53 protein-coding genes and 1 pseudogene (1 of these 54 running past the window's edge) are annotated in these 57671 nt (G+C 53.6%); 35 read left to right on the forward strand and 19 right to left on the reverse strand.

The window, feature by feature from the left end:
• Positions 1 to 395 precede the first annotated feature (395 nt).
• A complete protein-coding gene (locus tag NA197_RS17835; protein WP_000973243.1) occupies positions 396 to 833 on the reverse strand; it encodes an acetyltransferase in 438 nt (145 codons plus the stop codon).
• Positions 834 to 989: 156 nt separating this feature from the next.
• On the opposite strand from NA197_RS17835, the gene metA reads away from it, so the two are divergent.
• The 4 genes from metA (at position 990) to aceK (ending at position 6978) form a co-directional block, all read left to right on the forward strand.
• Positions 990 to 1919, forward strand: a complete 930-nt coding sequence (metA, locus tag NA197_RS17840) for a homoserine O-acetyltransferase MetA (protein ID WP_001122767.1) — start codon at positions 990 to 992, stop codon at positions 1917 to 1919.
• 268 nt (positions 1920 to 2187) lie between these two features.
• A complete protein-coding gene (aceB, locus tag NA197_RS17845; protein ID WP_064043493.1) occupies positions 2188 to 3789 on the forward strand; it encodes a malate synthase A in 1602 nt (533 codons plus the stop codon).
• A 31-nt stretch (positions 3790 to 3820) separates the two neighbouring features.
• On the forward strand, positions 3821 to 5125 hold the full coding sequence (aceA, locus tag NA197_RS17850) for an isocitrate lyase (protein WP_000857881.1): 1305 nt from the start codon (positions 3821 to 3823) through the stop codon (positions 5123 to 5125).
• Positions 5126 to 5226: 101 nt separating this feature from the next.
• Entirely contained in the window at positions 5227 to 6978 is a 1752-nt protein-coding gene (gene aceK, locus NA197_RS17855; RefSeq protein ID WP_023234084.1) for a bifunctional isocitrate dehydrogenase kinase/phosphatase, read from the forward strand.
• Here aceK and NA197_RS17860 read toward each other — a convergent pair.
• Positions 6942 to 7349 carry an ASCH domain-containing protein gene (locus NA197_RS17860; RefSeq protein ID WP_010989091.1) on the reverse strand — a complete coding sequence of 136 codons (408 nt, stop codon included), beginning with the start codon at positions 7347 to 7349 and terminating at the stop codon, positions 6942 to 6944. The genes aceK and NA197_RS17860 overlap by 37 nt on opposite strands.
• Positions 7350 to 7359: 10 nt before the next feature.
• Complete coding sequence (gene iclR, locus NA197_RS17865; protein ID WP_000226434.1) at positions 7360 to 8184, reverse strand: glyoxylate bypass operon transcriptional repressor IclR; 825 nt, start codon at positions 8182 to 8184, stop codon at positions 7360 to 7362.
• 304 nt (positions 8185 to 8488) lie between these two features.
• Here iclR and metH point away from each other — a divergent pair, with 304 nt between their 5' ends.
• Complete coding sequence (gene metH / locus NA197_RS17870; protein ID WP_079849432.1) at positions 8489 to 12172, forward strand: methionine synthase; 3684 nt, start codon at positions 8489 to 8491, stop codon at positions 12170 to 12172.
• 266 nt (positions 12173 to 12438) lie between these two features.
• Positions 12439 to 14070 carry a Na/Pi cotransporter family protein gene (locus NA197_RS17875; RefSeq protein ID WP_000956811.1) on the forward strand — a complete coding sequence of 544 codons (1632 nt, stop codon included), beginning with the start codon at positions 12439 to 12441 and terminating at the stop codon, positions 14068 to 14070.
• A gap of 75 nt (positions 14071 to 14145) precedes the next feature.
• Here NA197_RS17875 and pepE read toward each other — a convergent pair whose 3' ends face one another.
• Positions 14146 to 14835, reverse strand: coding sequence for a dipeptidase PepE (gene pepE / locus NA197_RS17880; protein ID WP_052944151.1), 690 nt, complete (start codon positions 14833 to 14835; stop codon positions 14146 to 14148).
• Between the two features lie 71 nt (positions 14836 to 14906).
• On the opposite strand from pepE, the gene NA197_RS17885 reads away from it, so the two are divergent.
• Genes NA197_RS17885 through rluF form a run of 3 tightly spaced genes read left to right on the forward strand, consistent with a single transcriptional unit; the run spans position 14907 to position 16498 of the window.
• On the forward strand, positions 14907 to 15008 hold the full coding sequence (locus NA197_RS17885; RefSeq protein ID WP_001541281.1) for a hypothetical protein: 102 nt from the start codon (positions 14907 to 14909) through the stop codon (positions 15006 to 15008).
• 34 nt (positions 15009 to 15042) lie between these two features.
• Complete coding sequence (locus NA197_RS17890) at positions 15043 to 15582, forward strand: DUF2058 domain-containing protein (RefSeq protein WP_001096724.1); 540 nt, start codon at positions 15043 to 15045, stop codon at positions 15580 to 15582.
• Positions 15583 to 15628: 46 nt separating this feature from the next.
• Entirely contained in the window at positions 15629 to 16498 is an 870-nt protein-coding gene (rluF, locus tag NA197_RS17895; protein ID WP_000954618.1) for a 23S rRNA pseudouridine(2604) synthase RluF, read from the forward strand.
• Here the strand turns inward: rluF and NA197_RS17900 are convergent.
• From NA197_RS17900 to lysC, 6 genes are all read right to left on the reverse strand, one after another.
• Complete coding sequence (locus NA197_RS17900; RefSeq protein ID WP_001207628.1) at positions 16495 to 16767, reverse strand: DUF3811 domain-containing protein; 273 nt, start codon at positions 16765 to 16767, stop codon at positions 16495 to 16497. The two genes, rluF and NA197_RS17900, sit on opposite strands and share 4 nt — an antisense overlap.
• A 62-nt stretch (positions 16768 to 16829) precedes the next feature.
• Complete coding sequence (locus NA197_RS17905) at positions 16830 to 17588, reverse strand: DeoR/GlpR family DNA-binding transcription regulator (RefSeq protein WP_001068171.1); 759 nt, start codon at positions 17586 to 17588, stop codon at positions 16830 to 16832.
• Positions 17575 to 18438, reverse strand: a complete 864-nt coding sequence (locus tag NA197_RS17910; RefSeq protein ID WP_064043375.1) for a Cof-type HAD-IIB family hydrolase — start codon at positions 18436 to 18438, stop codon at positions 17575 to 17577. Before NA197_RS17910 ends, NA197_RS17905 begins: the two co-directional genes overlap by 14 nt.
• Before the next feature lie 16 nt (positions 18439 to 18454).
• Positions 18455 to 19294 (reverse strand): hypothetical protein, encoded by an 840-nt coding sequence (locus tag NA197_RS17915; RefSeq protein ID WP_000472332.1) that lies wholly within the window; start codon positions 19292 to 19294, stop codon positions 18455 to 18457.
• Positions 19295 to 19317: 23 nt separating this feature from the next.
• The gene (locus NA197_RS17920) at positions 19318 to 20907 is read right to left on the reverse strand and encodes a hypothetical protein (protein WP_064043376.1); all 1590 of its coding nucleotides are present in this window, start codon (positions 20905 to 20907) and stop codon (positions 19318 to 19320) included.
• A 399-nt stretch (positions 20908 to 21306) separates the two neighbouring features.
• Complete coding sequence (gene lysC / locus NA197_RS17925) at positions 21307 to 22656, reverse strand: lysine-sensitive aspartokinase 3 (RefSeq protein WP_000136394.1); 1350 nt, start codon at positions 22654 to 22656, stop codon at positions 21307 to 21309.
• A gap of 387 nt (positions 22657 to 23043) precedes the next feature.
• Here lysC and pgi point away from each other — a divergent pair, with 387 nt between their 5' ends.
• The 6 genes from pgi (at position 23044) to psiE (ending at position 29464) form a co-directional block, all read left to right on the forward strand.
• Positions 23044 to 24693 carry a glucose-6-phosphate isomerase gene (gene pgi / locus NA197_RS17930; RefSeq protein WP_000790028.1) on the forward strand — a complete coding sequence of 550 codons (1650 nt, stop codon included), beginning with the start codon at positions 23044 to 23046 and terminating at the stop codon, positions 24691 to 24693.
• 443 nt (positions 24694 to 25136) lie between these two features.
• Positions 25137 to 25379, forward strand: coding sequence for an exopolysaccharide production protein YjbE (yjbE, locus tag NA197_RS17935; protein ID WP_001541297.1), 243 nt, complete (start codon positions 25137 to 25139; stop codon positions 25377 to 25379).
• Between the two features lie 63 nt (positions 25380 to 25442).
• On the forward strand, positions 25443 to 26081 hold the full coding sequence (locus tag NA197_RS17940; RefSeq protein WP_000824807.1) for a YjbF family lipoprotein: 639 nt from the start codon (positions 25443 to 25445) through the stop codon (positions 26079 to 26081).
• The gene (locus NA197_RS17945; RefSeq protein ID WP_064043377.1) at positions 26078 to 26815 is read left to right on the forward strand and encodes a capsule biosynthesis GfcC family protein; all 738 of its coding nucleotides are present in this window, start codon (positions 26078 to 26080) and stop codon (positions 26813 to 26815) included. Before NA197_RS17940 ends, NA197_RS17945 begins: the two co-directional genes overlap by 4 nt.
• Positions 26815 to 28911 (forward strand): YjbH domain-containing protein, encoded by a 2097-nt coding sequence (locus tag NA197_RS17950; RefSeq protein WP_000750804.1) that lies wholly within the window; start codon positions 26815 to 26817, stop codon positions 28909 to 28911. The genes NA197_RS17945 and NA197_RS17950 overlap by 1 nt, the downstream gene beginning before the upstream one ends.
• Before the next feature lie 142 nt (positions 28912 to 29053).
• Positions 29054 to 29464, forward strand: coding sequence for a phosphate-starvation-inducible protein PsiE (gene psiE / locus NA197_RS17955; protein ID WP_000982749.1), 411 nt, complete (start codon positions 29054 to 29056; stop codon positions 29462 to 29464).
• A 165-nt stretch (positions 29465 to 29629) separates the two neighbouring features.
• Here psiE and malG read toward each other — a convergent pair whose 3' ends face one another.
• Entirely contained in the window at positions 29630 to 30520 is an 891-nt protein-coding gene (malG, locus tag NA197_RS17960) for a maltose ABC transporter permease MalG (protein WP_001252085.1), read from the reverse strand.
• Between the two features lie 14 nt (positions 30521 to 30534).
• The gene (gene malF, locus NA197_RS17965) at positions 30535 to 32079 is read right to left on the reverse strand and encodes a maltose ABC transporter permease MalF (protein WP_000382573.1); all 1545 of its coding nucleotides are present in this window, start codon (positions 32077 to 32079) and stop codon (positions 30535 to 30537) included.
• Between the two features lie 42 nt (positions 32080 to 32121).
• Here malF and NA197_RS17970 point away from each other — a divergent pair.
• Positions 32122 to 32262: pseudogene (locus tag NA197_RS17970) on the forward strand (hypothetical protein); the annotation flags it as partial.
• Here NA197_RS17970 and malE read toward each other — a convergent pair.
• A complete protein-coding gene (gene malE, locus NA197_RS17975; protein WP_000695415.1) occupies positions 32211 to 33401 on the reverse strand; it encodes a maltose/maltodextrin ABC transporter substrate-binding protein MalE in 1191 nt (396 codons plus the stop codon). The pseudogene NA197_RS17970 and the gene malE overlap by 52 nt on opposite strands.
• Before the next feature lie 361 nt (positions 33402 to 33762).
• Between malE and malK the strand changes: the two genes are divergently transcribed.
• The 5 genes from malK (at position 33763) to ubiA (ending at position 38964) form a co-directional block, all read left to right on the forward strand.
• The gene (gene malK, locus NA197_RS17980; protein WP_000179176.1) at positions 33763 to 34872 is read left to right on the forward strand and encodes a maltose/maltodextrin ABC transporter ATP-binding protein MalK; all 1110 of its coding nucleotides are present in this window, start codon (positions 33763 to 33765) and stop codon (positions 34870 to 34872) included.
• Between the two features lie 88 nt (positions 34873 to 34960).
• Positions 34961 to 36319 carry a maltoporin gene (locus NA197_RS17985; RefSeq protein WP_000973642.1) on the forward strand — a complete coding sequence of 453 codons (1359 nt, stop codon included), beginning with the start codon at positions 34961 to 34963 and terminating at the stop codon, positions 36317 to 36319.
• Positions 36320 to 36482: 163 nt separating this feature from the next.
• Positions 36483 to 37400, forward strand: a complete 918-nt coding sequence (gene malM, locus NA197_RS17990; RefSeq protein ID WP_000782497.1) for a maltose operon protein MalM — start codon at positions 36483 to 36485, stop codon at positions 37398 to 37400.
• A gap of 180 nt (positions 37401 to 37580) precedes the next feature.
• On the forward strand, positions 37581 to 38078 hold the full coding sequence (gene ubiC / locus NA197_RS17995; protein WP_000019219.1) for a chorismate lyase: 498 nt from the start codon (positions 37581 to 37583) through the stop codon (positions 38076 to 38078).
• Between the two features lie 13 nt (positions 38079 to 38091).
• Positions 38092 to 38964, forward strand: a complete 873-nt coding sequence (gene ubiA, locus NA197_RS18000) for a 4-hydroxybenzoate octaprenyltransferase (RefSeq protein WP_000455249.1) — start codon at positions 38092 to 38094, stop codon at positions 38962 to 38964.
• A 98-nt stretch (positions 38965 to 39062) separates the two neighbouring features.
• Here the strand turns inward: ubiA and plsB are convergent, their stop codons facing one another.
• Positions 39063 to 41483, reverse strand: coding sequence for a glycerol-3-phosphate 1-O-acyltransferase PlsB (gene plsB / locus NA197_RS18005; RefSeq protein ID WP_000017360.1), 2421 nt, complete (start codon positions 41481 to 41483; stop codon positions 39063 to 39065).
• A gap of 170 nt (positions 41484 to 41653) precedes the next feature.
• On the opposite strand from plsB, the gene NA197_RS18010 reads away from it, so the two are divergent.
• The 5 genes from NA197_RS18010 (at position 41654) to NA197_RS18030 (ending at position 44584) form a co-directional block, all read left to right on the forward strand.
• Positions 41654 to 42022, forward strand: a complete 369-nt coding sequence (locus tag NA197_RS18010) for a diacylglycerol kinase (protein WP_000002900.1) — start codon at positions 41654 to 41656, stop codon at positions 42020 to 42022.
• 108 nt (positions 42023 to 42130) lie between these two features.
• The gene (lexA, locus tag NA197_RS18015) at positions 42131 to 42739 is read left to right on the forward strand and encodes a transcriptional repressor LexA (protein WP_000646079.1); all 609 of its coding nucleotides are present in this window, start codon (positions 42131 to 42133) and stop codon (positions 42737 to 42739) included.
• A gap of 178 nt (positions 42740 to 42917) precedes the next feature.
• A complete protein-coding gene (dinF, locus tag NA197_RS18020; protein WP_001128113.1) occupies positions 42918 to 44243 on the forward strand; it encodes an MATE family efflux transporter DinF in 1326 nt (441 codons plus the stop codon).
• The gene (locus tag NA197_RS18025; protein WP_001575282.1) at positions 44240 to 44353 is read left to right on the forward strand and encodes a hypothetical protein; all 114 of its coding nucleotides are present in this window, start codon (positions 44240 to 44242) and stop codon (positions 44351 to 44353) included. The genes dinF and NA197_RS18025 overlap by 4 nt, the downstream gene beginning before the upstream one ends.
• Positions 44354 to 44374: 21 nt before the next feature.
• On the forward strand, positions 44375 to 44584 hold the full coding sequence (locus NA197_RS18030; RefSeq protein WP_001030592.1) for a CsbD family protein: 210 nt from the start codon (positions 44375 to 44377) through the stop codon (positions 44582 to 44584).
• A gap of 99 nt (positions 44585 to 44683) precedes the next feature.
• Here the strand turns inward: NA197_RS18030 and zur are convergent, their stop codons facing one another.
• Positions 44684 to 45199, reverse strand: coding sequence for a zinc uptake transcriptional repressor Zur (zur, locus tag NA197_RS18035; protein WP_000416271.1), 516 nt, complete (start codon positions 45197 to 45199; stop codon positions 44684 to 44686).
• A 246-nt stretch (positions 45200 to 45445) separates the two neighbouring features.
• Here zur and NA197_RS18040 point away from each other — a divergent pair, with 246 nt between their 5' ends.
• The 3 genes from NA197_RS18040 (at position 45446) to pspG (ending at position 48252) form a co-directional block, all read left to right on the forward strand.
• Positions 45446 to 46756 (forward strand): conjugal transfer protein TraF, encoded by a 1311-nt coding sequence (locus tag NA197_RS18040; protein ID WP_001039335.1) that lies wholly within the window; start codon positions 45446 to 45448, stop codon positions 46754 to 46756.
• A gap of 87 nt (positions 46757 to 46843) precedes the next feature.
• A complete protein-coding gene (dusA, locus tag NA197_RS18045; protein WP_001182234.1) occupies positions 46844 to 47842 on the forward strand; it encodes a tRNA dihydrouridine(20/20a) synthase DusA in 999 nt (332 codons plus the stop codon).
• A gap of 167 nt (positions 47843 to 48009) precedes the next feature.
• Positions 48010 to 48252 (forward strand): envelope stress response protein PspG, encoded by a 243-nt coding sequence (gene pspG / locus NA197_RS18050; RefSeq protein ID WP_000891414.1) that lies wholly within the window; start codon positions 48010 to 48012, stop codon positions 48250 to 48252.
• A 174-nt stretch (positions 48253 to 48426) separates the two neighbouring features.
• Here pspG and NA197_RS18055 read toward each other — a convergent pair whose 3' ends face one another.
• Complete coding sequence (locus NA197_RS18055; protein ID WP_000235555.1) at positions 48427 to 49410, reverse strand: quinone oxidoreductase; 984 nt, start codon at positions 49408 to 49410, stop codon at positions 48427 to 48429.
• Between the two features lie 64 nt (positions 49411 to 49474).
• Between NA197_RS18055 and dnaB the strand changes: the two genes are divergently transcribed.
• The 6 genes from dnaB to NA197_RS18085 all read left to right on the forward strand — a co-directional run bounded on the left by dnaB (position 49475) and on the right by NA197_RS18085 (position 55184).
• Positions 49475 to 50890 carry a replicative DNA helicase gene (gene dnaB, locus NA197_RS18060; protein ID WP_000918353.1) on the forward strand — a complete coding sequence of 472 codons (1416 nt, stop codon included), beginning with the start codon at positions 49475 to 49477 and terminating at the stop codon, positions 50888 to 50890.
• A gap of 31 nt (positions 50891 to 50921) precedes the next feature.
• Positions 50922 to 52001: an alanine racemase gene (alr, locus tag NA197_RS18065; RefSeq protein ID WP_001147301.1), complete on the forward strand. Its 1080-nt coding sequence runs from the start codon at positions 50922 to 50924 to the stop codon at positions 51999 to 52001.
• Between the two features lie 185 nt (positions 52002 to 52186).
• Entirely contained in the window at positions 52187 to 53380 is a 1194-nt protein-coding gene (tyrB, locus tag NA197_RS18070) for an aromatic amino acid transaminase (RefSeq protein ID WP_000486910.1), read from the forward strand.
• A 186-nt stretch (positions 53381 to 53566) separates the two neighbouring features.
• Positions 53567 to 54280, forward strand: a complete 714-nt coding sequence (gene aphA / locus NA197_RS18075) for an acid phosphatase AphA (protein WP_000724435.1) — start codon at positions 53567 to 53569, stop codon at positions 54278 to 54280.
• 128 nt (positions 54281 to 54408) lie between these two features.
• Positions 54409 to 54825, forward strand: coding sequence for a secondary thiamine-phosphate synthase enzyme YjbQ (locus tag NA197_RS18080; RefSeq protein ID WP_000270393.1), 417 nt, complete (start codon positions 54409 to 54411; stop codon positions 54823 to 54825).
• A 2-nt stretch (positions 54826 to 54827) separates the two neighbouring features.
• The gene (locus NA197_RS18085; protein WP_000155665.1) at positions 54828 to 55184 is read left to right on the forward strand and encodes an MmcQ/YjbR family DNA-binding protein; all 357 of its coding nucleotides are present in this window, start codon (positions 54828 to 54830) and stop codon (positions 55182 to 55184) included.
• Here NA197_RS18085 and NA197_RS18090 read toward each other — a convergent pair whose 3' ends face one another.
• The 3 genes from NA197_RS18090 to uvrA all read right to left on the reverse strand — a co-directional run.
• The gene (locus NA197_RS18090) at positions 55185 to 55523 is read right to left on the reverse strand and encodes a hypothetical protein (protein WP_000146595.1); all 339 of its coding nucleotides are present in this window, start codon (positions 55521 to 55523) and stop codon (positions 55185 to 55187) included.
• A complete protein-coding gene (locus NA197_RS18095; RefSeq protein ID WP_438796698.1) occupies positions 55510 to 55965 on the reverse strand; it encodes a hypothetical protein in 456 nt (151 codons plus the stop codon). The genes NA197_RS18090 and NA197_RS18095 overlap by 14 nt, the downstream gene beginning before the upstream one ends.
• Before the next feature lie 131 nt (positions 55966 to 56096).
• Positions 56097 to 57671, reverse strand: the 3' portion of a protein-coding gene (uvrA, locus tag NA197_RS18100; RefSeq protein WP_000357724.1) for an excinuclease ABC subunit UvrA. The gene runs 1251 nt beyond the window's last position; 1575 of the gene's 2826 nt are visible here — the last part of the coding sequence; the start codon falls outside the window, past its right edge; its stop codon occupies positions 56097 to 56099.

The following is a 57671-nucleotide window of genomic DNA, read 5'->3' on the forward strand; positions in this document are numbered from 1 at the left end:
CAGAAGTGAAACGCCGTAGCGCCGATGGTAGTGTGGGGTCTCCCCATGCGAGAGTAGGGAACTGCCAGGCATCAAATAAAACGAAGGGCCCTGTCGGAAGACAGGGCCTTTTGTTTTATCTGTAGTCTGACGGTGACCTGAGGAGGACAAATCCGCCGGGAGTGGATTTGAACGTTGCGCAGCAACGGCCCGTAGGGTGGCGGGCAGGACGCCCGCCATAAACTGCCAGGCATCAGACAAGTGAAGAAGCCCGTCCGTCTGGACGGGCTTCTTTGCGTGTGTGGTAACTGTAAAAATGTAGGCCTGATAAGCGCAGCGCCATCAGGCAACCTGCACCGCCGGATGGCCGCTTCGCCTTATCCGGCCTGTATGCACTTATCAGACAGCGCCGCTACTCACGGATAAATTAAATTCAACAATGGATACGGTTTCCCAAGATCGTCGACCTCCGAACGTCCCGTCACCTTAAATCCCATTTTCTTATAAAATCCAACAGCTTGTGTATTCTGTTCGTTAACATTGGTTGTCAACCCTGGTGCCAGTGTTAACGCATGTTCAACCAGCATCTTACCGATACCCTGACCACGCACGTCCGGATCGATAAACAGAGCATCCATATGCTCACCGGTAAGCAGCATAAATCCTACCGGCTCATCCTGATCGGTCACGGCAACCCATAGTGGCGCTTCTGGCAGAAAATCGCTCACCAGCTCTTCCAGTTCGGCCCGATAAGCGTTTGACAGAAAATCGTGCGTGGCATCGACTGAGCGACGCCAGATCGCAATCAGTTTTTCCCCTTCCTCATGCCTTGAACGGCGAATGTTAATCATCATCTTCACTCCTTTTTTGCTTACTTCTATTCTAATGCAAATGCTGTCGTGAAACTTTCTCACCTTGAACTTGCAGACTCGACATTCACCTGATTTCTGAGTATCTTTAGCTATCTGGATGTCTAAACGTTTAAACGTATGTCGTGAGGTTATCAGGTTATGCCGATTCGCGTGCTGGACGAGCTACCCGCCGTCAATTTTTTACGTGAGGAGAATGTCTTCGTCATGACGACTTCTCGCGCATCAGGTCAGGAAATTCGCCCGCTAAAGGTACTTATCCTTAACCTGATGCCGAAGAAGATTGAAACGGAAAATCAGTTTCTGCGCTTGCTATCGAACTCGCCATTGCAGGTCGATATTCAACTGCTGCGGATAGATGCCCGCGAGTCGAGGAACACGCCAGCCGAGCATCTGAACAACTTTTACTGTAACTTCGACGATATCTGCGATCAGAACTTTGATGGGCTTATCGTGACCGGAGCGCCGCTGGGTCTGGTGGAGTTTAATGACGTGGCTTACTGGCCGCAGATTAGGCAGGTGCTGGAATGGGCGAAAGATCACGTTACTTCGACGCTATTTGTCTGTTGGGCCGTCCAGGCTGCACTCAATATTCTGTATGGTATCCCTAAGCAGACCCGTACAGATAAACTTTCCGGCGTCTATGAACATCACATCCTTCATCCTCATGCTCTGTTAACGCGTGGTTTTGATGATTCGTTTCTTGCGCCACACTCACGCTATGCCGATTTCCCGGCGGCGCTAATACGGGATTATACGGATCTTGAAATTCTGGCCGAAACAGAAGAAGGGGATGCGTACCTGTTTGCCAGCAAAGATAAACGTATTGCGTTTGTCACCGGTCATCCTGAATATGACGCTCATACGTTAGCGGGTGAATATTTTCGTGACGTTGAGGCCGGGTTAAATCCGGAGGTTCCGTACAACTATTTCCCAAAAAACGATCCGCAAAACATACCGCGCGCAACCTGGCGCAGCCACGGTAATTTACTGTTTACTAACTGGCTCAACTATTATGTCTACCAGATTACGCCATATGATCTGCGTCACATGAATCCAACCCTGGATTAATCTTCTGCTTCTGACGATCCTAAAGCGTTTCAGCATGTTGAATCAGGCACCTTCGGGTGCCTTTTTTATTTCCGAAACGCACCTCATCATGTAATTAAATTTAATTTATATTGTTATCAATAGGTTAATGCATAATTAAATTAAAAATGGAAATTGTTTTTGATTTTGAAATTTAATTGAGTAGTCTTAGTTGTGTTGAACGAAAAGCGCACAGTGATCCTTCGTTCGCATTGGGGATGTATCTGGATCAACAACGAGGAGCTGCATGATGAATCCACAGGCAACCACAACTGATGAATTAACCTTTACCAGGCCGCAAGGCGAGCTGGAAAAGCAAGTCCTGACCGCTGAAGCAGTCGAGTTTTTGACGGAGTTAGTCACCCGTTTTACGCCAAAACGCAATAAACTCCTGGCTGCACGTATCCAGCAACAGCAGGATATTGATAACGGTAAGTTGCCTGATTTTATTTCGGAAACCACTTCCATTAGAGAAAGTAATTGGCAGATTCGTGGTATTCCGGCGGATTTACAGGATCGCCGAGTAGAAATTACCGGGCCGGTTGAACGTAAAATGGTGATTAATGCCCTGAACGCAAATGTGAAAGTGTTTATGGCGGATTTTGAAGACTCGCTGGCGCCGGGCTGGAATAAAGTTATTGATGGTCAAATCAACCTGCGTGATGCGGTGAACGGCACCATTAGCTATACCAACGAAGCCGGAAAAATCTATCAGCTCAAGCCCGATCCGGCCGTATTGATTTGTCGTGTACGTGGTCTACATCTGCCAGAAAAACATGTTACCTGGCGGGGGGAAGCCATTCCCGGCAGCCTGTTTGATTTTGCTCTGTACTTTTTCCACAACTATAAAGCGCTGCTCGCTAAAGGTAGCGGCCCGTATTTTTACCTGCCGAAAACGCAAGCCTGGCAGGAGGCAGCCTGGTGGAGCGAAGTCTTCAGCTACGCCGAAGACCGCTTTAACCTGCCGCGCGGTACGATCAAAGCGACCCTGTTGATTGAAACGCTTCCTGCTGTTTTCCAGATGGATGAGATTCTTCATGCGTTGCGTGATCATATTGTCGGTCTCAACTGTGGTCGCTGGGATTATATTTTCAGCTATATCAAAACGTTGAAAAATCACCCGGATCGCGTCCTGCCGGACAGGCAGGTGGTAACGATGGACAAACCGTTTCTGAGCGCCTACTCGCGCCTGCTGATCAAAACCTGCCACAAGCGCGGCGCGTTCGCGATGGGCGGTATGGCGGCGTTTATCCCGAGCAAAGACGTTGAACGCAACAATCAGGTCCTTGCCAAAGTGAAAGCGGATAAAGCACTGGAAGCGAACAACGGCCACGACGGCACGTGGATTGCGCATCCCGGGTTGGCGGATACCGCAATGGTCGTCTTTAACGAGGTACTGGGCGAGCACAAAAATCAGCTGTTCATTACCCGTGATGAAGATGCGCCGATTACCGCTGAGCAGTTACTGGAGCCATGTGAAGGCGAACGCACAGAAGCGGGAATGCGCGCCAATATTCGCGTGGCAGTGCAGTACATTGAAGCGTGGATCTCCGGCAATGGCTGTGTACCGATTTACGGTCTGATGGAGGATGCCGCGACGGCGGAAATCTCACGAACCTCTATCTGGCAGTGGATTCACCATGAGAAAACACTGAGCAATGGAAAACCCGTAACGAAAGCGCTTTTCCGCGAAATGTTGGCGGAAGAGATGCGGGTAATCCAGGACGAACTGGGCGAGCACCGCTACAGCAGCGGGCGCTTCGACGATGCCGCACGTCTGATGGAGCAAATCACCACCTCAGATGACTTAATCGACTTCCTCACCCTGCCGGGCTATCGCTTACTGGCTTAATTCACCACATAACAATATGGAGCATCTGCACATGAAAACCCGTACTCAACAAATCGAAGAATTACAGAAAGAGTGGACACAACCGCGCTGGGAAGGCATCACCCGCCCGTACAGCGCGGAGGAGGTGGTGAAATTACGCGGCTCGGTTAACCCGGAGTGCACGCTGGCGCAGCTCGGCGCCGCGAAAATGTGGCGGCTGTTGCACGGTGAAGCGAAAAAAGGCTATATCAACAGCCTTGGCGCGCTGACTGGCGGTCAGGCGTTGCAGCAGGCGAAAGCCGGTATTGAGGCGATTTATCTTTCAGGCTGGCAGGTGGCGGCAGATGCCAACCTGGCATCCAGCATGTATCCGGATCAATCGTTGTACCCGGCAAACTCTGTTCCGGCGGTAGTGGATCGGATCAACAACACTTTTCGTCGTGCAGATCAGATCCAGTGGGCATCCGGTATTGAACCCAACGATCCGCGCTATGTGGATTACTTCCTGCCGATCGTTGCTGATGCGGAAGCCGGTTTTGGCGGCGTTCTGAATGCCTTCGAACTGATGAAATCGATGATTGAAGCCGGTGCAGCGGCCGTTCACTTCGAAGATCAGCTGGCGTCGGTGAAGAAATGCGGCCATATGGGCGGCAAGGTGCTGGTCCCCACGCAGGAGGCGATTCAGAAACTGGTTGCTGCGCGTCTGGCCGCTGATGTGATGGGCGTCCCGACGCTGGTGATTGCGCGTACCGATGCGGATGCGGCAGATCTGATCACCTCCGACTGCGATCCCTATGACAGCGGTTTTATTACCGGCGAACGCACCAGCGAAGGTTTTTACCGCACCCATGCGGGCATTGAGCAGGCGATCAGCCGCGGTCTGGCGTATGCCCCGTATGCCGATCTGGTATGGTGCGAAACTTCTACGCCGGATCTCGAACTGGCGCGTCGTTTTGCCGATGCTATCCACGCGAAGTATCCGGGCAAACTGCTGGCCTATAACTGTTCACCATCCTTCAACTGGCAGAAGAATCTGGACGACAAGACCATTGCCAGCTTCCAGCAGCAGTTGTCGGACATGGGTTACAAATACCAGTTTATTACCCTGGCGGGCATCCACAGCATGTGGTTCAACATGTTCGACCTGGCGCATGCATACGCGCAGGGCGAGGGCATGAAGCACTATGTTGAGAAGGTTCAACAACCCGAGTTCGCCGCGGCGAAAGATGGCTACACCTTTGTTTCCCACCAGCAGGAAGTGGGTACTGGTTACTTCGACAAAGTCACCACCATTATTCAGGGCGGCGCGTCATCCGTTACCGCGTTAACGGGTTCCACCGAAGAAGCGCAGTTTTGATTGATGCCCGGTGGCGCTGCGCTTACCGGGCCTACAGATAGCGTAGGCCGGATAAGCGAACGCGCCATCCGGCATGACGTGGTGCCGGATGAGGGAAAAAAATGCCGCGTGGCCTGGAATTACTGATTGCTCAAACCATCCTGCAAGGCTTTGACGCGCAGTATGGTCGATTTCTGGAAGTGACTTCCGGCGCGCAGCAGCGTTTTGAACAGGCCGACTGGCACGCCGTCCAACAGGCGATGAAAAGCCGTATCCACCTCTATGATCATCATGTGGGTCTGGTGGTGGAGCAACTGCGCTGTATTACCGATGGCAAAAGTACCGACGCGGATTTCCTTTTACGCGTTAAAGAGCATTACACCCGGCTGTTGCCGGATTACCCGCGCTTCGAGATTGCGGAGAGCTTTTTCAACTCCGTTTATTGCCGGTTATTTGACCACCGCTCGTTAACACCCGAGCGGTTGTTTATTTTCAGTTCGCAACCGGAGCGTCGCTTCCGTACTATCCCGCGCCCACTGGCCAAAGACTTCTTTCCCGATCACGGTTGGGAGCCGCTGTTGATGCGCATACTCAGTGACTTACCGCTGCGTCTGCCCTGGCAGAATAAAAGCCGGGATATCCGCTATATTATCGCGCACCTGACTGAAACACTGGGCGAGGACGCGCTACCTCGCTGCCATGTCCAGGTGGCGAACGAGTTGTTTTACCGTAATAAAGCGGCCTGGCTGGTAGGTAAATTAACCACACCTGACGGTACGCTGCCGTTTTTATTGCCGATTCATCGCACTGATGAGGGGGAACTGTTTGTCGATACCTGCCTGACCACCACGGCAGAAGCGAGCATTGTGTTTGGTTTTGCCCGCTCTTATTTTATGGTGTATGCGCCGCTGCCTGCCGCGCTGGTTGAGTGGTTGCGTGAAATCCTGCCGGGTAAAACCACTGCCGAACTGTATATGGCTATTGGCTGCCAGAAACATGCGAAAACCGAAAGCTACCGCGAATATTTATGTTATCTGGCTGAAAGCGATGAGAAATTCATTGAGGCGCCTGGCATCCGCGGTATGGTGATGCTGGTGTTTACCCTGCCAGGTTTCGACCGGGTATTTAAAATCATTAAAGACAAATTCGCCCCGCAGAAAGAGATGTCTGCCGCCCATGTGCGTGCCTGTTATCAACTGGTAAAAGAGCATGATCGCGTCGGTCGTATGGCGGATACCCAGGAGTTTGAGAATTTCGTACTGGATAAACGGCAAATCGATCCGGCGCTGATGGCGCTGTTACGACAAGAAGCGCCAGAGAAGATTACCGATCTTGGGGAACATATCGTCATTCGCCATCTCTATATTGAACGTCGCATGGTGCCGCTCAATATCTGGCTGGAACAGGTAGAAGGCCAGCAGTTGCGCGATGCGATAGAAGAATATGGTAATGCGATTCGCCAGCTTGCCGCCGCTAATATTTTCCCCGGCGATATGTTGTTTAAAAACTTTGGCGTTACCCGTCATGGCCGCGTGGTGTTCTACGACTACGATGAAATTTGCTACATGACGGAAGTGAATTTCCGCGATATTCCGCCAGCGCGTTATCCGGAAGACGAACTGGCCTGCGAACCCTGGTATAGCGTCTCGCCAGGTGATGTTTTCCCGGAGGAGTTTCGCCACTGGCTGTGTGCCGATCCGCGTATCGGGCCATTGTTTGAAGAGATGCATGCCGACCTGTTTCGCGCCGATTACTGGCGCGCGCTACAGACGCGTATTAAAGAAGGGCATGTAGAAGATGTGTATGCCTATCGACGTCGCCAGCGCTTTAGCGTGCGTTACGGCGCGATCTCAAGTACGGCGAACTCTTCGTAAACCAGTTCCATCTCCGGCGACCAATTACCCTCGCGCTCAAAAAAGGCCCGGTGTGCCGCTTGCCAGTACGCCAGGCTAAGATCGCCTTCGCCTTCCAGTGCGGCGAGATCGGCGCTCATCTCGTTAAAACGGATCAGCCTGAGCGCCAGCGTGCGTATGACGCACACGGCGTCGCCTGTGCCGTTGAGCACAATGTGATATGACCCGGGCGTGACAGGGGGCTGCTCTTTCTGATAGCTAACCAGCGAGCTACAGGTGCCACGCTTTTTACCGGCGACCACTAGCGCCGCCAGCTCGTCGGCCAGCGCCGGCGAATCACCGAAAGACCAACAGAAGGCCTGTGGGTACTTCTCCTGCCAGTATAATTTCAGGCTGCTCATTTCAGCGAGTTCCACCATAGGCCAGCGTCACCTCTTTCGCCGCTTTAATCACCATGGCGCCAAGTTCGGTGACGCGATCGTCGGTAATGCGTGAGCAGGGGCCGGAAATAGAGAGGGCCGCAAACGGTTCGCGGTGTTCGTCATAAATACACGAGGCCACGCAGCGCAGACCGAGCGCATGTTCTTCGTCGTCAAAGGAATAGCCGCGCTTGCGTGTTTGGGCGAGGTCATCTTTCAGATGCAGCGGCGACACCAGCGTCGCATGGGTATAAGCGTGCAACCCCTTGCGGTGCAGCAGACTGGTAACCTGTTCCTCACTGAGCTGTGATAAAAACGCCTTGCCCGCGCCAGAGGCGTGCATGGGCAGCTTGCCGCCAATAGGGGCGGACATGCGCATCAATTGTGTGCACTGCACCTGGTCGATAATAATAGCCTGATGGTCGCTCTGATCGAGTACGGCAAGGTTTACCGTTTCGCCGGAGTCCTCCATCAGCTTGCGCAAAATCGGATGGACAATCGCCAGCAGATTACGGCTCTGTAAGAAGCTGCTACCGACGATAAACGCGTGTGCGCCTACGGCCCAGTGGCCCAGCTCACCAACCTGGCGGACAAAACCCTGTTGCTGCATGGTGGTGAGTAGACGGTGAGTCGTGGAATTAGGCAAACCCGCCTGTTGCGCCAGTTCGGTCAGCGCGACGCTGCCGTTGGACTCGGCAATCCACTCCAGCAGCTTCAGACCGCGAGTTAAAGACTGAACCTGCCCGGTTACGGGTGCAGTGGTAGCGGCAGGTTTTCTCCCGCGTTTCGCGGGAACAGGGGCAACCATGGCAGACTCCTTTTTCTGTATCGTGGAAATCATTTTCGTTTTATTCAATTATAATGCAAGAGTTCCTGAACTGATCGGATGAGTGACATCACAGGATGCCCGATGGCGCTTCGCTTATCAGGCCTACGCTTTGGGAGCCGCCAAAGTAATTTGTAGGCTGGATAAGGCGCTTGCGCCGCCATCCGGCAAAGCGACAGAAGTGGGTGGCAAGCTGAACATGTCTCATGTTGCCCGTTGTTCTCTTTTCCGCCAGCACGCTTTGTGCCAGTATGGCTCGTTACGTGGAGCGTTGTCGGGAGCGAGTGTGAGCAGCAAAGTTGAACAACTGCGTGCGCAGTTAAATGAACGTATTCTGGTGCTGGACGGCGGTATGGGCACTATGATCCAGAGCTATCGTCTACATGAAGAAGATTTCCGCGGGGAGCGCTTTGCCGACTGGCCCTGCGACCTGAAAGGCAACAATGACCTGCTGGTCCTCAGCAAGCCGGAGGTGATCGCCGCTATCCACAACGCCTACTTTGAGGCTGGCGCGGATATCATCGAAACCAACACCTTTAACTCGACAACCATTGCGATGGCGGATTACCGGATGGAATCCCTGTCGGCGGAAATTAACTATGCGGCGGCCAAACTGGCGCGCGCCTGCGCCGATGAATGGACGGCGCGAACACCAGAAAAACCACGCTTTGTTGCGGGCGTGCTTGGTCCAACTAACCGCACGGCCTCCATTTCGCCGGACGTCAACGACCCGGCGTTTCGTAATATCACCTTCGATCAGCTGGTGGCGGCCTACCGTGAATCCACTAAAGCGCTGGTGGAAGGTGGCGTAGATCTGATTCTGATTGAGACCGTCTTCGACACCCTCAACGCCAAAGCGGCGGTGTTTGCGGTGAAAGAAGAGTTTGAAGCGCTGGGCGTTGATCTGCCGATCATGATTTCCGGCACCATCACCGACGCCTCTGGTCGTACCCTCTCCGGCCAGACGACCGAAGCCTTTTATAACTCGCTGCGCCACGCCGAGGCGCTCACTTTTGGCCTTAACTGCGCGCTGGGGCCTGATGAGCTGCGCCAGTACGTCCAGGAACTGTCGCGGATTGCCGAATGCTACGTCACCGCGCACCCGAACGCCGGCCTGCCGAACGCTTTCGGCGAGTACGACCTCGACGCCGACACCATGGCGAAACAGATTCGCGAATGGGCGGAAGCGGGCTTCCTGAATATTGTTGGCGGCTGCTGCGGCACCACGCCGGAGCATATTGCGGCGATGAGCCGCGCCGTTGCCGGTTTGCCGCCGCGCCAGCTGCCGGATATCCCGGTCGCCTGCCGCCTTTCCGGCCTGGAGCCGCTGAACATTGGCGACGATAGCCTGTTTGTCAACGTCGGCGAACGTACTAACGTCACCGGCTCGGCCAAATTTAAACGGCTGATCAAAGAAGAGAAATACAGCGAAGCGCTGGATGTCGCCCGTCAGCAGGTAGAAAGCGGCGCGCAGATTATTGATATCAATATGGATGAGGGGATGCTCGACGCCGAAGCGGCGATGGTGCGTTTCCTCAGCCTGATTGCCGGTGAGCCGGACATTGCCCGTGTACCAATCATGATCGACTCCTCCAAATGGGAGGTTATCGAAAAAGGGCTGAAGTGCATTCAGGGTAAAGGCATCGTCAACTCTATTTCGATGAAAGAGGGCGTGGAAGCTTTTATTCATCATGCGAAGTTGCTACGTCGCTATGGCGCCGCAGTGGTGGTGATGGCTTTTGATGAGCGGGGGCAGGCCGACACCCGCGAGCGTAAAATCGAAATTTGCCGCCGAGCCTACAAAATTCTCACCGAAGAGGTGGGTTTCCCGCCGGAAGACATCATCTTCGACCCGAATATCTTCGCCGTGGCGACCGGTATTGAAGAGCACAACAACTACGCGCAGGACTTTATCGGCGCTTGTGAAGACATCAAACGCGAGCTGCCGCACGCGCTGATCTCCGGCGGCGTCTCTAACGTGTCCTTCTCGTTCCGCGGCAACGACCCGGTACGTGAAGCTATCCACGCGGTATTCCTCTACTACGCCATCCGCAACGGCATGGACATGGGCATCGTCAACGCCGGACAGCTGGCTATCTACGACGACCTGCCCGCCGAGCTGCGCGATGCGGTTGAAGATGTCATTCTTAACCGTCGCGATGACGGCACCGAGCGTTTGCTGGATTTGGCGGAGAAATACCGCGGCAGCAAAACCGACGAGGCTGCCAACGCCCAGCAGGCGGAATGGCGTAGCTGGGACGTGAAAAAGCGTCTCGAATACTCGCTGGTGAAAGGCATTACCGAATTTATCGAACAGGATACCGAAGAAGCCCGCCAGCAGGCCTCCCGCCCGATTGAGGTGATTGAAGGCCCGCTGATGGACGGCATGAACGTGGTCGGCGACCTGTTCGGCGAAGGGAAAATGTTCCTGCCGCAGGTGGTGAAATCCGCTCGCGTGATGAAACAAGCGGTGGCTTACCTGGAGCCGTTTATTGAAGCCAGCAAAGAAAAAGGCTCCAGCAACGGCAAGATGGTCATCGCCACCGTGAAGGGCGATGTGCACGACATTGGCAAGAACATTGTCGGCGTGGTGCTGCAATGCAACAACTACGAAATCGTCGATCTCGGCGTGATGGTGCCAGCGGAGAAAATCCTCAGAACGGCGCGTGAAGTGAATGCCGATCTGATTGGTCTTTCCGGGCTTATCACCCCGTCGCTGGACGAAATGGTCAACGTGGCGAAAGAGATGGAGCGTCAGGGCTTTACTATCCCGCTACTGATCGGCGGCGCAACCACTTCGAAAGCGCATACGGCGGTGAAAATCGAGCAGAACTACAGCGGTCCGACGGTCTACGTGCAGAATGCTTCGCGTACCGTGGGCGTGGTGGCGGCGCTACTCTCCGACACCCAGCGTGATGACTTTGTCGCCCGTACCCGCAAAGAGTACGAAACCGTGCGTATTCAGCACGCCCGCAAAAAACCGCGCACGCCGCCGGTCACGCTGGAAGCGGCGCGCGATAACGATCTGGCATTCGACTGGGAACGCTACACCCCGCCGGTAGCCCACCGTCTGGGCGTGCAGGAGGTGGAAGCCAGCATCGAAACTCTGCGCAACTACATCGACTGGACGCCGTTCTTTATGACCTGGTCGCTGGCCGGGAAGTATCCGCGTATCCTTGAAGATGAAGTGGTGGGTGAAGAGGCGCAGCGTTTGTTTAAAGACGCCAATGATATGCTGGATAAACTGAGCGCCGAGAAACTGTTGAATCCGCGTGGCGTGGTGGGCCTGTTCCCGGCGAACCGCATCGGCGATGACATCGAAATCTATCGCGACGAAACCCGTACTCATGTTCTGACGGTCAGCCACCACCTGCGCCAGCAGACCGAGAAAGTCGGTTTTGCCAACTACTGCTTGTCTGACTTTGTTGCGCCGAAACTGAGCGGCAAAGCGGACTACATCGGCGCGTTTGCAGTCACCGGCGGTCTTGAAGAAGACGCCCTGGCTGATGCTTACGAAGCGCAACACGACGACTATAACAAGATCATGGTGAAAGCGATTGCCGACCGTCTGGCGGAAGCGTTCGCGGAATATCTGCATGAGCGTGTACGTAAGGTTTACTGGGGATATGCGCCGAACGAGAGCCTGAGTAACGACGAATTAATCCGCGAAAACTACCAGGGGATTCGCCCGGCGCCGGGTTATCCTGCCTGCCCGGAACATACCGAAAAAGGCACTATCTGGCAGCTACTGGATGTCGAAAAACACACCGGGATGAAGCTCACCGAATCTTTCGCCATGTGGCCTGGCGCGTCGGTCTCCGGCTGGTACTTCAGCCATCCTGAGAGCAAATACTTCGCGGTAGCGCAGATCCAACGCGATCAGGTGACAGATTATGCTTTTCGTAAAGGAATGAGCGTTGAGGACGTTGAGCGGTGGCTGGCGCCGAACCTGGGTTACGATGCGGACTGATTCATAAAATCGTCACTTTTCCTTACAACATACAAGGCACTCATTGGGTGCCTTGTCTCTTTCTTACAATTAAACCCTTATACTGAAGGAAGGCTCTACGCTGAATTTGCCGGATGGCGGCGTAAACGCCTTATCCAGCATACCGTATTACGTATGGTAAGCCCGGTGGCGTGCAACGCCAGCAGGCCTTAACGCTGTGCGCCATCAGGCAATTTATCGCAAGTGAGCTTCAGGAAAACGTATAACGATAAGGAGAACCTGACGCCGTGTTAACTTTGCTCCATCTACTTTCTGCCGTTGCGCTGTTGGTATGGGGAACACATATCGTTCGTACTGGCGTAATGCGCGTGTTTGGCGCGCGTCTACGTACTGTCCTCAGCCGCAGCGTGGAAAAGAAACCGCTCGCCTTTTGTGCGGGTATCGGTGTTACCGCGCTGGTACAAAGCAGTAACGCCACTACTTTATTGGTAACGTCGTTTGTCGCCCAGGATCTTGTCGCCCTGACGCCAGCTCTGGTGATTGTGCTGGGCGCTGATGTGGGTACTGCGCTAATGGCGCGTATCCTGACCTTCGATCTCTCGTGGCTATCGCCGCTGCTGATTTTTATTGGCGTGATTTTCTTTTTGGGACGTAAGCAGTCCCGCGCCGGGCAGCTGGGTCGCGTCGGTATCGGGCTTGGCCTGATTCTACTGGCGCTGGAGCTGATTGTGCAGGCAGTGACGCCGATCACTCAGGCTAATGGCGTGCAGGTCATTTTCGCGTCGCTGACGGGCGACATTATGCTGGATGCGCTGATTGGCGCGATGTTCGCTATTATCAGTTATTCCAGCCTGGCGGCGGTGTTGCTGACGGCGACCCTGACGGCGGCGGGGATTATATCGTTCCCGGTGGCGTTGTGCCTGGTCATCGGCGCCAATCTGGGATCGGGGCTGCTGGCGATGCTCAATAACAGCGCCGCCAATGCTGCCGCGCGTCGCGTAGCGCTCGGCAGCCTATTGTTCAAATTGATCGGCAGCCTGGTCATCCTGCCGTTTGTCCATCCGCTGGCGAATCTGATGGATGAGCTATCGCTACCGAAGTCAGAGCTGGTGATCTATTTCCACGTTTTCTATAACCTGGTGCGCTGCCTGGCGATGGTGCCATTTGCCGAGCTGATGGCGCGTTTTTGTAAACGAATTATTCGTGATGAGCCTGAACTGGATACCCATCTGAAGCCGAAACATCTGGATGTCAGCGCGCTGGATACGCCAACGCTGGCGCTGGCTAATGCTGCCCGTGAGGTGTTGCGCATTGGCGATGCGATGGAACAGATGATGGAAGGGCTAAAAAAGGTCATGCACGGCGAACCGCGTGAAGAGAAAGCGCTGCGCAAGCTGGCGGATGACGTTAACGTGCTCTACACCGCGATTAAGCTTTATCTGGCGCGAATGCCGAAAGACGAGCTGGCGGCGGAGGAGTCCCGCCGGTGGGCGGAGATTATTGAGATGGCCCTGAACCTCGAACAGGCGTCGGATATTATCGAGCGAATGGGCAGTGAGATTGCCGACAAGTCGCTGGCGGCGCGTCGGGCATTTTCAGAAGAAGGATTGAAAGAGCTGGATGCGCTTTACGATCAACTGCTCAGTAATCTGCAACTGGCGATGTCGGTCTTTTTCTCCGGCGATGTCACCAGCGCCCGTCGGTTGCGCCGCAGTAAACATCGCTTCCGTATACTTAATCGCCGATACTCACATGCGCATGTCGACCGCCTGCACCAGCAGAACGTGCAAAGCATTGAAACCAGCTCGCTCCATTTAGGGCTGCTGGGCGATATGAAGCGTCTTAACTCACTGTTCTGTTCGGTCGCCTATAGCGTACTGGAACAGCCGGATCAGGACGAGGAACGCGGCGAGTATTAAGTGAAATGCCGGATGGCGGGGCCTACGGAGAACATGCGTGTAGGCCCGCCATTCGGCATTCAATGTGGCCAGGGATTAAAAGCGATGACCCGCTTCCAGCGCCACGGCCTCTTCGCCCGCTTTAAACACCCAGCTGGTATTCGGGCCGCCGAGAACCGCCTGGCCGTTGCTCACCTGAATCCAGTTACCTTCCGGCAAACCAATCACTGTCAGTTCCGGCGCGACCACCAGCAGTTCGCGAATACGCTGCTCGCGGGTCTCGCCCTTATGACCTTCCGGCAAGGCGTTAGTGAAGTGAGGATTAATTTGCAGCGGGAACAGATCCAGCGCGTCGAAACCGTTTGGATCGACGATCGGCATATCGTTGGTCGTGCGGATAGTCGGGCAGGCAAGGTTGGCGCCCGCGCTCCAGCCGATATACAGCGCGCCGCGTTTTACCCTGTCCGCCATCGGCGCCAGCAGCCCGCGTTCACGCGATTCTTTCAGTAGCTGGAAGGTATTTCCGCCACCGACAATAATGATTTCCGCTTTCTCAATCGCCGCAAGCGGATCGGCGACACGATGAATCCCTGTGACGTTTATCCCTAATGGCGCAAGCACCTCTGCGGTTTTATCCGTGTACTCGTCCCATGTTTGCGTGACGCCGGCAAACGGAATAAACACGGCTGAGCGTCGACCGTTCAATTGATTCGCTATCAGCGGCAGAGCGTGTTCCAGCCAGGCCTTACCCGGCAGCGTCGAGTTACTTAATAAAAGCAGTTCCATTACTTCTCCACCTCATCAGGAAATGTCAAAACGTAATAATGCTACCATTATCCATTTAATGTCTTACTGATATGGCTCATGATGTTACGCGTGTCACAGGCAAAGCGCGGTCGCTAAAAGTGACGACAGGCCAGATCTGCCATCTGGTATCGCCTGAAAAATTACAGGTATAATCCGCAAAATTATTTAACACGTTTAGAGACGAAAATGGCAAAACTGACCTTACAAGAGCAACTGCTACAAGCGGGATTAGTGACCAGCAAAAAAATGGCCAAAGTCCAACGCACGGCTAAAAAATCACGCGTTCAGGCTCGTGAGGCCAGAGAAGCGGTGGAAGAAAATAAAAAGGCGCAACTTGAGCGTGATAAACAACTCAGTGAACAGCAAAAACAAGCGGTTTTAGCGAAAGAGTTTAAAGCTCAGGTTAAGCAACTTATTGAAATGAATAGAATCAATGTATCTAAAGGCGATATTGGTTTTAACTTCACCGATAATAACGTCATCAAAAAAATAGACGTGGATAAGCTCACCCAGACGCAACTGATTAATGGGCGTCTCGCGATTGCGCGCCTGGTTATCAATAACAGCGGTGAATGTGAATATGCGATTATTCCCGCGAGCGTCGCCGATAAAATCGCACAACGAGATGCGGACAGTATTGTCGTAAACAGTGCGCTGAGTCAGGAAGAGCAGGACGAAGATGATCCGTATGCCGATTTTAAAGTTCCTGACGATTTGATGTGGTAAGTCACATTCCCGACGTTTATGTAGAAAAATTTCTCAGAGAGTAAATATGCTGACCGACACATCTACCCGGCTTAATAAATATATCAGTGAAAGCGGCATCTGTTCGCGTCGCGAGGCGGACCGTTTTATCGAACAGGGCAATGTCTTTATCAACGGCAAACGCGCCGCCATTGGCGATCAGGTGGTCGCCGGGGATGTTGTTAAAGTAAATGGTCGGTTGATTGAGCCGCGAGAAGCGGATGATTTAGTGCTGATTGCGCTGAATAAACCGGTTGGCATTGTCAGTACCACTGAAGACGGCGAACGCGACAATATTGTCGATTTTGTGAACCACAGCAAACGTATCTTCCCGATTGGCCGTCTGGATAAAGACTCGCAGGGGCTGATATTTCTGACTAACCACGGCGATCTGGTCAATAAGATTCTGCGTGCCGGTAACGATCACGAAAAAGAGTATCTGGTGACGGTGGATAAACCGATTACCGACGAGTTTATTCGTGGTATGGGCGCTGGCGTGCCGATTCTGGGTACCGTCACCAAAAAATGTAAGGTGAAAAAAGAGGCGCCGTTTGTCTTTCGCATCACCCTGGTGCAGGGATTAAACCGTCAGATCCGTCGTATGTGTGAATACTTTGGTTATGAAGTGACGAAACTGGAGCGTACGCGCATTATGAACGTCAGCCTGAGCGGGATTCCGCTGGGCGAGTGGCGCGACCTGACGGACGATGAGCTGATCGATCTGTTTAAGTTGATTGAGCGTTCCTCTTCCGAAGCCAAGCCAAAGGCCAAAGCGAAGCCGAAGACCACGGGTATTAAGCGACCGGTCGTTGCGATCGAAAAAAGCAATGAGAAAGCGCGCCCGGCATCAAGCGGTAAGCGCTTTACCTCGCCGGGACGAAAGAAGAAAGGACGTTAACGTCTGCCGCGCGTCGGCGTATTCGCCGACCAGGAGAATGACGCTTCCGTATCGGGTTTATACGCCTGCTTTTTCTTCAACTGGCGGGCTTTTTTCGCTTCAGCCTCACGCAGCGCCATCAGCTTATCGATGTACTCCTTTTTTACGCTGTTGGTCTCAGAATTGGTCAGCGGACGACCGTGCGCAATACGGGCGCGGTCCAGCAACGTTTTCAGTTCGCGCTGTTCGCGCTCGGTCATCTCTTTTTGGGTAATGCGGGGGAGTGCCATACGGGTGCCCTCAGTTAGCCGATGCATTTAGTCTACGGCAATACGCAACGGGCGGATAGCACTCAGTCAGCAATCCGCAGCTTTCCGGCGAAATCCTGTGGCGTATAACCCGTTGACGTAAATCCTTTATCCGTGATGATGTTATCGATTTCTTTTACGCTTGCGATGCACATCACACCGTCCTGACCAAATTTGGTATGGTCGGCGAGAATCACTGATTTTTTGCTCATCGCAATCATGGCTTTGGCAACGTAGGCTTCTTCAAAGCTCTTCACCAACACGCCATGCTGGGGAGAAATGCCGCCAGCGCCAATAAAACAGATATCCGCGTGAATTGCGTTAATCTGCTGACACACCGAGACGCCGAGGTTGGCGCGAAAATGGTAATCATATTCGCCGCCTAATACATACACGCGGGCCTGCAGGTTATGCTCTTTAATTTTATCGGCAATCAGTGCTGAATTGGTAATCACGGAAAAAGCGAGAGGCGGTAATTGCTCGGCCAGAATAAGGTTAGTTGTACAGGAGTCAATAAACAATGTATCCCGTTCACTGACCATTTCGGCGGCAAGTTTGCCAATCGCTATTTTCTCTTCGCGATGCGCCTCTATTCTTGCGCTAAACGCATCCTCCTGGACAACTTGCTTTTTGACCGCGCCCCCATGAATCTTAGTGATTTTGCCTTCTGATTCCAGTAAGGAGAGATCGCGACGAATGGTTTCCGAGGTGACGTTGAGCATTTCCGATAATTTAATAACGGTGACTTCACCGAATTTGTTTAATTCATCAAGAATATGTTTTCGTCTTTTAATTGGATTCATTATCTTTCGCCGCCGTCAACCTTTGGCGCATGGTAACTGGATGCGTAAGGCAACGCAACCACTCCAACGCATGGACGATACCCTCCTCATCATTCGTGGCAGTCACATAGCCGGCCTGCCGCTTTACTGCATCCGGCGCGTTGCCCATTGCGATGCTGATTCCGGCGGCGGCAAACATGCTGACATCATTCTGCTGATCGCCAATCACGACCACCTTGTCAGAAGATATATTTAAATAATGAATTAATTGTTCTATTATGCACCCTTTATTTACATCGGTTCTTTGAATATCAATATAATTTTCTCCCGTGACGACCGCATAATATCCATAAGGCAGGTGATTATTCACTTCTGTACACAGTGTATCTATCTCCGAAGATGCGGCAACAAGGGTAATTTTATATATATCGCGACGATTAAAGATATTTTCTGTAGTTTCAGTTATAAGCGGCAACCCAAATAAACGGGCTTCATATGTTGTCCAGGGCGCAATCAGTCTATCGTCACGATGGTGAATTGCTTCGGCGCTAAAAAAATGGTGGTGATAGCGGGAAAGAGAAATATGCTGGTCAATATTCCACAGATCTGTGGCGGACAACGGAGCAGCATGAATAATGCGCTGCCCCGCCATCTCCAGAAGGTGTCCGCAGTTAAAACCGGCGCACCAGCTAAACAACGTATCAACCTGTTGCTGGCGTAGCAGGCGTACCATTGAGGAGACCGGTCTGGCGGAACATGCCGCCAGTAGACCACCGTTCTGGCGGAACGCAATCAGCGCCTGGCGCGTGCGCGGGCTGATTGTTTTCTGCGAGGTGAGTAATGTTCCATCCAGATCGGTGATCAACAACATCTCTCGTTCCCTGATATCAATGAACAATAAAAGGCGTAACGGCTTCTTTGGCGGCGTTGCACACCATGTTGTCGATAGCCGTACCGACCACCAAAATATTGACTCCGGTATCTTTAAACGCTTTCGCGTTGGCGAGGTTAATCCCGCCTTCCGCCAGCGTCGGAACATCCACCGCGCCGACCAACGCCCGCAGGCGATCTTTAATCATCTGCGGGATATCGCCTGCCGCTACGCCTTCATAGCTCATGCCGGTCATCAGACCAATCATATCCACGCCGATATCCTGCATCCGCTTCGCCACGCTGGCGACCTCTTCCGGCGTGCGTGCAGGAATACCGAAAGTATGCAGATCGTCAGGATGGCCAATATAGGCATCGACGGTCAGACCATATTGATGGGCGAGATTAACGATGTCCTGCAGATCGTCCCAGTCGGATTTATGCGTATGTAAACCGTCGGCTCCAGCGCGGGCAATCTCCAGAATTTCCGTTTCGCTGAGCGGCACCGGTAAGGTTTCGGTAAAACCGCCGGCGATACCAACGGTGATAAAAATATCGTCCGGGACCACATTACGCACACCGTGTACGGCCTCAGCCATCTGGCTATTGGTGATTTCGTGACGAATCTGCTCCGCCGCGTGCATGTTGCTCACGCCTTTGTGTCCACGCGCCAGCGCCAACGCAGGGTGGTTCGGCTCCAGAAGCTTAACGCCAGCCTCACACACGGCTTTCGCCAGGCGCGCATCGTCGCCAGTTATTCCTGTGCTGAGGATAGTTTGCCCACCGTGAAGCGTGATGGCTTCTTTCACTTTCTGTAACGCTTTGGCGCGTTTTTTATTCATATCGCCTTTAAACATGGTGTACCTCTGGTGTTGGTGCATTAATTAACGGCTGTCGTTGTTGATTCGCTCTGTACGACAGGTTTGAAACGGTTAGCAATAATGGTGGTAAGGCAGGTCATCGCCATTGTGGCAATCATTACGATGGCCATCTGGAGCGCATTGCTGGATAAGAACGGTGAGGCGAAAGCCGGAACATAGGCCACGCCTTTGACGTTAAAAAAGCCCAGCATCATGCCGCCCATCCCGGCCCAAAAAATGGCGGAGCCAAAAACAATTTTGTTGGCGAACATGAAGGGATAGGCGGATTCAACAAAGGTGCCAAAGCCCAGGTTAATGAGCAGGCCCGGCGTAGCAACGGCAGCTTCGCTTTTTTCACGCGGGGCGATCACATTGGCAAGGTTAATACCTGCGGCCACCATCACCAGACCGACCATATCGACCGCGCCAAGGAAGCTGACGCCGGATTTTTCCATCTCCAGCAGCACCAACGGCAGGATCACCGCGTGATAGACGCCGCCGAGAATGGCAGGCCAGATAACCAGACCAGCCAGCAGCCCGGCAAGAATTGGGCTGAATGCCAGCGTGCTTTCGATAGCCAGTTTGATGTAATTACCCGCAGATAGCGCCAGCGGACTCAGCAGATAGTGCATGATTAACCCAGCGGCAAGGCCCGATATCCCACCGGCGACGATGTTGACGGTAGTCATTGGGAAGCGCCAGTTCAGGCACAGCTCGAACAGCCAACGGACGAAAATCCCCGCCATTACACCGCCGATAATGCCGCCGATCAGTCCGCCCTCTACGGAAAGCACGCCAGCGACGACCCCGGCCACAATTGAAACTTCATCCAGTTCGGAAATCTGTTTTGCCGCCAGTACCGCGACTAACACTGGCAGACCTTTTAATAAGATTTCAAAGATATCGTTAAGTTTTTCCAGTCCTGGTATGTGGCTCAGGGCGAGTACAATCGCCATGGCGATAAAGCCTGGTAGCGCAGGGATCATGATGCTACGAATGTTAAAACGTTTGAGCAGGCTTTTTCCGGAACCGCTCTGTGAGGGCGAAGCGCTACCCAACTGTGGTTTGTACTTGATACCCCAATGTTTACACAGCGACGCCACGAAGGAGACGGCGCGGGTACGGCTGGTGGTGCCAGTTGTTCCGGAGGTCGCGACCACATTCGCCCCCTTTGCTGCCACCAGCGCCATGGAGGTTCCCCCGGTGCCGACAATCGGTGTTTTCATCTCAACGGCGGCGGCAAAAACGGCCTGGTTCGCTTTTACCGGATCGGCGCTCATTACCACGATCCCATCGATCTCACCGCGGCGGATCATCTCAGCGATTTGGTGATCGCTTTCTACTACCGAGGTGTTTACCTCCGAAAGTTTGCCCTGAAATATGCGCTGTGGTTTTTGTTGGTTTTCTGTGGTTAATGCATAAACCGATGCCGGGGTATCCGGTTTGGCGACGTCCATCGAGGCTTCTGCCGCGATAAACTGTACGGCGGCCACATTCACGCCCGCAGCCTCACACTGCTGATAAATCTCCTGGAGTAACTTCTCTGGCTCGGCGCCACCCAGGTTGTAGAGGTTGCCTCCACTGCTTCCAATAATCGCAATTTTTTTCATAGCGGCCTCAAATAGGGTAAGGGGGTTATCTGTGTTGTAGTGCAATCATAATTCCAACTAAAACAAAATAAAGCAACAATGAAAAAGTGGTTTTATACCAAACGATCTCAATTTTTAAAGGTAACCTATTAAAGTATAATGATTAATTTATGTTTTTGCTTTATGTTGTTTTGTGTGGTTTTGTGACAGGGTTCAAAATGAGGAGGGCATAAATAGGGGAAAGCTGCCCATATTGATGGGACGAGCAGGGTGTTACAGATTCCTGCCTTCTGTAATTGGCTTTCTGGAGCAGTATTCCGCCGGCAGTGCCTGACGTGGGAACCGCCGGATAAGGCGCTTGCGCCGTTATCCGGCAGCGTATTGCCTGATAGCGCTCACCCGCTGTCGAGCCAGGGCGATTTATTCAAATAAGTTCTGATGCAGCTTTTGCACCACTTTCTCGGCATCGTCTCCCGGCACGAGGAAGCACAGATTGTGGCTGGAGGCGCCGTAACAAATCATGCGAATGTTGAACGGTTCCAGGACGCCAAACACTTCTTTACCAACACCGCAGGCTTTTGACAGGTTGTTGCCAATCAGCGCGACCAGCGCCAGTCCTTCTTCAACTTCGACCCGACACAGCGCGGAAAGCTCCATCAATAAGGATTGGGTCAGTAACGTATCGCCCGTGGAGGTGGAGCCGGTAGTATCCAGCGTCAGCGCGACGCTCACCTCCGAAGTGGTAATCAGATCTACCGAAATATTATGCCGCGCCAGAATGCCGAACACCTCTGCCAGGAAACCTCGTGAGTGCAGCATATTCAGGCTGTGCAGCGTCAATAGCGTTTGATTGCGGCGCAGCGCCAGCGCGCGGAACAGCGGCGGGTTTTGGGTTTTATTGCACACCAGCGTACCGCCCGCTTGCGGATCTTTACTGGAGCCAACGAAGACCGGGATATCGCTACGCACGGCCGGGAGTAAGGTGGCTGGATGCAGTACTTTTGCGCCGAAGGTTGCCATCTCCGCCGCTTCTTCAAAGTCGATCTCATCAATTCGCTGCGCGACGGGCACTACGCGCGGGTCGGTGGTGTAAATACCGGGCACATCTGTCCAGATATCAACTCGCGCGGCATGGAGCGCTTCAGCCAGCAACGCTGCCGTATAGTCGCTGCCGCCGCGGCCTAATGTCGTGGTGCGGCCTTTGCTTTCACTGCCGATAAAGCCCTGAGTAATGACCAACGTTTCGCTCAGGCGCGGGAGCAACTGCTGCGCGGCCAGTTCCGCAAGCGCTGCGACGTCCGGTTCCGCACGGCCAAAGCGATCGCTGGTACGCATCACTTTGCGTACGTCGAACCAGTGGGCCTGTACGTCGCGTTCACGCAGGATCTCAACAAATAGCAGGGTAGACATTAGCTCGCCGTGGCTGACCAGTTCATCGGTCAGGGCTGCCGATGTCGCCAGCGATGCCGCCTCCGCCAGAATAGTGATGTTTTCCAGCAGGCGTTCAATCTCTTCGCGAATGACATTCGGATGACGCAGACGATCAAGGATATCGAACTGGATTTTACGGATGGCGTCGAGCGTAGCGAAACGTTCGCCGGGCTCCATCCCTTCGGCCAGCGCCACCAGCAGGTTAGTGATGCCGGCAGACGCGGAAAGCACGACTAAACGAACATTGGCGTCGGAAAGTACGATATCCGCGCTACGGTTCATGGCGTCAAAATCGGCGACGCTGGTACCGCCAAATTTGGAAACAACGATCTCTGTCATATCAACCTCGTGTCAGGAAATGAAAAACGCGACCATGGCACAAGGGCAGAACAGAAACCGGTGCAGGCGCAAATGCAAGTAACGTATTTATAAATAAAAGTTGTGGCCTGGACTGTCAACGTTGGGATTATGCGGATTTTTTATGCTGAGTTTAGGCTCAGTAACAGCGCTTATAACCCCGATACCCGTTTGTAGTATGTTGGCTTATCTATGCGCCCGGCGACTCACCCACTTGCCGCCTTTCTGCACCTCGAATTATTTAGGGTATATACTTTTTATCCTCATTCGACAGTGCCTGGGGCAACGGCACTAAAACAATCACACTTTTCTGTGACTGGCGTTACAATCGATCCCAGTCACAATTCTCAAATCAGAAGAGTATTGCTAATGAAAAACATCAATCCAACGCAGACTTCTGCCTGGCAGGCGCTCCAGAAACACTACGATGAAATGAAAGACGTTACGATCGCTGAGCTTTTCGCGAACGATAGCGACCGTTTCGCTAAATTTTCCGCGACGTTTGACGATCTGATGCTGGTGGATTTCTCCAAAAACCGCATCACCGAAGAGACGCTGGCAAAATTACAGGATCTGGCGAAAGAGACCGACCTGGCCGGCGCGATTAAATCCATGTTCTCCGGCGAGAAGATCAACCGCACCGAAGACCGCGCCGTGCTGCACGTGGCGCTGCGTAACCGTAGCAATACGCCGATCATTGTGGACGGCAAAGATGTGATGCCGGAAGTGAACGCCGTGCTTGAGAAAATGAAAACTTTCTCGCAAGCGATTATCTCCGGTCAGTGGAAAGGCTACACCGGTAAGGCCATCACCGACGTGGTGAACATCGGTATCGGCGGTTCCGACCTCGGCCCGTTCATGGTGACCGAAGCGCTGCGTCCGTATAAAAACCATCTGAACATGCACTTCGTCTCTAACGTCGATGGCACCCACATCGCTGAAGTGCTGAAGAAAGTGAACCCGGAAACCACGCTGTTCCTGGTCGCTTCTAAAACTTTCACCACCCAGGAAACCATGACCAACGCCCACAGCGCGCGCGACTGGTTCCTGAAAACTGCAGGCGATGAAAAACACGTGGCGAAACACTTTGCTGCGCTCTCCACCAACGCCAAAGCGGTCGGCGAATTTGGTATCGACACGGCCAATATGTTCGAGTTCTGGGACTGGGTCGGCGGTCGTTACTCGCTGTGGTCTGCCATCGGGCTGTCCATTATTCTGTCCGTCGGTTTCGACAACTTTGTCGAGCTGCTTTCCGGCGCGCACGCGATGGACAAGCATTTCTCCACCACTCCGGCGGAGAAAAACCTACCCATTCTGCTGGCGTTGATTGGCATCTGGTACAACAATTTCTTCGGCGCGGAAACCGAAGCCATTCTGCCGTATGACCAGTATATGCACCGTTTCGCCGCCTACTTCCAGCAGGGTAACATGGAATCCAACGGTAAATACGTTGACCGTAACGGCAACGCCGTGGATTACCAGACAGGCCCAATTATCTGGGGCGAACCAGGCACCAACGGTCAGCACGCGTTTTATCAATTGATTCACCAGGGTACTAAAATGGTGCCGTGTGACTTTATCGCCCCGGCTATCACCCATAACCCGCTATCCGATCATCATCAGAAGCTGCTGTCTAACTTCTTCGCGCAGACCGAAGCGCTGGCGTTTGGTAAATCCCGCGAGGTGGTTGAGCAGGAATATCGCGATCAGGGTAAAGATCCGGCGCAGCTTGAACACGTTGTGCCATTCAAAGTGTTTGAAGGCAACCGCCCGACCAACTCTATCCTGCTGCGTGAAATTACGCCGTTCAGCCTGGGCGCGCTGATTGCGCTGTATGAGCATAAAATCTTTACGCAGGGCGTCATCCTGAACATCTTTACTTTCGACCAGTGGGGCGTTGAGTTGGGTAAACAGTTGGCTAACCGTATTCTGCCGGAGTTGGGCGATGATAAAGCTATTTCGTCCCATGATAGCTCTACCAACGGTCTGATTAACCGTTATAAAGCCTGGCGCGCTTGATGGCGCTGCGCTTATCCGGTCTACGTAATGCATAGCGTCTGTAGGCCGGGTAAGGCGTTTCGCCGCCATCCGGCAAAAAGAGAATAAGATAATAAAAAGGCCGATATTCACATCGGCTTTTTTTATAAGATAATTCCGCTTGTCCGTCTTTATCCCCACAATTTTATATTGAGCTTAATCCTAAAATAAGCAATAACCAGAAAATCACTCTGCGTTATTTTCAGATTATACGGATGCTGATGTCTTTTAGTTTAATTTTAACTTATTGATTTTATTTGTTTGTTAATTAAATAATGTAGGCGTTACTTCTTTAAAGTTTAATTATCCTAAAACCTCGCTGTTATTTCTCCCGGACATAATCCGCCTGCTTTGGTTGTGTATACTCGGTAGCGCCCGAAATTCTTTTGGGTAAATCTCCATTCATTCAATGAAGGGAAATTATGATGAAAAAAGTACTGTATGGCATTTTTGCCATAACCGCGCTTGCGGCGACATCTGTCTCGGCAGCCCCCGTTCAGGTGGGTGAAGCGGCAGGGTCGGCAGCGACGTCGGTATCGGCGGGAAGCTCCTCCGCTACCAGCGTTAGCACCGTAAGTTCGGCGGTGGGCGTCGCGTTAGCGGCAACCGGCGGCGGCGATGGTTCTAATACCGGAACCACGACCACCACGACCACCAGTACCCAGTAGTATCGGTACGTTTAACCATAACCACACTCCGGTGTGGTTATTTTGCCCCTCTGGAGAAGCGTCGTGAAGCGACTCGCACTTATCCTGATTTGCCTGCTATTACAGGCGTGTTCGGCCACCACCAAAGGCCTGGGCGATTCACTGTGGGACAGTTTGTTCGGTACGCCAGGCGTACAGCTAACGGATGACGATATTCAAAACATGCCTTATGCCAGCCAGTACATGCAGCTTAACGGCGGTCCTCAGCTGTTTGTGGTGCTCGCTTTCTCGGAAAACGGGCAGCAGAAATGGGTGACGCAGGATGGCGCGACGATCGTGACGCAGCATGGCCGTCTGGTCAAAACGCTGCTCAGCGGTGACAACCTGATCGATGTGAATAATCTGGCGGCCGACCCGCTGGCGAAACCAGGACAGATTATCGATGGCGCGACCTGGACTCGCACCCTGGGCTGGACCGAACATCGCCAGGTGCGTTACGCCACCGCCCGTTCCGTTTTTACATGGCGAGGGACCGATAGCGTTAGCGTCGGCAGTGAAGAGACCGCCGTGCGGGTGCTGGATGAAGAAGTGACGACCGATCAAACGCGCTGGCGTAATCGCTACTGGATTGATAGCGAAGGCCAAATTCGCCAGACGGAACAGTATCTGGGCGCGAATTACTTTCCGGTGAAAACCACGCTGATTAAGGCGGCAAAATCATGATGAAAAGGACGATAAGCGCGCTGGCGCTGGCCTTTGTCGCGTCATCCGCCTTTGCCAGCGGCACTGTTACCGTTTTTACCCAGGGTAATAGCGAGCCTAAAACGCTGACAGACGCTGAGCATCTGCTCGATTTAGTCGGACAGCCGCGCCTGGCAACGAGCTGGTGGCCTGCGGCGGTTATAGGCGAAGAACAGGCGACCGTGACGGCGCGTCAGCAGCAGCAGGAACTTCTCGGGCGACTGGCGGCGCTCGGCGCTGAGGAAGACGGCGATGCGGCGGCGGCGATAAACACACTGCGCCGACAGATTCAGGCGGTGAAGGTGACGGGCAGACAATTCGTGAATCTTGATCCTGACGTGGTGCGGGTGAGCGAACGAGGTAACCCGCCGCTGCAAGGTCACTACACGCTCTGGGTCGGGCCGCAACCCACGCAGGTGACGCTCTTTGGCTTGATTAGCCAGCCGGGCAGCCAGCCGTTCGTCCCTGGGCGGGACGTCGCCAGTTATCTTGAGGATCAGCGCTTACTCAGCGGCGCGGATCGTAGCTATGCCTGGGTGGTTTACCCTGATGGACGCAGCCAAAAAGCGCCGGTGGCTTACTGGAATAAACGTCATATCGAGCCGATGCCCGGCAGCATTATTTTTGTCGGTTTTGCCGATTCCCTTTGGCGCGGCACGCCGGAGGCGATAAATGCCGACATTCTTCATACCCTGACGCAGCGGATACCGGAATAATGAAAAAAACACATCTGCTCAGCGTGCTGGCGCTGGGTATTAGCGCGGCCTGCCATGCCGAAACATATCCAGCCCCTGTTGGGCCTTCACAATCTGACTTTGGCGGCGTGGGCCTGCTGCAAACGCCGACAGCGCGTATGGCGCGTGAAGGGGAGATGAGCCTGAACTATCGCGATAACGATCAGTACCGCTACTACTCGGCTTCGGTTCAGCTTTTCCCGTGGCTGGAAACCACGTTGCGCTATACCGATGTCCGTACGAAAAAGTACAGCAGCGTGGAATCATTCTCCGGCGACCAGACTTACAAAGATAAAGCGTTTGATGTGAAACTGCGGTTGTGGGAAGAGAGTTACTGGATGCCGCAGGTGGCGGTTGGCGCGCGCGATATCGGCGGGACGGGGCTGTTTGATGCGGAATATATTGTAGCGAGTAAGGCCTGGGGGCCGTTTGATTTTTCATTAGGTCTCGGCTGGGGCTATCTTGGCACCAGCGGCAATGTGTCTAATCCTTTCTGTTCGTATAGTGATAAATTCTGTTCGCGTGATAACAGCTATAAAGAGGCAGGTTCCGTCGACGGTAGCGATATGTTTCACGGCCCGGCCTCGCTGTTTGGCGGCGTGGAATACCAGACCCCGTGGCAACCGCTACGCCTGAAGCTGGAGTATGAAGGCAATAACTATCAGCAGGATTTTGCGGGGAAACTGGAACAGAAGAGCAAGTTTAACGTCGGCGCCATTTACCGCGTCACCGATTGGGCCGACGTTAACCTCAGCTACGAGCGCGGCAATACCTTTATGTTTGGCGTTACGCTGCGCACCAATTTCAACGATTTACGTCCCGCGTATCATGACAATTCACGCCCGCAATACCGACCACAGCCGCAGGATGCCATCCTGCAACATTCGGTAGTGGCTAATCAATTAACGTTATTGAAATATAATGCTGGTCTGGCGGACCCGAAAATCCAGGTCAAAGGCGATACGCTGTACGTTACCGGTGAACAGGTGAAGTACCGCGACTCCCGTGAAGGGATCGTGCGCGCTAACCGGATCGTCATGAACGATCTGCCGGAGGGGATCCGCACGATCCGCGTGACGGAAAACCGCCTTAATCTGCCGCAGGTCACCACTGAAACCGATGTCGCCAGCCTGAAACGCCATCTGGAAGGCGAACCGCTGGGACATGAAACTCCGCTGGCGCAAAAACGCGTGGAGCCGATCGTGCCAGAGAGTACTGAACAGGGTTGGTATATCGACAAGTCGCGCGTTGATTTTCATCTTGATCCCGTGCTGAATCAGTCGGTAGGCGGCCCGGAAAACTTCTATATGTATCAGTTGGGCGTAATGGGAACTGCGGATCTGTGGGTCACAGATCATCTGCTCACCACGGGCAGCGTGTTTGCCAATATCGCCAACAACTACGACAAATTTAACTACACCAATCCGCCGAAGGATTCGCATCTGCCGCGGGTGCGTACGCATGTCCGTGAGTATGTGCAGAATGATGTTTATGTGAATAACCTACAGGCCAACTACTTCCAGTATTTTGGCAATGGTTTCTATGGGCAGGTCTACGGCGGTTATCTGGAGACCATGTTTGGCGGTGCCGGGGCGGAAGTCCTGTATCGCCCGGTAGACAGCAATTGGGCGTTTGGTCTGGATGCCAACTACGTGAAACAGCGTGACTGGCGTAGCGCGCAGGATATGATGAAGTTTACCGATTACAGCGTGAAGACCGGACATTTGACCGCATACTGGACGCCGTCGTTCGCCCAGGATGTGCTGGTGAAAGCCAGCGTTGGTCAGTATCTGGCGGGCGATAAAGGCGGTACGCTGGAGATCGCCAAACGCTTCGATAGCGGTGTTGTTGTCGGCGGTTACGCGACGATTACCGATGCGTCGCCGGATGAATATGGGGAAGGGGATTTTACCAAAGGCGTATATGTTTCCGTGCCGCTGGATATCTTCTCGTCCGGCCCAACCCGAAGTCGTGCGGCAATTGGCTGGACGCCGCTGACGCGTGACGGTGGTCAACAGCTTGGCCGTAAGTTTGGCCTGTATGATATGACCAGTGACAGGAGCGTAAATTTCCGTTAATACTCAGGCCGGATAAGGCGTTTACGGCGCTATCCGGCAAATTATCTTATTGAACAAAATATAAACATAAATAAAAAATATAGATGCCCGTCACATTTGTGCGTTATACAGAAACCTCGCCGCAGAGAAAGAGGGGGCTGTTATGATGCCATTATCGCGCTCACGTCTTGAGTTTATCGCCACGATTTTACAAAACGTACTAAATTTGGGGCTGCTTACCCTCGGTCTGATCCTGGTCGTTTTTCTCGGTAAAGAGACGGTTCATCTGGCGGATGCATTATTCGCGCCTGAGCAAGCCAGCAAATATGAACTGGTGGAAGGGCTGGTGATCTACTTTCTTTATTTCGAATTTATTGCGCTGATTGTGAAGTACTTTAAGTCTGGCCTTCACTTTCCGCTGCGCTATTTCGTGTACATTGGGATCACGGCGATTGTGCGTCTGATCATTGTCGATCATAAAACGCCAATGGATGTATTACTCTATTCGGCGGCGATCCTCCTGTTGGTTATCACGTTGTGGTTATGTAATTCGAACCGACTACGGCGAGAATAGGCGTCGCCACACCGTAACGGACGTATGGCGTGGCAATAAATTAGCCGCTGTCTATAACGCATAAAAAAAGCGCTCCGAAGAGCGCCAAAATACGACCATAAGTGGGGATAACATAACTTGAGGGCAGTGGCATTGCCCGTTGCCGGGCAGGTACTTCGATAAAACTTAACCTTTCACACCCCCTGCCGTCAGGCCGTTGACCAGCCAACGTTGCGCCAACAGGAACACCAGGGTGATAGGAATAGCTGAAAGGACGGCGGCGGCGGCAAAGTCGCCCCACAGGTAGTTTTGCGGGTTGAGATATTGCTGCATACCCACGGCCAGCGTATAGCTGTCCACATCGCGCAGTAACAACGAGGCGACCGGAACTTCGGTAATCGCTGCGATGAACGACAGAATAAACACCACCGCCAGAATCGGTACGGAAAGCGGCAGCAGCACCAGGCGAAACGCCTGCCACGGGGTTGCGCCATCCAGCGCGGCGGCCTCTTCCAGCGAACTGTCGATAGTTTCGAAGTAGCCTTTAATCGTCCAAACATGCAGCGCGATGCCGCCAAGATAGGCGAAGATCACGCCGCCATGCGTATTCAGACCGATAAATGGAATGTATTGTCCCAGGCGATCAAATAACGCATACAGCGCTACCAGAGACAAAACCGCCGGAAACATCTGGAAAATCAGCATCCCTTTGAGCAGTGTTGCTTTACCTGGAAAACGCATTCGTGCGAAAGCGTAGGCGCAGGTGGTGGAGAGCGCCACGATGCCGATGGCGGTAATACCGGCGATTTTCACCGAGTTCCACAGCCACAGCAGGACCGGGAAGGGAGGCGGCGTTACCCGACCATCCGCATGTTCCACGCTGAAACCCAGCGCCAGCCGCCAGTGTTCCCAGGAGATTTTATCCGGGATCAGGCTTCCGGTGGCGAAGTTCCCTTCACGTAGCGAGATAGCGATGACCATCAGCAGCGGGAACATAATCGCTGCGATGAAAATCAGCAGCCCCAGGTGCGTGATGAGGAGACGCAGTTTCTGAGATTTGGGTTGGACCATAGCCATTGTTATTATCTCCCTTAATCAAACTTCATACGCGTGGCTTTCAGGTTCACTATTGCCAGCGCGCCTACCAGCAGGAAGATCAGCGTGGCAATGGCCGCCGCCAGACCGAAGTCCTGACCGCCGCCGCCTTCAAAGGCGATACGGTAGGTGTAGCTGACGAGTAGATCGGTATAACCGGCAGGCGTGGTGGTGCCGAGACGGTCTGGCCCGCCGTTGGTCAATAACTGAATCAGGACAAAGTTATTAAAGTTAAAGGCGAAGCTGGCGATCATCAGCGGCGTTAGCGGCTTAATCAGCAGCGGTAAGGTGATCTTAAAGAAATTCTGAAATGGACCGGCGCCGTCCATTGCGGAGGCTTCGTACAGGTCATCCGGAATCGCTTTCAGCAGTCCCATGCACAGGATCATCATGTAGGGATAGCCCAGCCAGGTATTCACGATAATCACCATTGCCCGCGCGGTGTTGGGGTCGCTGAACCAGGCAGGTTTAATGCCGAACAGCGCGCTCAGCATCATATTGATTTCACCAAAGCTTTGGTTGAATAACCCTTTGAAAATCAAAATTGAAATAAACGACGGTACGGCGTAGGGCAGAATCAGCAGGACGCGGTAGATAGCTTTACCTTTCAGCGCTTCCCACTGTACGAGGCAGGCCAATACCATCCCAACCGCCACGGTTAACACCACAGTGAGGACCGAAAAGACCACGGTCCAGACGAAGATAGCGAAAAAGGGCTTCTGGATCCCTTCGTCGGTAAAGACGCGCGTAAAGTTTTTCGCGCCGATAGTAACGGTATAACCAGGACTGAGTTTTTCATCACCCCAGCTTCCGTCGGCGTTGATCGACTGATAATAACCGCTATCGTTGTTTGGCCGGTATTTTACGCCGCTCTGGTTATTGGTCAGCAGGCCGTCATCAGCCAGTGTGTACAGCGGACGGGTACCGGAAAACTGACGCAGCGAGCTCATAATCACTTTGCTTTCATCCGGCAGGACGGCGGTTATCTGGTTCAACGCCAGACGGTTCTGGGTGATTATTCGCAGATTGGCGCGTTCGCCGCCCGGCAGGGCATCAGTCTCTTTCAGCTGTAATTTTTGTTCGCCGCCGAAGGAAAATGCGTCAGACAGGTAATGTTTGCCCGTTTCTCCGTCGGTGAGGGCCAGTTGCCACTCGTCGCCGGTCGGGTAAAGACCGAAGTTATAGGTTTTTCCTGCCTGATAAGAACGGTCCATCAGCACTTGCTGGGCGCGTTCAAAGGTGAGCTGGTTGGTGCTGCTGTAGTTAGTAAAGGCGATAGCGATGGTGCACACCAGCGGGAATAGCACAAACAGCCCCATGCCGGCGAGGCCAGGGTAAACGTAGCGCCAGGCGTAGGTTTTACGATTTGCGAAAATATACAGGCCAGCAGAGCTTAAAATCAGCGTCATGATGGCGAACAGATACTCCCCTTGTACGTACATTAAAACTACAAGGTAACCCACCAGCAGGCCCAGCAGACCAATTACTGACCATTTAAGCTGGTCGCTTTGCCACCAGTGTTTCTTTTTAATGACATCCATGGGGGTTTTCCTCTACAGCGTTGAAACTTCCTGGCCGGAGATGTGCCTGATGGCGCTGCGCTTATCAGGCCTACGGTGTGTTGTAGGCCGGATAAGGCATTTATGCCGCCATCCGGCACAGGCTCACGGCATTACTTAGTGATACGGCTTTGTGCATCTTTCAGCGCGGCATCCACGGTTTGACGGCCGCTGGCGGCGTTGATCACAGCCGTACGTACCGCATACCAGAAGGCGGACATCTGCGGAATATTCGGCATGATCTCGCCTTTCTGGGCGTTATCCATGGTGGCGGCGATACGGGGGTCTTTCGCTAACTGCTCCTGGAAAGATTTCAGCGCCACGGCGCCCAGCGGTTTATCTTTGTTCACCGCTTCCAGACCCTGATCGGTCAGCAGGTAGTTTTCGAGGAACTCTTTCGCCAGCTCCTTGTTCGGGCTGGCAGCGTTAATCCCCGCGCTCAGCACGCCGACGAACGGTTTCGAGGGTTTACCTTTGAAGGTCGGCAGCAGGGTGACACCGTAGTTGACTTTGCTCTTGTCGATGTTCGACCATGCCCACGGACCGTTGATGGTCATTGCCGTTTCGCCTTTATTGAAGGCCGCTTCGGCGATGGAGTAATCGGTATCGGCGCTCATATTTTTGTTCTTGATCATATCGATCAGGAAAGTCAGGCCCGCTTTCGCGCCGGCGTTGTCGACGCCAACGTCTTTCACGTCATACTTGCCGTTTTCAAATTTGAACGCGTAACCGCCGTCAGCGGCGATCAAAGGCCAGGTGAAATACGGCTCTTGCAGGTTGAACATTATCGCCGACTTCCCTTTCGCTTTTAGCTCTTTATCCAGCGCCGGGATCTCTTCCCAGGTTTTCGGCGGGTTCGGGACGAGGTCTTTGTTATAAATCAGGGAGAGGGCTTCAACGGCGATGGGGTAGGCGATCAGCTTGCCGTTATAACGTACCGCATCCCAGGTGAACGGATAGAGTTTGTCCTGAAACGCTTTATCCGGAGTGACCTCCGCCAGCAGACCAGACTGCGCGTAGCCGCCAAAACGGTCGTGCGCCCAGAAGATAATGTCAGGACCGTCGCCGGTGGCAGCCACCTGCGGGAATTTCTCTTCCAGCTTATCCGGGTGCTCAACGGTCACTTTAATGCCGGTGTCTTGCTCAAATTTTTTACCGACCTCGGCCAGACCGTTATAACCCTTGTCGCCGTTGATCCAGATAACCAGTTTACCTTCTTCAATTTTGGCGAGAGCCGGGGCGGAAATCATCATCGTCGTAAGTGCGGATAATGCGAGGATGCCTACGCCAGTTTTAATCTTCATATCTCCCATCCTTTTTGGTGATGTACACAGAGGTGGTTTAACGGTCTCTAGTTTCTTTATACGACAACCTCTTTCCATCCTCCCTACCCCTACGCCCCACCCCGGCTTTATGTGATCTGTGTTGCATAAATGTGAGTAATGCGTGCTGGCGCACACAAAAACACGCCGATTTTTGCGGGCGGCATCACGAAATTCCTTTTCTGCCCGCACTCGTGGTCTCAGGCGCTGTGTCCTCATCCTCCCGCCTCCTCCCCCATAAAAAAGCCGGGGGGTGGAGGATTTACCCCAGTCAGGGATCGCGCATAGTCAGGCCATCATGAATGTTGCTGTCAATGACAGGTTGTAACGAAGGGAGAAAGGCATGGCGAGCGTACAGCTACGAAATGTAACGAAAGCCTGGGGTGACGTGGTGGTATCGAAAGATATTAACCTCGATATCCATGACGGGGAGTTCGTGGTGTTTGTCGGACCGTCAGGCTGTGGTAAATCGACCTTGCTGCGTATGATCGCCGGGCTTGAAACCATCACCAGTGGCGACCTGTTTATCGGGGAAACCCGTATGAATGATATCCCGCCTGCCGAGCGCGGCGTGGGCATGGTATTCCAGTCTTATGCGCTCTATCCCCATCTCTCCGTTGCAGAAAACATGTCTTTCGGCCTCAAGCTGGCGGGCGCCAAAAAAGAGGTAATGAATCAACGCGTCAACCAGGTGGCGGAAGTGCTGCAACTGGCGCATCTGCTGGAACGTAAGCCAAAAGCGCTTTCCGGCGGGCAGCGTCAGCGCGTAGCGATTGGCCGCACGCTGGTGGCGGAGCCGCGTGTGTTTTTGCTGGATGAACCGCTCTCTAACCTGGATGCCGCGCTACGCGTGCAGATGCGCATTGAAATTTCTCGCCTGCATAAACGTCTGGGCCGCACGATGATTTACGTCACCCACGATCAGGTCGAGGCGATGACCCTGGCCGACAAAATCGTGGTGCTGGACGCCGGTCGCGTCGCGCAGGTCGGTAAGCCGCTGGAGCTGTACCACTATCCGGCGGACCGTTTTGTCGCGGGCTTCATCGGCTCGCCGAAGATGAACTTCCTGCCGGTGAAAGTGACCGCCACCGCGATTGAACAAGTCCAGGTCGAACTGCCGAATCGCCAGCAAATCTGGCTGCCGGTCGAAAGTCGCGGCGTGCAGGTCGGCGCCAATATGTCTTTAGGTATTCGGCCGGAACACCTGCTGCCGAGCGATATCGCCGATGTCACCCTGGAAGGTGAAGTCCAGGTGGTCGAGCAGTTAGGGCACGAAACACAAATTCATATCCAGATCCCCGCCATCCGTCAAAACCTGGTTTATCGCCAGAATGACGTGGTGCTGGTAGAAGAGGGCGCCACATTCGCTATCGGCCTGCCGCCAGAGCGCTGTCATCTGTTCCGCGAGGATGGCAGCGCATGTCGTCGTCTGCATCAAGAGCCGGGTGTTTAAGGCCTCCATAAAAAAACGAAACGCAAAACCATTCGCAGTTTTAGAAGGTGGCAGCGTTTAAAGAAAAGCAATGATCTCAGGAGATAGAATGATGATTACTCTGCGCAAACTCCCACTGGCGGTTGCTGTCGCAGCGGGCGTAATGTCCGCTCAGGCAATGGCTGTCGATTTCCACGGTTACGCCCGTTCCGGTATTGGCTGGACGGGAAGCGGCGGCGAACAACAGTGTTTCCAGGCAACGGGTGCCCAAAGTAAATACCGTCTCGGTAACGAATGTGAAACCTATGCGGAACTGAAACTGGGCCAGGAAGTGTGGAAAGAGGGCGATAAGAGCTTCTATTTCGACACCAACGTCGCCTATTCGGTTAACCAGCAGAACGACTGGGAATCGACCGATCCCGCCTTCCGCGAAGCGAACGTGCAGGGTAAAAACCTGATTGAATGGCTGCCGGGCTCTACCATCTGGGCCGGTAAGCGCTTCTATCAGCGTCATGACGTACACATGATCGACTTCTACTACTGGGATATTTCAGGTCCTGGCGCAGGTATCGAAAATATCGATCTGGGCTTCGGTAAGCTTTCGCTGGCGGCGACCCGCTCTACTGAAGCGGGCGGCTCTTACACCTTCAGCAGCCAGAATATTTATGATGAAGTGAAAGATACCGCTAACGACGTCTTTGACGTACGTCTGGCTGGTCTGCAAACGAACCCGGACGGCGTACTGGAGCTGGGCGTTGATTACGGTCGCGCCAATACGACCGATGGTTATAAGCTGGCTGATGGGGCATCGAAAGACGGCTGGATGTTCACCGCCGAACACACGCAAAGCATGTTGAAAGGCTATAACAAGTTTGTCGTGCAATATGCCACCGATGCCATGACCACGCAGGGTAAAGGCCAGGCGCGCGGTTCCGACGGTTCTTCATCTTTCACTGAAGAATTGCCTGATGGAACCAAAATTAATTATGCCAATAAGGTCATCAACAATAATGGCGATATGTGGCGTATTTTGGATCATGGCGCCATCTCGCTTGGTGATAAATGGGATTTGATGTACGTCGGTATGTACCAGAATATCGATTGGGATAATAACCTGGGTACTGAGTGGTGGACCGTGGGCGTACGTCCAATGTACAAGTGGACGCCAATCATGAGTACCCTGCTGGAAGTCGGCTACGACAACGTGAAATCTCAGCAGACCGGCGATCGTAACAATCAATATAAAATCACCCTGGCGCAACAGTGGCAGGCGGGCGACAGCATCTGGTCGCGTCCGGCTATCCGTATTTTCGCCACCTACGCGAAATGGGATGAGAAATGGGGCTATATCAAAGACGGTGATAACATTTCCCGTTATGCCGCAGCGACTAACTCCGGCATTTCCACCAACAGCCGTGGCGATAGCGATGAGTGGACCTTCGGCGCCCAGATGGAAATCTGGTGGTAATACGATGGTCATCTGACGTAACGAGGGGCGCAAGCCCCTCTGAAACATCAGGTCTGATGATGCTTGTAAGCCGAATAAGGCGCCAGCCGCCATTCGGCGATATGTTTGGGTTGGCGCGCTATTGCCTGGCTACCGCTGAACCCGCCTTATTGAGGTGAGAATAATGAAAATGAAGAAAAGTCTCGTCGCCCTCTGTTTAACCGCAGGGCTGTTCGCCAGCGTGCCGGGTATCAGCCTGGCGGAAGTGAACTATGTACCGCAAAATACCAGCGCCGCGCCCGCTATTCCTGCTGCTGCGCTACAGCAATTAACCTGGACGCCTGTAGATCAGTCAAAAACGCAGTCTACCCAACTGGCGACTGGCGGCCAGCGCCTTGACGTCGCCGGAATTACCGGCCCGGTCGCCGCTTATAGCGTTCCGGCGAATATCGGCGAGCTGACATTAACTCTGACCAGCGAGGTCAATAAGCAAGCCAGCGTTTTTGCGCCAAACGTGTTGATTCTTGACCAAAATATGACGCCTTCGGCGTTCTTCCCCAGCAGTTACTTTACTTATCAGCAGCCGGGCGTCATGAGCGCAGACCGGCTGGAAGGCGTGATGCGCCTGACGCCTGCGTTGGGGCAGCAGAAACTCTATGTTCTGGTGTTTACGACCGAAAAAGATCTTCAGCAAACCACTACGCTGCTCGATCCGGCAAAAGCCTATGCCAAAGGCGTCGGCAACTCTATCCCGGATATTCCCGATCCAGTTGCTCGCCATACCACTGACGGCGTGGTGAAACTGAAGGTGAAAACCAACAGTAGCTCCAGCGTATTGGTCGGGCCGTTGTTTGGCTCGTCCGGTACCGGGCCGGTAACGGTAGGCAATACCGCCGCGCCGGTCGCTGCGCCAGCGCCAGTCGCGCCGAAGAAAAGCGAGCCGATGTTGAACGATACGGAAAGCTACTTTAATAAAGCGATTAAGGATGCCGTAGCGAAAGGCGACGTCGATAAGGCGCTGAAACTGCTTGATGAGGCCGAACGTCTGGGATCGACATCTGCCCGTTCCACCTTTATCAGCAGTGTAAAAGGCAAGGGGTAATTATTTCCCCACAGTGCTGATTTTGCAGCAACTGGTGCGTCTCCTGGCGCACCTTTTTTTATCATTTCATGCGAATTGTTATTTTTTTGTTGCGCAACAGATCACTTAATTGTGATTGCGCCCCCCGTAATGTCTTTTCTGAGATACAATGACTTTAGGTTATGAATCGGAGAGTAAGGCATGTCACACCCTGCGTTAACGCAACTGCGTGCGCTGCGCTATTTTGATGCGATTCCTGCGCTTGAACCCCATTTGCTGGACTGGCTGTTGCTGGAAGATTCTATGACTAAACGTTTTGAGCAGCAGGGAAAGCGGGTAAGCGTGACGCTGATTCGGGAAGCGTTTGTCGGCCAAAGTGAGGTCGAGGAAGCATCAGGTTTACTGCCATCCGAATCCCGCTACTGGTTACGTGAGATACTGCTTTGCGCTGACGGCGAGCCCTGGCTTGCCGGACGTACCGTGGTACCGGAATCCACGCTGTGCGGACCTGAACAGGTCTTACAACATCTGGGTAAAACCCCGCTTGGACGTTATCTATTTACATCATCGACACTGACCCGCGATTTTATTGAAATTGGACGCGATGCAACGCTGTGGGGGCGCCGCTCTCGACTGCGGTTGAGCGGAAAACCGCTGTTGCTTACCGAGCTTTTTTTACCTGCATCGCCGCTGTACTGAGAGGAAGATAAAGATGGAGTGGAGTCTGACGCAGAGTAAGCTGCTGGCGTTTCACCGTTTGATGCGTACAGATAAGCCTATTGGCGCGTTGCTGCTGCTCTGGCCGACGCTTTGGGCACTATGGGTGGCGACGCCGGGTATGCCTCAGCTGTGGATTTTGGCGGTTTTTGTCGCTGGCGTGTGGTTAATGCGCGCGGCGGGCTGCGTGGTAAATGATTATGCCGATCGTAAATTTGACGGACATGTAAAACGTACGGTCAACCGGCCTTTACCCAGCGGCGCCGTGACAGAGAAAGAGGCGCGCAACCTGTTTGTGGTGCTGGTGCTGCTGGCGTTTCTGTTGGTGCTGACGCTGAACGCCATGACGATTCTGCTTTCCGTAGCGGCGCTGGCGTTGGCCTGGGTTTATCCCTTTATGAAACGCTACACCCACCTGCCGCAGGTCGTGCTGGGGGCCGCTTTCGGCTGGTCAATCCCCATGGCGTTCGCCGCGGTGAGCGAATCCCTGCCGTTGAGCTGCTGGCTGATGTTCCTCGCCAATATTCTCTGGGCGGTGGCTTACGATACGCAATATGCGATGGTCGACAGAGATGATGATATCAAGATAGGCATTAAATCGACTGCGATCTTGTTTGGTCGTTATGACACATTGATTATCGGGATTCTGCAGCTTGGCGTCATGGCGTTAATGGCGCTGATCGGCTGGTTGAATGGTCTGGGATGGGGATATTACTGGGCTGTGCTGGTGGCGGGCGCGCTGTTTGTCTACCAGCAAAAACTGATTGCGAACCGTGAACGTGAAGCCTGCTTTAAAGCCTTTATGAACAATAACTACGTTGGCCTGGTGCTATTTTTAGGGCTGGCGATGAGTTACTGGCACTTCTGATGTCATGCCGGGCGAACCCGGCCTACAAAACCAAAATTTTCAATACGTCATATCAGTTGCCCGATGAGCTTGCACTATCGGGCATTTCAGGCACTGGCTTACTCGCCCTGCGTCGCGCTTTCAATCGTCAGACGGACATCAGAGGTAATTAGATCGGCAAGCATCTGATATATCTTCATCGTTTCTGCCGGTTCGGCATCGCCCGTATCACTGATATAACCCTCATCCCGTAGCGTCAACACGAGTGAACTGAACACCGCTTTGTCGAAAAACTCCGGCGCGTTAATACCGTGCAGGACAGACAGACGTTGCGCCACGGTACGGCTTTCTTTCTCCAGCGTACTGCGGTTGATGGACGGATTGGCGCTCAACAGCCAGAACGTAATGGCATAACGCTGTAGCGTTTCGCGCGCGCCTGCCGCCAGCAGTTGCAGCGTACGGGAATGCGTCGGGTTGATATGCAGTTCATCATCCTGCAGGGTAATTAGCCCCTGACGCTGCATTTCACTGGCCAGCGCGTCAATGACCGAGGCTAACTCCTCGCGCTCCCAGCGCAGGAACAGCTCCGCTTTTAACATCGGATAGAGCGCTTCAACATGCTGCTGCAACGCATCACGCGAAATGCGACGATGCTGGGTGATAATCGCCGCCATCAGCGAAGGCATAATCAACATATGCGCGATATTGTTACGATAGTAGGTCATCAACACCGCCTGCTCGCGCGGCAGAATGATGATATCGCCAATGGTGTCTTTCTCGACCTCAAACTTATTCATCTGCAGCGCGTGAGCGATAAGCTCGCCAGCGCTGGCGGCAGGAACGGTTGAGTCTGTGGAATAAGGGACATTGCGCATCAGATCGAGATAGCAATCAAGCTGCTCGGTGAGCTGCTCGCGGGTGAGCGAGCGCTGACGCGACGCTAACAGCGCGGTACAACACAGGTTCATCGCGTTTGCCGCGCCAGCGTTGTTAATACGCACCATCAGATCGGCGGCGATACTATTTACCGTCGGCGTCAGCCAGGCTGGGCGTATGGCCTCTATAGGGTCGATAGATTCGCGCCACTCCGGCACATGCTGGTTCAGGTACGTCATGAGCGGCATCGGTTCGCCAAAGTTAACGTAGCCCTGACCCAGATTGCGCAGCTTGCTCAAGCCTTTCAGCATCTGCGGCAGACTCTCTTTCTCTTTTGTCGCGCCGCGCAGTTCTTTCGCATAGGTGCCCACTTCCATGACGTGCTCATAGCCGATGTAAATAGGCACTAACGTAATTGGACGGGTACCGCCGCGCAGCATCGCCTGGATAGTCATCGACAGGGTGCCGGTTTTCGGGTCTAACAAACGTCCGGTACGCGAACGTCCTCCTTCAACAAAATACTCAACCGAGTAGCCGCGGCTGAACAGTTCGCCCAGGTATTCGCGAAAGACGGTGGAATAGAGTTTATTCCCCTTAAAGGTGCGACGAATAAAGAACGCGCCCAGACGACGGAAAATCGGGCCAGCGGGCCAGAAATTAAGGTTAATACCGGCGGCAATATGCGGCGGAACCAGTCCCTGATGGTACAGCACATAAGAAAGGAGCAAGTAGTCCATATGGCTGCGGTGACAGGGTACATAGACGATTTCATGCCCGTCGTGCGCCAGTTGGCGTACGCGCTCGGCGTTATGCACGTTAATTCCCTGGTAAAGACGGTTCCAGGTAAACCCCAAAATCCTGTCGGTCAAACGAATCATCTCGTAAGAGAAGTTCGCCGCGATCTCTTCCATCAGCGCAATGGCGTTTTGCTGCGCTTTTTCATGAGAGATTTTCTTACTGCGCGCTTCGTCTTCTACCGCGCGGGCGATCGCTTTCGAGGCCAGCAGTTTGTTAAACAGATCCTGACGGGCGGGCAGGCGTGGGCCAACCGCCGCCAGGCGCTGGCGGGCAAAGTGCATACGCGCCACGCGAGCCAGCTTCTGCGCGATGATTTTATCGGTGCCGTGTTCATCAGCCATGCGACGCAATGAGACGGACGGCGAGAATCGGACAAAGCTATCGCGACCCAGCCAGGAGATGGCAAAGAATTTCTGTACGCCGTTCAGCATACGTAAAGGCGGGTTATCTTCTCCCTTTTCACGACCCGGCGCGCGGCCAAACATCACGGAAACGGGCACCATCTGCACGTCCAAAGCCGGATTACTCCGATGCAGATCGAGATAATCGTGAAAAAGTTTCACCGACTCTTCTTTTGGCGTGTAATAGGTAAAGACACGCGGTCCGCCGTGAATAAATACATAGCGTGGCAGCAGCGCGCCGTCGATCTCCAGCGGCTCCAGCGGATCCGGGAGATCGTGCGCCAGACATTGCGCCCGCAGCGTCAGTAAGTCCGCTTTTGAGTTGTATGGCAAGACATACATAATGGGGCGAGAAGTATCGAGCCCCAATTCCTGGGCGGGTTCCGCCGGAATAGACTTGCTTTTTACCAGTATGCTTAATGGTAAATTCAGTAATTTGTAGTAAATTCGTGGCCAGCCGGACATAAACGATGTAAAGCCTCTGGTTAATAATGCAAATGCGGTGCAAGGATATCAGAAAGTTTAGCGAATTTCTGTTGTATCCCGTCATACTTCGCGCTGCGTTACGGCAGTCCGAATCGTGCAGGGCAACCGTATAATGTCATTGACGTTAATAATGTAAAAAGGTTCTTTTGATGGCCAATAATACCACTGGATTCACCAGAATTATCAAAGCGGCAGGATATTCCTGGAAAGGATTTCGCGCCGCATGGACTCACGAAGCGGCGTTTCGCCAGGAAAGTATCGCGGTATTGCTGGGCGTCATCATCGCCTGCTGGCTGGATGTGGATGCGATTACCCGTGTGTTATTGATAGGTTCCGTTTTACTTATCATGATTGTTGAAATCCTCAACAGCGCTATTGAAGCGGTCGTGGACCGCATCGGTTCTGAATACCATGAGCTTTCCGGCCGTGCGAAAGATATGGGATCGGCTGCGGTGCTACTGTCTATTTTCGTTGCCCTGATGACCTGGGGCATCCTGTTATGGTCACATTTTCGATAAAGGTTCCAAATTTTATAAATCTCTTGTTTTTTGCGCCGTTTGTGGTTCCAAAATCACCTTTAACTGTATATACTCACAGCATGACTGTATATACACCCAGGGGGCGGAATGAAAGCGTTAACGGCCAGGCAACAAGAGGTGTTTGATCTCATCCGGGATCACATCAGCCAGACAGGTATGCCACCGACGCGTGCGGAAATCGCGCAGCGTTTGGGGTTCCGTTCCCCAAACGCTGCGGAAGAACACCTTAAAGCGCTGGCGCGCAAAGGGGTGCTTGAAATCGTTTCCGGCGCATCGCGAGGTATCCGTCTGTTACAGGAAGAAGAGGACGGATTACCGCTTGTCGGGCGTGTCGCGGCGGGTGAACCGCTTCTGGCGCAGCAGCATATTGAAGGCCATTACCAGGTCGATCCTTCACTGTTCAAACCCAGCGCCGATTTCCTGCTGCGCGTGAGCGGTATGTCGATGAAAGACATCGGTATTATGGATGGGGATTTGCTGGCGGTACATAAAACGCAGGACGTCCGTAATGGCCAGGTGGTTGTCGCTCGCATTGACGATGAAGTGACAGTAAAACGCCTGAAAAAGCAGGGAAATAAAGTGGAGCTGCTGCCGGAAAACAGCGAGTTTACACCGATAGTGGTGGATCTGCGCGAACAAAGCTTTACGATTGAAGGGCTGGCGGTAGGCGTCATTCGCAACGGGGAATGGTTGTAATCTCGTTTTAATCTCCTTGTAAGCCGTCATCCGGCAATCGTGCAGCCTGATGGCGCTGCGCTTATCAGGCCTACGGGAATGCAGTTCCTGAGATGATTAATTTGTAGGCCGGATAAGGCGTTACGTTGCCATCCGGCAATGCGCTCGTTTCGTTTAACTCCTTGTCAGGCTTTTCTCCATGCCGCTTTTTACCTCCTCTGATAAAGCTCTCTGGCGTCTTGCGTTGCCGATGATTTTTTCTAACATCACCGTCCCCTTACTGGGGCTGGTCGATACGGCGGTGATTGGTCATCTGGACAGCCCGGTTTTCCTGGGCGGCGTGGCGGTGGGCGCGACTGCCACCAGCTTTCTTTTCATGCTGCTGCTATTTCTACGTATGAGCACCACCGGCCTAACGGCGCAGGCATTTGGCGCCAAAAATCCGCAGGCGTTAGCCCGGGCGCTCATTCAACCGTTATTGCTGGCGCTGGGCGCTGGCGTGATGATTGTGCTATTTCGCACGCCGCTTATCGAGCTGGCTTTACATATTGTCGGCGGGAACGACGCTGTCCTGGTGCAGGCGAGACGCTTCCTTGAAATTCGTTGGCTAAGCGCTCCCGCGTCACTGGCGAATCTGGTGCTGCTCGGTTGGCTGTTAGGCGTTCAGTATGCGCGGGCGCCGGTTATCTTGTTGGTCGTGGGCAATATCCTCAACATCGCGCTCGACCTGTGGCTGGTGATGGGGCTTCATATGAACGTGCAGGGCGCCGCCCTGGCGACGGTCATCGCAGAATATGCCACGTTACTGATCGGACTCATGATGGTACGTAAAGTTCTCCATCTCCGCGGTGTGTCGCTGGATATGCTAAAACAGGCCTGGCGCGGCAACGTGCGCCGCCTTTTGGCGCTCAATCGCGATATCATGCTGCGCTCATTGCTCCTTCAGCTTTGTTTTGGCGCAATCACGGTGTCAGGCGCGCGGCTGGGCAGCGATATTATCGCGGTAAATGCAGTCCTGATGACCTTACTCACCTTTACGGCCTATGCGCTGGACGGTTTTGCTTATGCGGTGGAGGCGCACTCCGGTCAGGCTTACGGCGCGCGTGACGGTAGCAAGCTACTGGACGTCTGGCGAGCGGCGTGTCGTCAGTCAGGAATTGTGGCCTTGTTGTTTTCCACAGTCTATGCCCTGGCAGGCGAACATATTGTCGCGTTACTGACCTCATTGCCGCAAATACAGCTACTGGCGGATCGGTATCTTATCTGGCAGGTGGTATTACCGCTGGTGGGCGTATGGTGCTATCTGCTCGATGGTATGTTTATTGGCGCGACGCGCGCTGCCGAAATGCGCAATAGCATGGCTGTCGCCGCGGGAGGATTCGCGCTGACGCTCTTCGCCCTGCCGGTATTAGGAAATCATGGTTTATGGCTGGCATTAACCGTGTTCCTGGCGCTTCGCGGTCTGTCGTTGAGCCTTATCTGGCGTCGTCACTGGCGCGAGGGTACATGGTTTGCCAGATCGTGACGGTTAAAAATTCTGAATATAAAACCGAAGGCCGAATTCCTGCCTACAATTATTATCACGTCCAGCAGAAATTGCAGTGCATTTGGGCGAATAACACCTGCTATTCCTAACCGAATGATGAGGACAAGATGATGAATAAAGACGAAGCCGGCGGTAACTGGAAACAGTTTAAAGGTAAAATGAAAGAACAATGGGGCAAACTGACCGATGACGATATGACCGTTATCGAAGGTAAACGCGACCAACTGGTAGGTAAAATCCAGGAGCGTTACGGTTACCAGAAAGATCAGGCGGAAAAAGAGGTTGTTGACTGGGAAACCCGTAACAACTATCGCTGGTAATATGTTTTCCCCTACCAGGAGTACATGGATGTGCCTCCCACTGTTTGCTTATGAATGCGGGCGTGCCCCTCTCTACTGCCGCCCGTTTTTCCGTTCAGGCTAACGTGGTTTTTTCTTCACCAGCACCGAGTGATCGTGACCACAGTCGCCCGGATGGCGACACGCTTCCACTTCTACGCACGCAGGGCACAGACCGTGCGCCTCAATAACGTTATGTCGTAGCGCAAAGCCCATTTTAGCCGCCAGCGTATGCATGATGTCTTCCACGCCCTCGGCACACTCTTCCTTCACCACGCCACAACGATCGCAGATAAACATGGCCGAGCTGTGCGTCGGCTGGTCGAACAGGTGGCAAACCACATAACTATTGGTGGATTCCACTTTATGGACAAAACCCTGTTCGAGCAAAAAATCCAGCGCGCGGTAAATGGTGGGCGGTTTGGCCTGTGGTTCCGTTTCGCGCAGCAAATCGAGCAAATCGTATGCGCTAATGGCACCCTGTTGCAGACTCATCAGGCGCAGCACTTCGAGGCGCTGAGGCGTCAGGCGCACGTTGCGCTGCGCGCAGAGTTTTTCAGCTTGCGCCAGTAACTCTTGCGTTGTGGTCTTTTCCATGTAGCACCTCGAATGGCATGAAAGTCTAATCCGTTACTTTACCACGAGCTGCTTAAAACTCTGAAATTACCCCGCGACAATATATCGCCTGCTAAGCTTTTCCGCGCCAGTATTCTCATCTATACATAATGAGGGTCGATATTATAACAACAGGATTTAACATCACTATTTCACAGCAATAGTTCGCCTCTGTCCGGTAAAGCGTGGCGGAGGGATTACTTCACCTGATAATAAGATGGGCTAACTGTGAACAAAAACGTCAAACTTTCACTGATTGCTATCGCGGTCTCGCTTTTTATGGCAAAGCAGGCGAGCGCCGCCAATACCTGGACGGAAGCGCGTAATGACGCAATGGGCGGGACGGGCGTTGCGTCCGCGAATTATGGCAGCGGAGTACTATTAAATCCGGCGTTACTGGCAAAAGCCAAACCGGAAGACAATATCACTGTTGTCCTTCCTGCGGTCGGCGTCCAGATTACGGATAAAGACAATCTCCAGGATGAAATTGACGATATCAGCGATAAAGTGGATTACTACGATGAGGTCGTCGATAACCTTACGCTGGGGCAAATTCTGCTCAATCCGCGAGGCGTGCTGAATCAATTTCAGGGCGCCGCGCGCGACCTGGCCGATGAGCTGGAATATCTCAACGGAAAAACCGCCCGCGCCAATGCCGGCGCCGGGTTGGCGGTAAGTATTCCAGGGCAAACGCTTTCCGTGGCGTTTATCGCCAAAGGTTATGCGCATGGGCGCGTGAGTTCGTCCATTGATCAGAACGATATTCAGTATCTGCGCGATATCCAGCATGATGAACGTGTCGCGCTTCGTGAAGCAGGACGCGCTGCTTTGCTGGGGTCTGACGAAATTACAAAGCATTTAAACTCTACCGCGTCGGGGCGGGTAGCGATTGTATCTGACTACGGTATTGCGCTGGCGAAGCAGTTTGTGGTGGGCGAGGTGCCTGTTTCCATTGGCGTTACGCCAAAACTGCAAAAAACCTGGCTCTATAACTACACCACCTCAATTTATAACTACGACAGTAGCGACTGGAATAGCAGCCGCTATCGCAATGACGATACGGGTTTTAACATTGATGCGGGGCTTGCTGCCGATATCGGTGAAAACTGGACGCTGGGGCTGAGCGGGCAAAATCTGGTATCTCGCGATATCGATACGAAAGATATTTACATCACTAATGGTATGACGGGAGAAACCACCAACTACAAAGATACATACCAAATCCGCCCCCTGGTTACCGCGGGCATCGCATGGCATAACGATTTGCTGACCGTAAGCGCCGATGGCGATCTGACGGAAACGAAAGGCTTTAAGAGCGAAGACAATTCACAGTACGTTGGCGTCGGCGCTGAAGTTCGACCGTTGTCATGGCTGGCGGTGCGCGCAGGGTATCGTGCGGATGTGAAAAATAACGATAGCAATGTGGTTACCGGCGGTCTTGGCTTTGCGCCCTTTAACCGTGTGCATCTCGATTTAATGGGACTGTACGGCGAAGATGAAACCTGGGGGGCAGGCGCGCAGCTTACAATGACATTCTGAGGTGCTTTCACCGGAGGCGCTACGCCTCCGGTTTAGCGTTATGCTATAGTAACGCCCCTTTTTTAACCGGATGCTTATTTATTCGCCATGCAGCCTGAAACCCAGTCCTCCGCTTTACCTGCTTATCGCTTCTCCATCGCGCCTATGCTCGACTGGACGGACAGACATTGCCGCTATTTCCTGCGTTTGCTGTCTCGCCAGACGCTGCTCTACACCGAAATGGTGACCACGGGCGCGATTATTCACGGTAAGGGTGACTATCTGGCTTATAGCGAAGAAGAGCATCCGGTCGCTCTACAGCTTGGTGGAAGCGATCCGGCTCAGCTTGCGCATTGTGCAAAGCTGGCGGAAGCGCGTGGCTACGATGAAATTAACCTCAACGTGGGGTGCCCTTCCGATCGCGTGCAAAATGGTATGTTTGGCGCCTGTTTGATGGGCAATGCGCAACTGGTCGCCGATTGTGTTAAAGCCATGCGTGATGTCGTCTCGATTCCGGTGACGGTAAAAACCCGCATTGGTATTGACGATCAGGACAGTTATGCGTTCCTGTGTGATTTCATTAATACGGTTTCCGGTCAGGGCGAATGCGAGATGTTTATTATCCATGCGCGCAAAGCCTGGCTTTCTGGCTTAAGCCCGAAAGAAAATCGTGAGATCCCGCCGCTGGATTACCCGCGCGTCTATCAGCTAAAGCGGGATTTTCCGCACCTGACCATGTCCATTAACGGCGGCATCAAATCTCTGGAAGAGGCGAAGGAGCACCTGCGCCATATGGATGGCGTCATGGTTGGCCGCGAAGCTTATCAGAATCCGGGTATACTGGCCGCGGTGGATCGGGAGATTTTCGGCGCCGATACCACCGATGCCGACCCGGTTACGGTGGTTCGCGCGATGTATCCCTATATTGAGCGTGAATTGAGCCAGGGAGCGTATCTGGGGCATATCACTCGCCATATGCTGGGGTTGTTCCAGGGCATCCCCGGCGCGCGGCAGTGGCGTCGCTATCTGAGCGAAAACGCCCATAAAGCTGGCGCGGATGTTGCTGTACTGGAGCAGGCGCTAAAACTGGTAGCAGACAAGCGTTAAAAGTTCGCCAAAAATTAGTCAATCTCACCACGCTCTGTGCAGTCTTGCAGGGCGTTTTCTTTATATATCAAAAACATAAATATTGGCATGATTTTTGTAATAGCTTACCTGACCAAACCCGGTAATCGCCGTGCCGCCGGGCAATGCCATTTTTATGGGGAGCGACTATGCTGGAACTACTTTTTGTGCTTGGCTTTTTTCTGATGTTAATGGTGACGGGCGTCTCCTTGCTGGGCATTCTGGCCGCGCTGGTTGTAGCGACTGCCGTCATGTTCCTGGGTGGAATGTTCGCCCTGATGATCAAGCTGTTACCGTGGCTACTGCTGGCGGTGGCTGTGGTGTGGGTGATCAAAGCAGTAAAAACGCCAAAAATCCCACAGTATCAGCGCAATAACCGTCGGTTTTACTAAGGTATTGAGCGGTTCGTCACAACCTGGAACTTTGCCCTCACAAGCAAATAGGAATCGATTATTAAATCTGTCATGATTGCGCAGGTAACGAATTCATCGCGCTGTACCCTACATACAGCCGAACAAAAAAAGAAAGGGCTTCCCGGGTGGAAGCCCAATTTCTTTGCAGAGCTATTACGGAATCAGCAGGCTTGAGCCCTGTGTGGCCCGGCTTTCCAGCACTTCATGCGCGCGACGGGCATCTTTTAACGCATAGCGTTGATTTTCAGCCACATCGACTTTAATCACGCCGCTGGCGATCAATGAGAACAATTCATTGCTGGCTTCGGTCAGTTCTTCACGCGTCGTAATATACCCCTGTAGTGAAGGGCGCGTGGCATACAGAGAACCTTTCTGATTCAGAATACCTAAATTCACGCCGGTGACGGGGCCGGACGCATTGCCGAAACTGACCATCAGTCCCCGTCGTTGCAGGCAGTCCAGTGAGGCTTCCCAGGTATCTTTCCCCACGGAGTCATAGACCACGCGGACTTTTTTGCCGCCGGTGATCTCTTTTACCCGTTCGACAATGCTCTCCTCACGGTAATTAATTACCTGCCAGGCACCGGCGTCCAGCGCCCGCTGCGCTTTTTGCGCGCTACCGACGGTACCGATAAGCTTCGCGCCCAGCGCTTTTGCCCATTGGCAGGCGATCAGACCGACGCCGCCCGCAGCGGCATGAAACAGGAAGGGTTCGTCGGGTTTCACTTCATAGGTTTTGCGCAACAGGTAAAAAACGGTCAACCCCTTGAGAAAAGAGGCTGCCGCCTGTTCGAAGGAAATGGCGTCAGGTAAAATCGCGGCTTTATCTGCGGGGACGTTATGGACGGAACTGTAAGCGCCGAGCGTTGACTGCGCGTAGACGACGCGATCGCCCACGCGAATGTGCTCCACGCCGTTGCCGACTTTACTGACCACACCCGCAGCTTCGGTTCCCAGGCCCGCAGGCAACGACGGGGGCGGATAGAGTCCGCTACGGATATAGGTGTCGATGAAGTTGATACCAATGGCTTTGTTCTCAACCTGGATTTCGTGTTCCGCCGGTTCCGTTGGCGTAAACTCCACGGTCTGAAGCACTTCCGGACCACCATGCTTGTGAAATTCAATACGCGTTGCCATGCTTCCTCCAAAAGAAATGTGGTAATCTTTCGACCCAATCACTATCTCGGTAACTCCATTCACTATGGCAGGAAATAAACCCTTCAACAAACCACAGACTGATGCCCGCGACCGCGATCCGCAGGTTGCCGGGATAAAAGTGCCGCCGCACTCGATTGAAGCGGAACAGTCGGTGTTGGGCGGTTTAATGCTGGATAACGAGCGCTGGGACGATGTGGCCGAGCGCGTGGTGGCGGAAGATTTCTATACCCGCCCGCATCGCCATATCTTTACGGAGATGGGGCGCTTGCAGGAAAGCGGCAGTCCTATCGACCTGATTACGCTCGCGGAATCGCTGGAGCGGCAGGGCCAACTGGACAGCGTCGGCGGCTTCGCCTATCTGGCGGAGTTGTCTAAAAATACGCCAAGCGCGGCGAACATCAGTGCTTATGCGGACATTGTGCGCGAACGCGCCGTGGTCCGCGATATGATCGCGGTGGCGCATGAAATTGCGGATGCCGGTTACGATCCACAGGGGCGCAATAGCGACGAACTGCTGGATCTGGCGGAGTCGCGCGTCTTCCAGATCGCGGAAAACCGGGCCAACAAAGACGAAGGTCCGAAAAGCATCGACCAGATTCTCGACGCTACCGTGGCGCGTATTGAGCAGTTGTTCCAGCAACCGCACGATGGCGTTACAGGCGTGGATACCGGCTATCAGGATCTCAATAAAAAGACGGCAGGGTTACAGCGTTCGGATTTGATTATCGTCGCGGCGCGCCCCTCCATGGGTAAAACCACTTTTGCGATGAACCTCTGCGAAAACGCGGCGATGTTGCAGGATAAACCGGTACTGATCTTTAGTCTGGAGATGCCCGGCGAACAGATCATGATGCGTATGCTGGCCTCGCTGTCCCGCGTCGATCAGACACGTATTCGTACCGGTCAACTCGATGATGAAGACTGGGCGCGAATCTCCGGCACGATGGGCATTCTGCTGGAGAAACGCAATATGTATATTGACGATTCCTCAGGTCTTACGCCGACAGAAGTCCGTTCGCGCGCGCGGCGTATTTTCCGCGAACATGGCGGGTTAAGTCTGATTATGATCGACTACCTGCAATTGATGCGCGTGCCGTCGCTTTCTGATAACCGTACTCTGGAAATCGCCGAAATTTCCCGCTCGTTGAAAGCGCTGGCAAAGGAACTCCAGGTGCCGGTCGTGGCGCTATCGCAGCTTAACCGCTCCCTGGAACAACGCGCGGATAAACGTCCGGTGAACTCCGACCTGCGTGAATCCGGCTCTATTGAACAGGATGCCGACTTAATTATGTTTATCTACCGTGATGAGGTTTATCACGAGAACAGCGACTTAAAAGGCATTGCTGAAATTATTATTGGTAAGCAACGTAACGGTCCTATCGGTACGGTTCGTCTGACGTTCAATGGTCAGTGGTCGCGCTTCGATAACTATGCGGGACCGCAATACGATGATGAGTAACTCTCCGTCATTCTTTTAACAAGGAATTCAAATGCAAGCGGCAACAGTCGTCATTAACCGCCGCGCTCTGCGACACAACCTGCAACGTCTGCGTGAACTGGCGCCTGCCAGTAAGCTGGTTGCGGTGGTGAAAGCGAACGCTTATGGACACGGTCTTCTGGAGACCGCGCGAACGCTCCCTGATGCTGACGCTTTTGGCGTGGCGCGTCTTGAAGAGGCTCTACGTCTGCGAGCGGGCGGGATCACGCAGCCTATCCTGCTGCTGGAGGGTTTTTTCGACGCCGCCGATTTGCCGACCATTTCCGCGCAATGTCTGCATACCGCCGTACATAATCAAGAGCAGCTTGCCGCCCTGGAGGCGGTGGAGCTGGCGGAGCCGGTAACGGTCTGGATGAAGCTGGATACCGGTATGCATCGTCTCGGCGTGCGTCCCGAAGAGGCGGAGGCGTTCTACCAGCGTCTGACGCACTGTAAAAATGTACGCCAGCCGGTGAATATCGTCAGCCATTTTGCCCGTGCGGATGAGCCGGAATGCGGCGCTACCGAACATCAGCTCGACATTTTTAATGCCTTCTGTCGGGGTAAACCCGGGCAGCGCTCTATTGCCGCGTCTGGCGGTATTCTGCTGTGGCCGCAGTCTCACTTTGACTGGGCGCGTCCGGGCATAATTTTGTATGGCGTATCGCCGCTGGAACACAAACCCTGGGGGCCTGATTTTGGTTTTCAGCCGGTGATGTCCTTAACCTCCAGTTTGATCGCGGTGCGTGACCACAAAGCGGGCGAACCGGTGGGCTACGGCGGGACATGGGTGAGTGAGCGCGACACGCGCCTGGGCGTGGTGGCGATGGGGTATGGCGATGGCTACCCACGAGCGGCGCCTTCCGGTACGCCAGTACTGGTCAATGGTCGTGAAGTCCCGATTGTCGGGCGGGTGGCGATGGATATGATTTGCGTGGATTTGGGGCCAAACGCGCAGGATAACGCGGGCGATCCGGTGGTCTTATGGGGTGAAGGTCTGCCGGTTGAACGTATCGCTGAAATGACAAAAGTAAGTGCTTACGAACTTATCACGCGCCTGACCTCAAGGGTGGCGATGAAGTATATTGATTAAATACGCGGCAGGCCGGGTGGCGCCTGCGCTTATCCGGCTTGTATCGCGCATTGGCTGTAGGCCGGATAAGACGTTCACGCCGCTATCCGGTAATATGCGCATCCACCACAACATCCTCTCGATCTTCTCGTCCTTCCGGTTTATTGTGTTATTTCCTGCCCTCTGTAAACCTGGAGAACCATCGCGTGTTTCAAAAAGTTGACGCCTATGCCGGCGATCCGATTCTTTCACTGATGGAGCGTTTTAAAGACGACTCCCGTCACGACAAAGTAAATCTGAGCATTGGCCTGTATTACAACGAAGACGGGATTATCCCACAGCTTAAAACGGTGGCCGAAGCCGAAGCCCGGCTTAACGCGCAGCCGCATGGCGCTTCGCTGTACCTGCCGATGGAAGGACTCAATACTTATCGCCATACTATCGCGCCTTTGCTCTTTGGCGCCGATCACCCGGTTCTTCAGCAACAGCGCGTGGCTACTATCCAGACATTAGGCGGTTCCGGCGCGCTGAAAGTGGGCGCGGATTTCCTTAAGCGTTATTTCCCCGACGCAGGCGTATGGGTGAGCGACCCCACCTGGGAAAACCATATTGCGATATTTGCCGGGGCAGGATTCGAAGTGAGTACTTACCCCTGGTATGACGACGCGACTAACGGCATCCGTTTTAACGATCTGCTGGCCACGCTGAATACGTTACCTGCGCGCAGTATCGTGTTGCTGCACCCCTGTTGTCACAACCCGACCGGGGCGGATTTAACGCCTTCGCAATGGGATGCGGTGATTGAAATAGTGAAAGCGCGCGATCTGATTCCGTTCCTTGATATTGCCTATCAGGGGTTTGGCGCAGGCATGGACGAGGATGCTTACGCTATTCGCGCCATTGCCAGCGCTGGGTTACCTGCGTTAGTCAGTAATTCTTTTTCGAAGATTTTCTCGCTGTACGGCGAGCGCGTCGGCGGCCTGTCCGTGGTGTGTGAAGATGCTGAAATTGCCGCGCGGGTTCTGGGACAGCTAAAAGCGACGGTGCGCCGAATTTACTCCAGTCCGCCGTGTTTCGGCGCTCAGGTGGTCGCTACGGTCCTGGGCGATGAGGCGTTAAAAGCGGGCTGGCTGGCGGAAGTCGACGCGATGCGTAACCGCATTATATCGATGCGCCAGACGCTGGTGAAGGAGCTGAAGGCGGAGATGCCTGACCGCAACTTTGATTACTTGTTACAGCAGCGCGGTATGTTCAGCTATACCGGGTTAAGCGAGGAGCAGGTCGAGCGGTTGCGCGATGAGTTTGGCGTTTACCTGATTGCCAGTGGCCGCATGTGTGTCGCCGGGCTTAATGCTTCAAATGTACACCGCGTGGCGAAGGCATTTGCCGCTGTCATGTAATATTCAGGCCGGACGGCGATAACAGTGCCCTCCGGCCTGACAATAGCTGTTGTGATCATCCTCTTTTTTCGTAACAAAACCGCAGATAATCCTTCCTTTTGACCGTTACTGGCGTTATGGTCAGATAGTTTTTTGAGCAAAGACTCATCTTAATAATTATAATATTTTGAATTTTAAGGGAAAAGCATGAAAAAAATAACCCTGGCGCTGAGTGCCGTCTGTTTGTTGTTTACGCTAAACCATTCCGCGAATGCGTTAGTATCTTCCCCTTCGACGCTCAATCCGGGCACTAATGTTGCAAAACTCGCGGAACAAGCGCCTGTCCATTGGGTCTCTGTCGCCCAGATTGAAAACAGCCTCACCGGACGCCCGCCGATGGCGGTCGGCTTTGATATTGACGACACCGTGTTATTTTCCAGCCCCGGATTCTGGCGCGGAAAGAAAACCTACTCCCCGGACAGCGACGATTATCTGAAAAATCCGGCCTTTTGGGAAAAAATGAACAACGGCTGGGATGAGTTCAGTATTCCAAAAGAAGTGGCCCGACAGCTCATTGATATGCATGTTCGCCGTGGCGACAGTATTTACTTTGTCACTGGTCGTAGTCAGACGAAAACGGAAACCGTGTCGAAAACGCTGGCGGATAACTTCCATATTCCGGCGGCGAATATGAATCCGGTGATTTTCGCCGGCGATAAACCGGAACAAAATACGAAAGTACAGTGGCTGCAGGAGAAGAACATGCGTATCTTCTACGGCGATTCGGATAACGATATTACCGCGGCTCGTGATTGTGGTATCCGCGGTATTCGCATCCTGCGCGCGGCTAACTCCACCTACAAACCGCTGCCGCAGGCAGGAGCGTTTGGCGAGGAAGTCATTGTCAACTCGGAGTACTAAAAATCAGGAGAGCGACAGGCTCTCCTTTTTTGCATGATTTTTGCACAAACTTGCCCCGCTGGCTTTTACCTTTTCCAGACTTGCTGCACACTATTCAGGAGACGTTTGTTTTTAGGAAGGAGCAGCCTATGTGGTATCAGCGCACCATTACACTGAGCGAGAAGCCGCGCGGGTTTCATCTGATAACAGATGAAATTACCGATAAATTGTCTGGCTTACCGCCTGTCGAAACGGGTTTGCTGCATCTGTTGTTGCTACATACCTCGGCCTCGCTGACGTTAAACGAAAACTGCGATCCTACCGTGCGCGCTGACATGGAGCGCCATTTCCTGAAAACCGTTCCCGATAATGCGGCGTATGAACATGACTACGAAGGCGCGGATGACATGCCTTCGCATATTAAGTCGTCAGTATTGGGCGTCTCGTTGCTGCTGCCTGTACGCCAGGGGCGTTTACAGTTAGGAACATGGCAAGGTATCTGGTTGGGAGAACACCGTATTCACGGCGGTCCACGTAAAATCATCGCGACACTACAAGGGGAATGATAATGACCATTTCGGAATTACTGCAATACTGCATGGCAAAACCTGGCGCAGAGCAGAGCGTTCACAGCGACTGGAAAGCGACGCAAATTAAAGTGGAAGATGTACTTTTCGCGATGGTAAAAGAAGTTGAAGGACGCCCGGCAGCCTCTCTCAAAACCAGCCCGGAACTGGCAGAGTTGTTACGCCAGCAGCACAGCGATGTACGACCGAGTCGGCACCTTAATAAAGCGCACTGGAGCACGGTCTATCTGGACGGCTCGCTGCCGGATTCACAACTCTATTATCTGGTCGATGCCTCTTATCAACAGGCGGTAAATGCGCTGCCGGAAGATAAACGCAAGCAGTTGCCGCAGTCCTGATTATAGCGCGCCGACCAACAACGCCAGGGCGATATCAATGAGGCGGATGACCGTAGACCGGATACGGCTGCCAAGGGCGATTTGCGCATTATTGGCGCGTAGCCTGGCGAGGTCCCGCTGTCCTTCCAGCAGAATAATCATATCATCGTCGTCCAGCCAGCCGCGAGCATGTTCCTGAAGCGCGCGGGCGATAAACGCGGCGGACTCGCGGATACCGTCGTCGCTGTCTTCTCTTGCCTGCTTATACGTCTGGATAAACTCGGCAATCGCCGAGGACGCTACAGGGTGTTCGGCCTGGGCGGTGGTTATCAGGTAATGTATTTCGTTAATAGACGCCATTTTCTTCTCCCTGAGTGCAGCGGGCGCCCCAATGCAGACACTCACCCTGTATGGCTAATTTCCAGACCTGATTATTTTGCTGTTGGTATCTCTCTGCCTGGAAGTGAGTAAGTGGTTGCTTACGTTGCATAACCCGCGCATAAAGACGCAAATAGTGATTTTTCAGCAGCGCCAGATTATCGAGTCGGTGTTTATCCCCACCTTGACGGGCGACCCGCTCAGCCTGAAAAAATGTCTGGCGGATATCGCGGTCATCCTTGAGCAGTGTCTCTTTTTGCCACGGTATTCGCGCCGCGTCCTGCAGGAAGCGGGTTGAGCGCGCTTGTAATAGCGTCAGTTGTTGAAAAGCCACGGCGCTAAAGCGGTCAGGCAGCGTACAGGCGGCTAAAAACAGGCACAGCAGTAGTGTGATTGCGTAGGGCAACTTCATGGTGTTTTCCATAACAGACCGTTTGCGCTATCACATGTCAGAGCGAGGCGGCACGCAAATCACAAATGCTCAACACGGATACAATGAGGTGGGATGAGGAAAAATGATGCCGCTTCCCGGCGAATCGGAAAGCGGCGTGAAGGTTATTTGAGCATAGGTTTAAGGAAGCGGGCGGTATGCGACGCCTCGCACTCCGCCACGGTTTCCGGCGTACCGGCGACGAGAATTTCGCCGCCGCCGCTGCCGCCTTCCGGGCCGAGGTCGACAATCCAGTCCGCCGTTTTAATGACGTCCAGGTTGTGTTCGATCACCACGATGGTGTTGCCCTGATCGCGCAACTGATGCAGAACGTCAAGCAACTGCTGAATATCGGCAAAGTGCAGGCCGGTGGTTGGCTCGTCGAGAATATACAGCGTCTGCCCGGTGCCGCGCTTCGACAGTTCGCGCGCCAGCTTCACGCGCTGGGCCTCGCCGCCGGAAAGCGTTGTCGCCGACTGACCAAGACGGATATAGGTCAGCCCCACGTCCATCAGCGTCTGCAGCTTACGCGCCAGCGCCGGAACCGCATCAAAGAACTCACGCGCTTCTTCAATGGTCATATCCAGTACTTCGTGGATGGTCTTGCCTTTGTACTTAATCTCCAGCGTTTCCCGGTTATAGCGCTTGCCTTTGCACTGGTCGCACGGCACGTAAATATCCGGCAGAAAGTGCATTTCGACTTTAATGACGCCATCGCCCTGGCACGCTTCGCAGCGACCGCCGCGCACGTTGAAGCTGAATCGCCCTGGCGTGTAGCCGCGCGAGCGAGACTCCGGCACGCCAGCAAAAAGCTCGCGAACCGGGGTAAAGACGCCCGTATAGGTCGCCGGGTTGGAACGCGGGGTGCGCCCGATTGGGCTCTGGTCGATATCGATCACTTTATCGAAATGTTCCAGCCCCTGAATATCCCGATACGGCGCCGGTTCGGCGATAGTCGCCCCGTTTAACTGACGCTGGGCGATGGGGAACAGCGTGTCGTTAATCAGCGTCGATTTACCGGAACCCGAGACGCCGGTGATACAGGTAAACAGCCCTACCGGTAGCGTAAGGGTCACATCTTTCAGGTTGTTGCCGCGCGCGCCGGTGAGTTTGAGCACTTTTTCTGGATTTGCCGGCACGCGTTGTTTCGGCACTTCAATTTTGCGTTTACCGCTCATGTACTGGCCGGTCAGCGATTCCGGTACCGCCATAATGGCTTCCAGCGGGCCTTCCGCCACCACCTCGCCGCCGTGAACGCCCGCGCCGGGGCCAATATCGATCACATGGTCGGCGGCGCGAATGGCGTCTTCATCGTGTTCCACCACAATCACGGTATTGCCAAGATTGCGCAGATGAATCAGCGTACCCAGCAGCCGTTCGTTATCGCGCTGGTGCAGACCGATGGACGGCTCATCCAGCACATACATCACGCCGACTAACCCGGCGCCTATCTGGCTCGCCAGACGAATACGCTGGGCTTCGCCGCCGGAAAGCGTCTCTGCCGAGCGGGAGAGCGTGAGATAGTTCAGGCCGACGTTCACCAGAAACTTGAGGCGATCGCCGATCTCTTTTAGCACTTTTTCGGCGATTTTCGCTCGTTGCCCGGAAAGCTTGAGATTAGTGAAAAAATCCATCGCATGGCCAATGCTCATATCGGAAATAGCAGGCAGCGGCGTATTTTCCACAAATACATGGCGCGC

The sequence above is a fragment of the Salmonella sp. NW884 genome (genome assembly GCF_051700745.1).
GTDB lineage: Bacteria > Pseudomonadota > Gammaproteobacteria > Enterobacterales > Enterobacteriaceae > Salmonella > Salmonella enterica.

What these genes read in the sequence shown, in the direction of transcription:
- NA197_RS17835 (WP_000973243.1), bottom strand. Translation starts at nt 833, where the DNA reads ATGATGATTAACATTCGCCGTTCAAGGCATGAGGAAGGGGAAAAACTG.
- metA (WP_001122767.1), top strand. Translation starts at nt 990, where the DNA reads ATGCCGATTCGCGTGCTGGACGAGCTACCCGCCGTCAATTTTTTACGT.
- aceB (WP_064043493.1), top strand. Translation starts at nt 2,188, where the DNA reads ATGAATCCACAGGCAACCACAACTGATGAATTAACCTTTACCAGGCCG.
- aceA (WP_000857881.1), top strand. Translation starts at nt 3,821, where the DNA reads ATGAAAACCCGTACTCAACAAATCGAAGAATTACAGAAAGAGTGGACA.
- aceK (WP_023234084.1), top strand. Translation starts at nt 5,227, where the DNA reads ATGCCGCGTGGCCTGGAATTACTGATTGCTCAAACCATCCTGCAAGGC.
- iclR (WP_000226434.1), bottom strand. Translation starts at nt 8,184, where the DNA reads ATGGTTGCCCCTGTTCCCGCGAAACGCGGGAGAAAACCTGCCGCTACC.
- pepE (WP_052944151.1), bottom strand. Translation starts at nt 14,835, where the DNA reads ATGGAACTGCTTTTATTAAGTAACTCGACGCTGCCGGGTAAGGCCTGG.
- NA197_RS17885 (WP_001541281.1), top strand. Translation starts at nt 14,907, where the DNA reads ATGGCTCATGATGTTACGCGTGTCACAGGCAAAGCGCGGTCGCTAAAA.
- NA197_RS17890 (WP_001096724.1), top strand. Translation starts at nt 15,043, where the DNA reads ATGGCAAAACTGACCTTACAAGAGCAACTGCTACAAGCGGGATTAGTG.
- rluF (WP_000954618.1), top strand. Translation starts at nt 15,629, where the DNA reads ATGCTGACCGACACATCTACCCGGCTTAATAAATATATCAGTGAAAGC.
- NA197_RS17900 (WP_001207628.1), bottom strand. Translation starts at nt 16,767, where the DNA reads ATGGCACTCCCCCGCATTACCCAAAAAGAGATGACCGAGCGCGAACAG.
- NA197_RS17905 (WP_001068171.1), bottom strand. Translation starts at nt 17,588, where the DNA reads ATGAATCCAATTAAAAGACGAAAACATATTCTTGATGAATTAAACAAA.
- NA197_RS17910 (WP_064043375.1), bottom strand. Translation starts at nt 18,438, where the DNA reads ATGTTGTTGATCACCGATCTGGATGGAACATTACTCACCTCGCAGAAA.
- NA197_RS17915 (WP_000472332.1), bottom strand. Translation starts at nt 19,294, where the DNA reads ATGTTTAAAGGCGATATGAATAAAAAACGCGCCAAAGCGTTACAGAAA.
- NA197_RS17920 (WP_064043376.1), bottom strand. Translation starts at nt 20,907, where the DNA reads ATGAAAAAAATTGCGATTATTGGAAGCAGTGGAGGCAACCTCTACAAC.
- lysC (WP_000136394.1), bottom strand. Translation starts at nt 22,656, where the DNA reads ATGACAGAGATCGTTGTTTCCAAATTTGGCGGTACCAGCGTCGCCGAT.
- pgi (WP_000790028.1), top strand. Translation starts at nt 23,044, where the DNA reads ATGAAAAACATCAATCCAACGCAGACTTCTGCCTGGCAGGCGCTCCAG.
- yjbE (WP_001541297.1), top strand. Translation starts at nt 25,137, where the DNA reads ATGAAAAAAGTACTGTATGGCATTTTTGCCATAACCGCGCTTGCGGCG.
- NA197_RS17945 (WP_064043377.1), top strand. Translation starts at nt 26,078, where the DNA reads ATGATGAAAAGGACGATAAGCGCGCTGGCGCTGGCCTTTGTCGCGTCA.
- NA197_RS17950 (WP_000750804.1), top strand. Translation starts at nt 26,815, where the DNA reads ATGAAAAAAACACATCTGCTCAGCGTGCTGGCGCTGGGTATTAGCGCG.
- psiE (WP_000982749.1), top strand. Translation starts at nt 29,054, where the DNA reads ATGATGCCATTATCGCGCTCACGTCTTGAGTTTATCGCCACGATTTTA.
- malG (WP_001252085.1), bottom strand. Translation starts at nt 30,520, where the DNA reads ATGGCTATGGTCCAACCCAAATCTCAGAAACTGCGTCTCCTCATCACG.
- malF (WP_000382573.1), bottom strand. Translation starts at nt 32,079, where the DNA reads ATGGATGTCATTAAAAAGAAACACTGGTGGCAAAGCGACCAGCTTAAA.
- malE (WP_000695415.1), bottom strand. Translation starts at nt 33,401, where the DNA reads ATGAAGATTAAAACTGGCGTAGGCATCCTCGCATTATCCGCACTTACG.
- malK (WP_000179176.1), top strand. Translation starts at nt 33,763, where the DNA reads ATGGCGAGCGTACAGCTACGAAATGTAACGAAAGCCTGGGGTGACGTG.
- NA197_RS17985 (WP_000973642.1), top strand. Translation starts at nt 34,961, where the DNA reads ATGATGATTACTCTGCGCAAACTCCCACTGGCGGTTGCTGTCGCAGCG.
- malM (WP_000782497.1), top strand. Translation starts at nt 36,483, where the DNA reads ATGAAAATGAAGAAAAGTCTCGTCGCCCTCTGTTTAACCGCAGGGCTG.
- ubiC (WP_000019219.1), top strand. Translation starts at nt 37,581, where the DNA reads ATGTCACACCCTGCGTTAACGCAACTGCGTGCGCTGCGCTATTTTGAT.
- ubiA (WP_000455249.1), top strand. Translation starts at nt 38,092, where the DNA reads ATGGAGTGGAGTCTGACGCAGAGTAAGCTGCTGGCGTTTCACCGTTTG.
- plsB (WP_000017360.1), bottom strand. Translation starts at nt 41,483, where the DNA reads ATGTCCGGCTGGCCACGAATTTACTACAAATTACTGAATTTACCATTA.
- NA197_RS18010 (WP_000002900.1), top strand. Translation starts at nt 41,654, where the DNA reads ATGGCCAATAATACCACTGGATTCACCAGAATTATCAAAGCGGCAGGA.
- lexA (WP_000646079.1), top strand. Translation starts at nt 42,131, where the DNA reads ATGAAAGCGTTAACGGCCAGGCAACAAGAGGTGTTTGATCTCATCCGG.
- dinF (WP_001128113.1), top strand. Translation starts at nt 42,918, where the DNA reads ATGCCGCTTTTTACCTCCTCTGATAAAGCTCTCTGGCGTCTTGCGTTG.
- NA197_RS18030 (WP_001030592.1), top strand. Translation starts at nt 44,375, where the DNA reads ATGAATAAAGACGAAGCCGGCGGTAACTGGAAACAGTTTAAAGGTAAA.
- zur (WP_000416271.1), bottom strand. Translation starts at nt 45,199, where the DNA reads ATGGAAAAGACCACAACGCAAGAGTTACTGGCGCAAGCTGAAAAACTC.
- dusA (WP_001182234.1), top strand. Translation starts at nt 46,844, where the DNA reads ATGCAGCCTGAAACCCAGTCCTCCGCTTTACCTGCTTATCGCTTCTCC.
- pspG (WP_000891414.1), top strand. Translation starts at nt 48,010, where the DNA reads ATGCTGGAACTACTTTTTGTGCTTGGCTTTTTTCTGATGTTAATGGTG.
- NA197_RS18055 (WP_000235555.1), bottom strand. Translation starts at nt 49,410, where the DNA reads ATGGCAACGCGTATTGAATTTCACAAGCATGGTGGTCCGGAAGTGCTT.
- dnaB (WP_000918353.1), top strand. Translation starts at nt 49,475, where the DNA reads ATGGCAGGAAATAAACCCTTCAACAAACCACAGACTGATGCCCGCGAC.
- alr (WP_001147301.1), top strand. Translation starts at nt 50,922, where the DNA reads ATGCAAGCGGCAACAGTCGTCATTAACCGCCGCGCTCTGCGACACAAC.
- aphA (WP_000724435.1), top strand. Translation starts at nt 53,567, where the DNA reads ATGAAAAAAATAACCCTGGCGCTGAGTGCCGTCTGTTTGTTGTTTACG.
- NA197_RS18080 (WP_000270393.1), top strand. Translation starts at nt 54,409, where the DNA reads ATGTGGTATCAGCGCACCATTACACTGAGCGAGAAGCCGCGCGGGTTT.
- NA197_RS18085 (WP_000155665.1), top strand. Translation starts at nt 54,828, where the DNA reads ATGACCATTTCGGAATTACTGCAATACTGCATGGCAAAACCTGGCGCA.
- NA197_RS18090 (WP_000146595.1), bottom strand. Translation starts at nt 55,523, where the DNA reads ATGGCGTCTATTAACGAAATACATTACCTGATAACCACCGCCCAGGCC.
- NA197_RS18095 (WP_438796698.1), bottom strand. Translation starts at nt 55,965, where the DNA reads ATGGAAAACACCATGAAGTTGCCCTACGCAATCACACTACTGCTGTGC.